This window comes from Pseudomonas sp. SBT1-2, assembly GCF_028640875.1.
GTDB classification, from domain to species: Bacteria; Pseudomonadota; Gammaproteobacteria; order Pseudomonadales; family Pseudomonadaceae; genus Aquipseudomonas; species Aquipseudomonas chlororaphis_I.
In genome coordinates this window covers 168,460-216,091 of sequence record NZ_JAQZAA010000066.1, presented here as the reverse complement: position 1 = coordinate 216,091, position 47,632 = coordinate 168,460, and the positions used below count along the sequence as shown (strand labels likewise).

The 47,632-nt window shown below is 63.1% G+C and carries 46 protein-coding genes and 1 tRNA gene (1 of these 47 cut by a window edge); 20 read left to right on the top strand and 27 right to left on the bottom strand.

What is annotated here, in order from left to right; all coding sequences use genetic code 11:
- Positions 1 to 297: 297 nt before the first annotated feature.
- From PVZ78_RS11145 to PVZ78_RS11135, 3 genes are all read right to left on the bottom strand, one after another.
- Entirely contained in the window at positions 298 to 1,266 is a 969-nt protein-coding gene (locus tag PVZ78_RS11145) for a Gfo/Idh/MocA family protein (protein WP_273828678.1), read from the bottom strand.
- Between the two features lie 28 nt (positions 1,267 to 1,294).
- On the bottom strand, positions 1,295 to 2,179 hold the full coding sequence (locus PVZ78_RS11140; RefSeq protein ID WP_273828677.1) for a Dyp-type peroxidase: 885 nt from the start codon (positions 2,177 to 2,179) through the stop codon (positions 1,295 to 1,297).
- A gap of 109 nt (positions 2,180 to 2,288) precedes the next feature.
- On the bottom strand, positions 2,289 to 3,326 hold the full coding sequence (locus PVZ78_RS11135; RefSeq protein WP_009049713.1) for an AraC family transcriptional regulator: 1,038 nt from the start codon (positions 3,324 to 3,326) through the stop codon (positions 2,289 to 2,291).
- Between the two features lie 271 nt (positions 3,327 to 3,597).
- Here PVZ78_RS11135 and PVZ78_RS11130 point away from each other — a divergent pair, with 271 nt between their 5' ends.
- A complete protein-coding gene (locus PVZ78_RS11130; protein ID WP_009049714.1) occupies positions 3,598 to 4,548 on the top strand; it encodes a SphA family protein in 951 nt (316 codons plus the stop codon).
- A 171-nt stretch (positions 4,549 to 4,719) separates the two neighbouring features.
- Here PVZ78_RS11130 and PVZ78_RS11125 read toward each other — a convergent pair whose 3' ends face one another.
- The 3 genes from PVZ78_RS11125 to PVZ78_RS11115 all read right to left on the bottom strand — a co-directional run bounded on the left by PVZ78_RS11125 (position 4,720) and on the right by PVZ78_RS11115 (position 7,828).
- The gene (locus PVZ78_RS11125) at positions 4,720 to 5,928 is read right to left on the bottom strand and encodes a DSD1 family PLP-dependent enzyme (protein ID WP_273828681.1); all 1,209 of its coding nucleotides are present in this window, start codon (positions 5,926 to 5,928) and stop codon (positions 4,720 to 4,722) included.
- Between the two features lie 83 nt (positions 5,929 to 6,011).
- Complete coding sequence (locus PVZ78_RS11120; RefSeq protein ID WP_273828680.1) at positions 6,012 to 7,340, bottom strand: D-arabinono-1,4-lactone oxidase; 1,329 nt, start codon at positions 7,338 to 7,340, stop codon at positions 6,012 to 6,014.
- Positions 7,341 to 7,426: 86 nt separating this feature from the next.
- On the bottom strand, positions 7,427 to 7,828 hold the full coding sequence (locus PVZ78_RS11115) for a c-type cytochrome (protein WP_124355207.1): 402 nt from the start codon (positions 7,826 to 7,828) through the stop codon (positions 7,427 to 7,429).
- 483 nt (positions 7,829 to 8,311) lie between these two features.
- Between PVZ78_RS11115 and PVZ78_RS11110 the strand changes: the two genes are divergently transcribed.
- Both PVZ78_RS11110 and PVZ78_RS11105 read left to right on the top strand, forming a co-directional pair.
- Positions 8,312 to 9,937: an NADP-dependent glyceraldehyde-3-phosphate dehydrogenase gene (locus PVZ78_RS11110; protein ID WP_009049718.1), complete on the top strand. Its 1,626-nt coding sequence runs from the start codon at positions 8,312 to 8,314 to the stop codon at positions 9,935 to 9,937.
- Between the two features lie 61 nt (positions 9,938 to 9,998).
- Positions 9,999 to 11,039, top strand: a complete 1,041-nt coding sequence (locus PVZ78_RS11105; protein ID WP_028682839.1) for an FUSC family protein — start codon at positions 9,999 to 10,001, stop codon at positions 11,037 to 11,039.
- Between the two features lie 31 nt (positions 11,040 to 11,070).
- Here PVZ78_RS11105 and PVZ78_RS11100 read toward each other — a convergent pair whose 3' ends face one another.
- The gene (locus PVZ78_RS11100; protein WP_053269425.1) at positions 11,071 to 12,276 is read right to left on the bottom strand and encodes a molybdopterin molybdotransferase MoeA; all 1,206 of its coding nucleotides are present in this window, start codon (positions 12,274 to 12,276) and stop codon (positions 11,071 to 11,073) included.
- Positions 12,273 to 12,812 carry a molybdenum cofactor biosynthesis protein B gene (gene moaB / locus PVZ78_RS11095; protein ID WP_053269426.1) on the bottom strand — a complete coding sequence of 180 codons (540 nt, stop codon included), beginning with the start codon at positions 12,810 to 12,812 and terminating at the stop codon, positions 12,273 to 12,275. Before moaB ends, PVZ78_RS11100 begins: the two co-directional genes overlap by 4 nt.
- A 251-nt stretch (positions 12,813 to 13,063) precedes the next feature.
- Here moaB and mobA point away from each other — a divergent pair, with 251 nt between their 5' ends.
- Positions 13,064 to 13,654 carry a molybdenum cofactor guanylyltransferase MobA gene (gene mobA / locus PVZ78_RS11090; protein WP_041986181.1) on the top strand — a complete coding sequence of 197 codons (591 nt, stop codon included), beginning with the start codon at positions 13,064 to 13,066 and terminating at the stop codon, positions 13,652 to 13,654.
- A 159-nt stretch (positions 13,655 to 13,813) separates the two neighbouring features.
- Complete coding sequence (locus PVZ78_RS11085; RefSeq protein ID WP_038633576.1) at positions 13,814 to 14,716, top strand: LysR family transcriptional regulator; 903 nt, start codon at positions 13,814 to 13,816, stop codon at positions 14,714 to 14,716.
- Between the two features lie 30 nt (positions 14,717 to 14,746).
- Here PVZ78_RS11085 and moaE read toward each other — a convergent pair whose 3' ends face one another.
- The 5 genes from moaE to moaA all read right to left on the bottom strand — a co-directional run bounded on the left by moaE (position 14,747) and on the right by moaA (position 17,953).
- Positions 14,747 to 15,193, bottom strand: coding sequence for a molybdopterin synthase catalytic subunit MoaE (gene moaE / locus PVZ78_RS11080; protein ID WP_028682837.1), 447 nt, complete (start codon positions 15,191 to 15,193; stop codon positions 14,747 to 14,749).
- A 3-nt stretch (positions 15,194 to 15,196) separates the two neighbouring features.
- Positions 15,197 to 15,448 (bottom strand): molybdopterin converting factor subunit 1, encoded by a 252-nt coding sequence (gene moaD / locus PVZ78_RS11075; protein ID WP_102678081.1) that lies wholly within the window; start codon positions 15,446 to 15,448, stop codon positions 15,197 to 15,199.
- On the bottom strand, positions 15,445 to 15,939 hold the full coding sequence (gene moaC / locus PVZ78_RS11070) for a cyclic pyranopterin monophosphate synthase MoaC (protein WP_273828676.1): 495 nt from the start codon (positions 15,937 to 15,939) through the stop codon (positions 15,445 to 15,447). The genes moaD and moaC overlap by 4 nt, the downstream gene beginning before the upstream one ends.
- Before the next feature lie 77 nt (positions 15,940 to 16,016).
- Positions 16,017 to 16,916 (bottom strand): bestrophin family protein, encoded by a 900-nt coding sequence (locus PVZ78_RS11065; RefSeq protein ID WP_009049727.1) that lies wholly within the window; start codon positions 16,914 to 16,916, stop codon positions 16,017 to 16,019.
- Between the two features lie 38 nt (positions 16,917 to 16,954).
- Entirely contained in the window at positions 16,955 to 17,953 is a 999-nt protein-coding gene (gene moaA, locus PVZ78_RS11060) for a GTP 3',8-cyclase MoaA (RefSeq protein ID WP_016701854.1), read from the bottom strand.
- 444 nt (positions 17,954 to 18,397) lie between these two features.
- Between moaA and PVZ78_RS11055 the strand changes: the two genes are divergently transcribed.
- The 5 genes from PVZ78_RS11055 to PVZ78_RS11035 all read left to right on the top strand — a co-directional run bounded on the left by PVZ78_RS11055 (position 18,398) and on the right by PVZ78_RS11035 (position 23,594).
- Positions 18,398 to 20,722, top strand: coding sequence for an FdhF/YdeP family oxidoreductase (locus PVZ78_RS11055; protein ID WP_273828675.1), 2,325 nt, complete (start codon positions 18,398 to 18,400; stop codon positions 20,720 to 20,722).
- A 128-nt stretch (positions 20,723 to 20,850) separates the two neighbouring features.
- Positions 20,851 to 22,272, top strand: a complete 1,422-nt coding sequence (locus PVZ78_RS11050; RefSeq protein WP_009049730.1) for a cytochrome ubiquinol oxidase subunit I — start codon at positions 20,851 to 20,853, stop codon at positions 22,270 to 22,272.
- A gap of 15 nt (positions 22,273 to 22,287) precedes the next feature.
- A complete protein-coding gene (gene cydB, locus PVZ78_RS11045) occupies positions 22,288 to 23,304 on the top strand; it encodes a cytochrome d ubiquinol oxidase subunit II (protein ID WP_028682832.1) in 1,017 nt (338 codons plus the stop codon).
- Positions 23,291 to 23,446, top strand: a complete 156-nt coding sequence (locus PVZ78_RS11040; RefSeq protein ID WP_273828674.1) for a hypothetical protein — start codon at positions 23,291 to 23,293, stop codon at positions 23,444 to 23,446. The genes cydB and PVZ78_RS11040 overlap by 14 nt, the downstream gene beginning before the upstream one ends.
- On the top strand, positions 23,433 to 23,594 hold the full coding sequence (locus PVZ78_RS11035) for a DUF2474 domain-containing protein (protein ID WP_135006771.1): 162 nt from the start codon (positions 23,433 to 23,435) through the stop codon (positions 23,592 to 23,594). Before PVZ78_RS11040 ends, PVZ78_RS11035 begins: the two co-directional genes overlap by 14 nt.
- 128 nt (positions 23,595 to 23,722) lie before the next feature.
- Here the strand turns inward: PVZ78_RS11035 and PVZ78_RS11030 are convergent, their stop codons facing one another.
- Both PVZ78_RS11030 and PVZ78_RS11025 read right to left on the bottom strand, forming a co-directional pair.
- On the bottom strand, positions 23,723 to 24,676 hold the full coding sequence (locus PVZ78_RS11030; RefSeq protein WP_009049734.1) for a Dyp-type peroxidase: 954 nt from the start codon (positions 24,674 to 24,676) through the stop codon (positions 23,723 to 23,725).
- A gap of 84 nt (positions 24,677 to 24,760) precedes the next feature.
- Complete coding sequence (locus PVZ78_RS11025) at positions 24,761 to 25,657, bottom strand: DMT family transporter (RefSeq protein ID WP_009049735.1); 897 nt, start codon at positions 25,655 to 25,657, stop codon at positions 24,761 to 24,763.
- A 132-nt stretch (positions 25,658 to 25,789) separates the two neighbouring features.
- Here PVZ78_RS11025 and PVZ78_RS11020 point away from each other — a divergent pair, with 132 nt between their 5' ends.
- Positions 25,790 to 26,227: an Lrp/AsnC family transcriptional regulator gene (locus PVZ78_RS11020; RefSeq protein WP_009049736.1), complete on the top strand. Its 438-nt coding sequence runs from the start codon at positions 25,790 to 25,792 to the stop codon at positions 26,225 to 26,227.
- A gap of 83 nt (positions 26,228 to 26,310) precedes the next feature.
- Positions 26,311 to 26,640 (top strand): YceK/YidQ family lipoprotein, encoded by a 330-nt coding sequence (locus PVZ78_RS11015; protein WP_036985051.1) that lies wholly within the window; start codon positions 26,311 to 26,313, stop codon positions 26,638 to 26,640.
- Between the two features lie 121 nt (positions 26,641 to 26,761).
- Here PVZ78_RS11015 and PVZ78_RS11010 read toward each other — a convergent pair whose 3' ends face one another.
- Positions 26,762 to 27,433 (bottom strand): Bax inhibitor-1/YccA family protein, encoded by a 672-nt coding sequence (locus PVZ78_RS11010; protein WP_007929309.1) that lies wholly within the window; start codon positions 27,431 to 27,433, stop codon positions 26,762 to 26,764.
- A 123-nt stretch (positions 27,434 to 27,556) separates the two neighbouring features.
- Here PVZ78_RS11010 and PVZ78_RS11005 point away from each other — a divergent pair.
- A tRNA-Ser gene (locus PVZ78_RS11005) sits at positions 27,557 to 27,644 on the top strand.
- A 62-nt stretch (positions 27,645 to 27,706) separates the two neighbouring features.
- Here PVZ78_RS11005 and PVZ78_RS11000 read toward each other — a convergent pair.
- The 8 genes from PVZ78_RS11000 to PVZ78_RS10965 all read right to left on the bottom strand — a co-directional run bounded on the left by PVZ78_RS11000 (position 27,707) and on the right by PVZ78_RS10965 (position 32,897).
- Positions 27,707 to 28,141 (bottom strand): GNAT family N-acetyltransferase, encoded by a 435-nt coding sequence (locus PVZ78_RS11000; protein WP_101284185.1) that lies wholly within the window; start codon positions 28,139 to 28,141, stop codon positions 27,707 to 27,709.
- Between the two features lie 209 nt (positions 28,142 to 28,350).
- Positions 28,351 to 28,926 carry a hypothetical protein gene (locus PVZ78_RS10995; protein ID WP_101282813.1) on the bottom strand — a complete coding sequence of 192 codons (576 nt, stop codon included), beginning with the start codon at positions 28,924 to 28,926 and terminating at the stop codon, positions 28,351 to 28,353.
- A 311-nt stretch (positions 28,927 to 29,237) separates the two neighbouring features.
- Positions 29,238 to 29,429, bottom strand: coding sequence for a hypothetical protein (locus PVZ78_RS10990; RefSeq protein WP_028682829.1), 192 nt, complete (start codon positions 29,427 to 29,429; stop codon positions 29,238 to 29,240).
- Positions 29,430 to 29,559: 130 nt separating this feature from the next.
- Positions 29,560 to 29,976, bottom strand: coding sequence for a bleomycin resistance protein (locus PVZ78_RS10985; protein WP_009049741.1), 417 nt, complete (start codon positions 29,974 to 29,976; stop codon positions 29,560 to 29,562).
- Positions 29,977 to 30,059: 83 nt separating this feature from the next.
- Positions 30,060 to 30,296, bottom strand: a complete 237-nt coding sequence (locus tag PVZ78_RS10980) for a hypothetical protein (RefSeq protein WP_028682827.1) — start codon at positions 30,294 to 30,296, stop codon at positions 30,060 to 30,062.
- Positions 30,297 to 30,449: 153 nt separating this feature from the next.
- Positions 30,450 to 30,773, bottom strand: a complete 324-nt coding sequence (locus tag PVZ78_RS10975) for a hypothetical protein (RefSeq protein ID WP_169751699.1) — start codon at positions 30,771 to 30,773, stop codon at positions 30,450 to 30,452.
- Positions 30,774 to 30,944: 171 nt separating this feature from the next.
- A complete protein-coding gene (locus tag PVZ78_RS10970; protein ID WP_009049744.1) occupies positions 30,945 to 31,217 on the bottom strand; it encodes a hypothetical protein in 273 nt (90 codons plus the stop codon).
- Between the two features lie 108 nt (positions 31,218 to 31,325).
- On the bottom strand, positions 31,326 to 32,897 hold the full coding sequence (locus PVZ78_RS10965) for a L,D-transpeptidase family protein (RefSeq protein WP_273828673.1): 1,572 nt from the start codon (positions 32,895 to 32,897) through the stop codon (positions 31,326 to 31,328).
- A gap of 141 nt (positions 32,898 to 33,038) precedes the next feature.
- Here PVZ78_RS10965 and PVZ78_RS10960 point away from each other — a divergent pair, with 141 nt between their 5' ends.
- Positions 33,039 to 33,752, top strand: a complete 714-nt coding sequence (locus tag PVZ78_RS10960; protein WP_009049746.1) for a murein L,D-transpeptidase catalytic domain family protein — start codon at positions 33,039 to 33,041, stop codon at positions 33,750 to 33,752.
- Positions 33,753 to 33,764: 12 nt separating this feature from the next.
- Here PVZ78_RS10960 and PVZ78_RS10955 read toward each other — a convergent pair whose 3' ends face one another.
- Positions 33,765 to 35,123 (bottom strand): HD domain-containing phosphohydrolase, encoded by a 1,359-nt coding sequence (locus tag PVZ78_RS10955; RefSeq protein ID WP_124314088.1) that lies wholly within the window; start codon positions 35,121 to 35,123, stop codon positions 33,765 to 33,767.
- 213 nt (positions 35,124 to 35,336) lie between these two features.
- On the opposite strand from PVZ78_RS10955, the gene PVZ78_RS10950 reads away from it, so the two are divergent.
- From PVZ78_RS10950 to PVZ78_RS10925, 6 genes are all read left to right on the top strand, one after another.
- Positions 35,337 to 37,613, top strand: coding sequence for a GGDEF/EAL domain-containing response regulator (locus tag PVZ78_RS10950; protein WP_009049748.1), 2,277 nt, complete (start codon positions 35,337 to 35,339; stop codon positions 37,611 to 37,613).
- Positions 37,610 to 39,478 carry a GGDEF and EAL domain-containing protein gene (locus PVZ78_RS10945; protein ID WP_009049749.1) on the top strand — a complete coding sequence of 623 codons (1,869 nt, stop codon included), beginning with the start codon at positions 37,610 to 37,612 and terminating at the stop codon, positions 39,476 to 39,478. The genes PVZ78_RS10950 and PVZ78_RS10945 overlap by 4 nt, the downstream gene beginning before the upstream one ends.
- 25 nt (positions 39,479 to 39,503) lie before the next feature.
- Entirely contained in the window at positions 39,504 to 40,457 is a 954-nt protein-coding gene (locus PVZ78_RS10940; protein ID WP_016701870.1) for a cytochrome-c peroxidase, read from the top strand.
- Positions 40,454 to 42,265 (top strand): DAHL domain-containing protein, encoded by a 1,812-nt coding sequence (locus PVZ78_RS10935; RefSeq protein ID WP_273828672.1) that lies wholly within the window; start codon positions 40,454 to 40,456, stop codon positions 42,263 to 42,265. The genes PVZ78_RS10940 and PVZ78_RS10935 overlap by 4 nt, the downstream gene beginning before the upstream one ends.
- Positions 42,262 to 43,668: an ATP-binding protein gene (locus tag PVZ78_RS10930; protein ID WP_273828671.1), complete on the top strand. Its 1,407-nt coding sequence runs from the start codon at positions 42,262 to 42,264 to the stop codon at positions 43,666 to 43,668. Before PVZ78_RS10935 ends, PVZ78_RS10930 begins: the two co-directional genes overlap by 4 nt.
- Positions 43,669 to 44,001: 333 nt before the next feature.
- Positions 44,002 to 46,185: a TonB-dependent siderophore receptor gene (locus tag PVZ78_RS10925; RefSeq protein ID WP_273828670.1), complete on the top strand. Its 2,184-nt coding sequence runs from the start codon at positions 44,002 to 44,004 to the stop codon at positions 46,183 to 46,185.
- Between the two features lie 12 nt (positions 46,186 to 46,197).
- Here the strand turns inward: PVZ78_RS10925 and PVZ78_RS10920 are convergent, their stop codons facing one another.
- Together PVZ78_RS10920 and mqo are read right to left on the bottom strand one after the other, a co-directional pair.
- A complete protein-coding gene (locus PVZ78_RS10920) occupies positions 46,198 to 46,596 on the bottom strand; it encodes a hypothetical protein (RefSeq protein WP_016701874.1) in 399 nt (132 codons plus the stop codon).
- Between the two features lie 259 nt (positions 46,597 to 46,855).
- Positions 46,856 to 47,632, bottom strand: the 3' end of a protein-coding gene (gene mqo, locus PVZ78_RS10915) for a malate dehydrogenase (quinone) (protein WP_038633613.1). It continues 870 nt past the right edge of the window; only the last 777 of its 1,647 coding nucleotides appear in the window; its start codon lies beyond the right edge, outside the window; it ends in the stop codon at positions 46,856 to 46,858.

Below are 47,632 nucleotides of genomic sequence, written 5' to 3'. Positions count from 1 at the left end.
ACGCGGAATTTCTGATCCACCGCGTCATCGTTCATCGCACGCAAGCTGTGCTCCTACAGAAGAAGGTCGCGCACGATCCGTAGGAGTGAGGCTTGCCCGCGAAGGCCGCGACGCGGAATTTCTGATCCACCGCGTCATCGTTCATCGCACGCAAGCTGTGCTCCTACAGAAGAAGGTCGCGCACGATCCGTAGGAGTGAGCGGGCGCGATCCGGCTTGCTCGCGAAGGCCGCGACGCGGTTGGCCTGGCGCACCGCGTTATCGTTTACAGAAGAAGATCGTGCACGTTCCGTAAGGCCTAACCGCGCTTGAGGATCAGGTCCATGATCCGGTCGGTCTTCAGCGCCTCGGCGGCCAGGGCCGGGTACTGTGCTTGGCCACGGATATGGGCGTTCATGCCCAGCACGTGGTGCCACTGGATATGTTCGGGGTTGTCGATGAAGAGGCTCAGCTGTTCATCGGCGTCCAACTGCAGCGGATGCTCGTCGAACACCGAGAAGCCGATACGCCCCTGGCTGCCGATGATCTCCACCCGGTCCACCCGACGGTCCGCGACGAAGTTCCAGGCCCCCGTGCCCAGGACGCCGCTCGCGAAACGCCAGCTGGCGCTCACCGCGTCCTCGGCGCTGTACAGCCCGGCCTGCCGCGCGGTGAAACCGGCGACCTCGGTGATGTCCCCCAGCAGGTACTGGAACAGGTCCAGGCCGTGGCTCGCCAGGTCGGCGAAGTAACCGCCGCCAGCGATCTGGGGGTCGGTGCGCCAGTTGCTGCCGCCATTGCGATCGGCCTCGGACGGCGCCTTGGTCAGGGTCCAGCTCAGGTGACGGACCTCACCGATGCGCCCGTCCCGCAGCCATTGCCGCACCTGCTGGAAGCGCGGCAGGGACCGGCGGTAATAGGACACGAACAGGTGCAATCCGGCCTGCTGGAAAACCTGCTGCATCTCCAGGCTTTGCCCGGCGTTCAACGCCATCGGCTTTTCCACGCAGCAGTGCTTGCCGGCGGCGGCCACCCGCAAGCTGTAGGCGTGGTGACTGTCGGGGGGCGTGGCGATGTACACCGCGTCCACTTCGGGGTCGTCGATCAGCGCCTGGGCATCGGTGTAGAAACGCGCGATGCCGTGGCGTGTCGCATAGTCCCGCACCGCTTCCAGGCGCCGGCCCATCACCGCCACCAGGGCCGAGCCCGGCGCCTTGTAGAAGGCCGGGCCACTCTTGCGTTCGGTGACGCTGCCGCAACCGATCATGCCCCAGCGTACGGGCCGCATGCCCTCTCCTGCTGTGTCCATTGGCCGGTCAGACCGCTTGCAGGGCGCGCAGGTCGAGGCGGCCGTCCTGCAGCGGCGGGCACCAGTAGTAGCCGCCGGTGATCGGCCGGCTCATGCGGTACAGGCCGTCGACTATGCCGTCTTCCAGGCCGCTCATGCGCCGCAGCTGGACTTCGAAGGCGTGGAGGCTGTGGCCGAAGGCGAGGAACATCAGGCCGCCCTTGTCGCCTTCGATCCATGGCATCGAACGGCGCACCATAAAGGCCTCGGGGGTGAAGCTCTCCTGGGCGGTGCGCTTGACGTGGGCCGATTCCGGCGCGTCGTCCAGTTCTTCGTTGTCGCTCAGGCGGCGGCCGATGATATTGTCGCGCTCCTCCTGATGCATCGCGGCAAAGCCCTTGAAGTCGTGCTGCCACTGCTGGATCGCGGCGAAGCTGCCACCGCGCAGGCCATCGGCGCCTTCGGACAGGGCCGCGGAAACCGCTTCTTCATCATGAGGGTTTTCGGTGCCATCTTCGTAACCGGTCAGGTCGTGGCCGGTCTTGTGGCGGAAGGCTTCGTTCATCTGCACCAGGCGCAGCGCCGGGGCCAGGGCGGCCTCCAGGGCATTGCTGCGGTGCAGCAGCTCGCCGCGGTCTTCGCCATGCAGCCAGACCCACAGCGCGTGCTGGGTCGAAGGGTTGTCGACGCCGACCCCGGTCAGCGCCGGGAAGGCCTTGAGCCCCTGCACGCGGGCGCCCAGCGCCTTGACCAGCGACGCGCCGAAACCTGCTACCGCCGTTTTCCCGTCCACCAGCGCCAGCAAGCGATCGATCGCCGCCGGCAGCGCCTCGATGGATTCGAGGGCGAAAAACAGGTGACGAGCCTGGGTCGGAACGGGGGTGGCAAGAATGCCCGGCTGGTAGTAACTCATAGCGACTCCTTGAAGAAAGCCCGAAGTTTACCCGGCGCACCACAATTTGTGGGGGTTTAGGCACGCATGGACCTGCGCGGTGAATCGTCACGCCGCCGCAAGCCATGCCCTACAACTGGCCGCCCTCTTCCCGGTAGGCGCTGGGGCTCAGGCCGGTCCAGCGCTTGAATGCCCGGCGAAAACTGCGCACGTCGCTGTAGCCCACCGCCTCGGTGATGCGCTCGATGGACAGCTGCGGGTTGGCCAGCAGGCTCAGGGTGCGCGCCCGGCGCACCTGCTCGAGCAGCGCTTCGAAGGTCAGGTCGTGCTCGCTCAGGCGTCGGCGCAGGGTGCGCCCGCTCATGTTCAGGTCGCTGGCGACCTGCTCGATATGGCTGCCCTGGGTCAGGTCGCGGGAGATGGCCCGCTCCACCGCCTGGATCAGGTCCAGCTTGCGGTGCACCTGGGCGCTTTCCAGTTCCAGCAGCTTGAGCGCCTGGCGCAGGGCGACGGCGTGGTGGTTGGGCAGGCGCGTGTCCAGCCAGTGGCTGGCGATGACCAGGCGGTTGTGCAGGCAGCCGAAGTGCACATCCGGCCCCAGCAGCCGCAGGTACTCGTCCCGATAAGCCGGGGCGGCGTGGGTGAACTCGATCCGCAGCGGCTTGAAGTCGGCGCCGACCAGGGCCCGGCCATAGACCGGCAGGCTGGCGAAGAACTCTTCGACGGCAAATATCTGCACGTCGCTGTAAGGCAGCCGGCATTCGGCCTCGACAAAAAACTCGTCACCCTGTTGCTGGATGGTGCAGCTGGCGAGGCCGCCGGTGGTGTGCTGATGGCGCAGGCCGATGTCGAAGGCATCGCGCAGGGTCTTGCACAGCGACAGCACATGCCCCAGCAGGCCCAGGGTGCCGAGCACGTTCTGGTGCCCGACCCACAGGCCCAGGCCCTGCTGCGGCAAGGCCTTGAGCGCGCGCTGGATCATTGCCACGGCCTGGCGGTAGGAGATGCGTTGCGCGGGGTCCTGCAGGTCGTCGAGGGTAAAGCCCAGGCCGCGGCACAGGGCGTGCGGGTCGACGCCGTGGCTGCCGGCGACTTCGGCCAGGGTCTGCAACAGGAAGGGTGAAACCAGGGCCAGTTGGTACTGTGGATCGACGGCGTTGGTCTGCATGGGCATCGGGTCCCGAGCCGGTTCGGCTGCAATTCTTATTCTGGTTATGCGCCCCGCTCCCATCACCGCCAGGGCGAGGCGAGCGCTCGCTCAGCATAGCGTTTTCCGCTCGCGCTCATGGAAGGATGTAACAAGTCATTGCAGGCTGGCCGCGAAAGTCCCCCTCAGTGGCCGCCAATACCCTGCCTGGCCAGGCGCCGAAGGCTTATTCCTATGGGGCGGCCGGAAACCGGCCGACTGCGCGCCCACTGACAATAATAAGAGCCCGAACATGAATTCGACCCGCACGCATCGCTCCCGGCGCCTCGCCGCCAGCCTGGCCTGTATCGCCGCCCTGCCCGCCCTGGCACCGGCCACCGAGTCCGGGGTCGACAACATCGGCACCGGCACCGACGGCTTTTTCATCCTGCCGCTGGACGTCAACGGCCTGCCGGACCACATGTTCGCCTTCAACCTCTATTACAACCACTACGAGGCACGGAAGCTGAATATCAGCTCCCTGGGCGGCAAGGTGCCGGACGTGCGGATCGTCTCGGACGCGATCATTCCCCGCCTCGATTACCTGAGCCCGCTGCGGCTGTTCGGCGGGCGCCTCGGCGGCTACATGGCGCAACCTTATCTGCGCCAGCAGGTGGGAGTCTTCGGCCTCAAGGACCAGCGCGAAAGCATGGGCGACACCACCATCGCGCCGATCATCCTGTGGGACATGGGCAAGAACCTGACCCTGGGCGCCGCCGTGGAAATCACCGTTCCCACCGGCAAGTACGACGCGACGCGCCTGGCCAATACCAGCAACAACTTCTACACCTACAAGCCGCTGGTTTCGGTGACCTGGCTGCCCACCCCGCGCACCGAGCTGTCGCTGAAGACCACCTACAGCTTCAACGAGGAAAACCACGCCACCGACTACAAGTCCGGGCAGATCTTCCACTTCGACTATTCCGCCAGCTACAAGGTGACCGACAACCTGAGCCTGGGGCTCAACGGCTACTACCTGAAGCAGACCACCGACGACAAACAGTACGGCCGCACCGTGCAGTTTCTCGGCGAGGACGTGGACGACGGCGTGCGCGGCCAGGTGTTCGCCATCGGCCCGGCGCTGTACCTGACCTTCCTCAAGTACGCCAGCGCGGAGATCCGCTGGGCCAAGGAGTTCGACGTGGAGAACCGGCCCGAGGGCGAGATGCTGTGGGCCAAGCTGACGATTCCGTTCAGCTTGTGATGTAGGAGCGAGCGGGCGGCGATCCGACTTGCCCGCGACGGCTGCACCGCGGAATGCCAGGCGGACCGCGTTATCGTTCATCGCGCGCAAGCTGCGCTCCTACAGAAGCAGAACGCGCACGCCGTAGGAGCGAGGCTTGCCCGCGAAAGACCTCGAGGACAGCGCAAAAACCTAGCTATAGACCGGCCAGCTCTCGACGATCCGCCCGCCGCGCACCGCCAGCAGGTCGCCGAACTGCAGCAGCACCGCTTCGCTCTGCATCGGCCGCAGGAACACCTGGTCGTCCGGCCCCAGGCCCACGGCGGGCGAGCCGTTGACCATCTCCTGGTTGGAACTGCGGCCGAACAAGCCGTTGCTTTGCAGCCCCGAGGGCGACTCGAACTCGGCCAGCCAGTTGCCGCCGTAGATGAAGAACGTCTCGCGCTGGTTCGGGTCCCACCAGGCGAACAGCTTCGACTTGTCGTCCAGCGCCGGGATGCGCACCGGGCCGGTGCTTTTCAGCACCGGCGTGGCGATGTAGGCCGCGGGCAGATGTTCGCTGAGGGACGGCAGGTCGTAGTGGGTCGGCTTGAGCATCGCCGTGCCCACCGACACTTCGCTGCTCAACTGTTCCTGCTCATGCATGCGGTAGCTGGGGCTGCCGGCGGTGTTCAGGGTCAGCCCCGGCTGCCAGAGCGCCGGATGGCGTTGCCGGGTGAAGTCCACGGCGCTCTGGTAGCGCTGCATGACCTTGGCGAACAGCGCTTCGGGCGAGCCGAGAATGCCCGGCACGCCCATGCCGACAAAGGGGTCGTAGCCCATGAAGCCGGCGAACTCCAGGTGCTGGGGGTTGGCGGCGATCAGGGTCAGCAGCGGCCCCAGTTCGAGGCTGTCCTTCACCCCGCCGCGGTGCAGGCCGACGTCCAGTTCGATATTGATCCGCAACCGGGTGCCCAAACCTCGGGCCAGGGCCAGGTATTGCTGCAGGTGTTCCGGGGTGTCGATCAGCCACTGCAACTGCCGGGCCGGGTCGAACGGGCCTTTGTGGCCCTGGTAGAACAGCTCCGCCGAACGCACCGGCAGCGGCTTGCCCAGCAGGATATCGGCCTCGGGAAAACGCTGGGCGTCGTGGTTGAGGAACGGCTGGTGGAACGACATCAGACGCTGGGTGCCGGCGCGCTGGCCGATGTAGGCCAGTAGCTCCGGCGATGGCAGGGACTTCTCCACCAGCCGCAGCTGCTTGCCGCCGCGCTTGACCGACTGCAGCACCATATCGATGTTGTGGTCCAGGCGGTCGAGGTCGATCAGCATCACCGGGCGCATCGGGCCGTGGGCCTTGAGTTCCTGGTTCAGCACGCGGAAATAGTCGTTGTAGGGCCCGCCCCGGTCGGCGGGCCGCAGCCAGGCCCCCACCCCCGCCAACAACGCGCCGACACCTGCGGTACCGAGCAGGAAGTTGCGTCGATTCATGCTTTTTTCTCCCTTCAGACCACGCCCAGGATGGACGACAGGTGTGCATTGAGGAACTTGCCGCCGGGGTCCAGCGCCTCGCGCACCCGGGTGAATTCCCGCCAGCGCGGGTACAGCGCCTGCAACTGCCGGGCGTTGAGGCTGTGCAACTTGCCCCAGTGCGGGCGGCCGGCGTATTTCCAGAAGATCGGTTCGACGGCGGCGAAGAAGTTGTGGTGGTCCATGCCGTAGTGCTGGTGCACCGAGATCGAACAGCTGTCGCGGCCCTCGAACATGCTCAGGGGAATATCGTCGGCCTGGACGTAGCGGTACTCGATGGGAAACCAGGTGCGCAGGTCCTTGTCGCGGATCAGCTTGAGGATTTCCCGCAGGCACGCCGGGCCATGCTCGGCCGGCACCGAGTACTCCATTTCGTTGAAGCGCACGTTGCGCACGTTGGCGTAGACCTCGTAGGAGTCGCCGACCCGATCGTCGAAACTGGCGAAATGCCGCAGGCTGTTGAGCAGGGTGCGGCGGGTCTCAGGAAAGTCGCTGAGGTACTTGTCGAGGTTCTCGATCAGGCTGACGAACTCGTTGCCGCCCTCTTGTGCCGGGTCCACCGGTGGGGTCGCCGGGTCCTCGGTTTCATTCAGGGCGATCGACAGCGCGTAGTCGGAATGGGTGACCACCAGCATTTCCCAGTGCTGGTTGTCGCGGGTGTTTTTCGCCAGGTCTTCGAGCAGTTCCTCGGTCTTGGCGATCCACTGTTTTTCCCGCAGGCGATAGGCCGGGCGATTCTGCAGACGCACCCGGGTGGCCACGCCCAACGCACCGAGGGACACCCGTGCGGCGCTGAAGACTTCGGCGTTGCGGCTGCTGTCGCAGTCCAGCACCTCGCCGCTGGCGGTCACCAGTTGCAGGCCGCAGACCTGGGCCGAATAGGACTTGAAGCCGACACCGGTGCCATGGGTCGAGGTGGCGATGGCCCCGGCCAGGGTCTGGTAGTCGATGTCGGCCATGTTCGGCAGGGCCTGGCCGATCGCCTTGAGCGGCGCGCCCATGCGCGACATCGGCGTGCCGGCGGCGAACTCGGCCTGCAAGGTGGCGGCATCGTGGCTGAGCAGGCCGCTGAAAAAGCTCAGCGATAGCAGCGTGCCGTCGGTGGGCACCAGGGCGCTGAAGGAGTGCCCCGAGCCCACCGGGCGGATCTTGCCCGGGGTCTGGCGAATCACCTGCACCAGCTCATCCAGGTCCTTGGGCGCCAGCCGCGCCAGGGGCAGGCAGCTTTGCGCGCCGGACCAGTTGCGCCAGGGAATCAGCCGTGGCGCCCGCGCCAGCTCGGCCAGCATCGGGTTGCTGGTCAGCGCGCCGAACGTCCCGACTACTGCGCTGCGTTGCAGCAACTGACGTCGTGTGAGGTGCATGGTCATGCCTGTGTCCCTGTGCCGGGTTATTGGAGGTCTTGTGCGGACATGAAGCGGATCAGGGCGAGGAACTGCGCCTCGGAACACTGCATGCACAGGCCCATCGGCGGCATGCCGTTGTAACCGTTGATGCTGTGGTCCAGCAGGGTGTCGGCGCCCTGGACGATGCGCGGGCGCCAGGCCTGGACATCGCCGGTCAGCGGCGCGCCGGACGCCGGGTTGGTGTGGCAGAGCTTGCAGCTGCTGTCGTAGATCCGCGCCAGCGCCGAATCGTCGGGCAGTTGTTGCACGGCCGCCGCCGATGGCGGCGCGCTCTGGTCGCCACAGGCAACCAGCAGCCCGCCCAGCGCCAACCACAGCGCGAGGCGCGCCAGGCGATACAGCCTGGTGACGGATGAAAACCACAGCGAGGCAGTCGGTGCCGGCATGGTGTTCCTCTCGGGTGACGGTCGGGGATCGACCCAGAGCCAACACTAAGGCAGGCGCCGCCACGGCCTGAGGGCATTGCGGGCCAGCGAGGGGGGCATCTGCGGCCAGGCCGGTGGGAGCGATGGGTTGGCGCAACCGCCGCTATGCGGCTATCGCGAGCAAGCTCGCTCCTACAGGATTACGCGGCCCCTTGTAGGAGCGAGCTTGCTCGCGATGGCGACGACGCAGCCAGCGCTTCAGCGCCGGTTGAAACAAAGGCTGTTTTTCCATGGGAAAAAGCGGCTACTCTTGGCCCAAAGAACCACACCATCACACCTCTGCTGCACGACTTTCCGCCATTTTGGCCCAGCTTTTTGCTAAAGACCCGAGACATCAAGGCGTATACCCGTAGAAACAAACCTTGAAGACCCGTCTCGCCCGTCAGCGCCGGCGCGCTATCCAGCCCGCCGGTGCATTGCCCATTGCCATTACGGAATAGAGTCATGACCACAGCCCATCTGTTGAACACGCTGTTTCCCGTCGCCGCCGACATCCCCGAGCAGTACCGCCTGGACGGCCAGGTCGAGCAACGCGAGTACCTGGTCGACGGTCAGTTGCAGACCTGGAACGGCCCCCTGGCCCTGGTGCGCAGCCCGGTGTACCTGGACACCGCCAATGGCGACGAGCAAGTGATTCTCGGCAGCACCCCGCTGCTCGACGCCGACACCGCGCTGACCGCCCTCGACGCCGCCGTGCGCGCCTACGACCGTGGCCAGGGCGCCTGGCCGACCATGCGCGTGGCCGAACGCATCCAGCACGTCGAAGCCTTCCTCGGGCGCATGCGCGAACAGCGCTCGGCGGTGGTCAAGCTGCTGATGTGGGAAATCGGCAAGAACCTCAAGGACTCGGAAAAAGAGTTCGACCGCACCTGCGACTACATCGTCGACACCATCAACGCCCTCAAGGAACTCGACCGCCGCTCCAGCCGCTTCGAGCTGGAGCAGGACACCCTCGGCCAGATCCGCCGCGTGCCGCTGGGCGTGGCCCTGTGCATGGGCCCGTACAACTACCCGCTGAACGAGACCTTCACCACCCTGATCCCGGCGCTGATCATGGGCAACACCGTGGTGTTCAAGCCGGCCAAGTTCGGCGTGCTGCTGATCCGCCCGCTGCTGGAAGCCTTCCGCGACAGCTTCCCGGCCGGGGTGATCAACGTGATCTACGGCAGCGGCCGGGAAACCGTCAGCGCGCTGATGGCCAGCGGCAAGATCGATATCTTCGCCTTTATCGGCACCAACAAGGCCGCCAGCGACCTGAAGAAACTGCACCCCAAGCCGCACCGCCTGCGCGCCGCCCTGGGCCTGGACGCGAAAAACCCTGGCATCGTGCTGCCGGAGGTGGACCTGGATAACGCGGTCAACGAGGCGATCACCGGCTCTCTGTCGTTCAACGGCCAGCGCTGCACCGCGCTGAAGATCCTCTTTGTCCATGAAACCGTGGTCGATGCCTTCATCGAGAAATTCAACGCCAAGCTGCTCAGCCTCAAGCCCGGCATGCCGTGGGAACCGGGGGTGGCGCTGACGCCGCTGCCGGAGTCGGGCAAGGTCGATTACCTGCACGCCCTGGTGGCCGACGCCATCGACAAGGGCGCCAAGGTGGTCAACCCCGGCGGTGGCGAAGCGCGGGCCTCGTTCTTCTACCCGGCGGTGCTGTACCCGGTGAACAGCCAGATGCGCGTGTACCAGGAAGAGCAGTTCGGCCCGGTGGTGCCGATCGTGCCGTATCGCGACCTGGAAACGGTGATCGACTACGTCCTGGAATCGGACTTCGGCCAGCAGCTGAGTATCTTCGGCACCCAACCGGCACAAGTCGGGCGGCTGGTGGACGCCTTCGCCAACCAGGTCGGGCGGATCAACCTCAACGCCCAGTGCCAGCGCGGCCCGGACACCTACCCGTTCAACGGGCGCAAGAACTCCGCCGAAGGCACGCTGTCTGTGCATGACGCGTTGCGCACCTTCTCGATCCGCACCCTGGTGGCCACCAAGTTCCAGGAGAGCAACAAGGAGCTGATCAGCGACATCATCCGTAACCGCGAGTCGGGCTTCCTGACCACCGATTACATTTTCTAGAAACGGAGAATTTCCCCTGGGCCTGCCAACCCCTTGGCGATCCTTTCGCCTGCCACCGCTGTTGCGTCGATTCCTGCTCCCGGTACTGGACCCGTATCGGCGCTACCGCTACGCCAAGCTGATCCATGCGGTGCGCGTGGCCCTGGGGTTGCTGGCCACCATCGCGCTGACCACCGGCCTCAACCTGCCCCACGGCGAATGGGCGTCGGTGACCATGCTGGTGGTGATCGGCGGCTTGCAGCACCACGGCAATATCGGCAAGAAAGCCGCGGAACGGGCCATCGGTACCCTGATCGGCGCGGGCGTCGGCCTGGTGCTGGTGGTGCAGCAGGCTTACCTGGGCATGTCCTGGCTGACCTACCTGGGGATGTCGGTGGTGTGCGGGTATTTCTCCTATCACGCCATCGGCAAGGGCGGTTACACCGCGCTGCTGGCGGCGATCACCGTGTTCATCGTCGCCGGCCATGGCGACAACCACGTCAGCGATGGCCTGTGGCGCACGGTGGACATCCTGATCGGCATCGCCCTGGCCCTGGCCTTCTCCTTCGCCATTCCGCTGTATGCGGTGTATTCCTGGCGCTACAACCTGGCCAGCGCCTTGCGCGACTGCGCCACCCTTTACGGACGCATCATCGGCGGCCAGTCGGTGACCGACGATGAACACCTGAAGTTGCTCGGGCGCCTCAACAGCACCTTGCTGCAACTGCGCTCGCTGATGCCCTCGGTGTCCAAGGAAGTGCGGATCTCCATGACCGAACTGGACGCCATCCAGCGCAACCTGCGCATGTGCTTCAGCACCCTGGAAATCCTTGGCAATACCCGGCCGAACCTCAGCGACCCACAGGCTCGCGAGCAGCTGCAACAGGTGTTGAAACACGAGCACCGGCAGGTGCGCATACAGCTGGTGGGCATGGCCCGCGCCCTGCAATCCGGCGCCACCAGACGCCTGGGGCGCCCCCTGGATGGCCCGCCCTCCTCGACCCTCGACACCTCGGTCTACAGCGCGCTGGACGGCTATCGCCTGCTGACCCGGCAACTGGTGGCCAACCTCAACGAGATGCGCCAGCGCCTGGCGAAAAGCGCGGAGCACTGGAAGATCTGAGGGCCCTGCGCCTGCCGCCCAAGTAGCGCCGCTAGAACAATTCGCTGAACGGAATGAACCGCGCCGGCTCACCGACCCGCAAGGTGCTGCCCTCGAGAATCTCCACCAGCCCATCGGCCCAGGAAGCACCCAGCAACACGCCGGAACTCTGGTTTGGATAAAGCACGGCGCGCCCCTCCTCCAGCCTGGCCCGCAGGTACTCGCGGCGGCTGCCCGCTTTCGGCCAGTCGAAACCGACGCTGACCGGGAAGCTCAATGGCATCACCTCCTCGACACCCTGGATGCGCAACAGGTAAGGCCGGGCCAGCAGGCCAAAGGTCACCAGGGCCGAGGTCGGGTTGCCGGGCAGGCCGATCACCGGCACCCTGCCGAAGCGTCCGACGGTCAGCGGCTTGCCGGGTTTTATCGCGAGTTTCCAGAACACCGGGGTGGCGCACTCGCGCAGCACCTGGCCGAGGCAATCGGCGTCGCCGGCGGACACGCCGCCGGTGGTCAGGATCAGGTCCGCCGCGCACTGCAGCTGCTCCAGGCGCAGCCGGGTCTGCTGTGGCTGGTCGGGGAGAATCCCGGCATCGATCACCTCGCAGCCCAGGGCACTCAACCAGTGGCTGAGCAGGGTGCGATTGCTGTTGTAGATGCAGCCGGGGCGCAAGGGCGTACCCGGCTCGGCCAGCTCGTCGCCGGTGGACAGCAATGCCACCCGTGGTCGCCGCACCAGCGGCAAATGGGTACAACCCTGGGCCGCGGCGATGGCCAGTTCGAAAGGCCCCAGGCGTTTGCCGGCACGCAGCAGCACTTGCCCGGCGCGATTCTCCTGGCCTTGGGCGCGGATATTCTGGCCGGCCTTCAGCGGCTGCTTGAAGCGGATGCGACCGTCGTCGAGCTGCTCGACGTTCTCCTGCATCTCGATGCTGTTGGCGCCCTCGGGCAGCGGCGCGCCGGTGAAGATTCGCGCGCAGGTGCCCGGCAGCAACGGCTCGGGGGGCTGGCCGGCAAAGATGCGTTGCGACACCGCCAGCGGCTGCCCGTCCCAGCCCTCGAGGTTCAAGGCATAACCGTCCATGGCGCTGTTCGGCCAGGGCGGCAGGTCCAGGGTCGCCACCAGGTCGCTGGCCAGCACCCGTTGCCGCGCATCGCCCAGCGCCACCGGCTCGCTGTCCTGCAAGCGTTGCGCCTCGGCCATGGCCAGCAAGCGGGCGATGGCCTCCTCCACTGGCATCAGCGGTGACGGGCTCATCCGCGGGTCCCGCAGGCTTGCACCTGCTTGAGGTGCGGCACGAAATTGCACGGCCGGTGGCGGGCGTCCAACTGCTCGGCGAGGATGCCTTCCCAGGCGGTCCGGCAGGCGCCCGTGGAGCCCGGCAGGCAGCACACCAGGGTGCCGTTGGACAGCCCGGCCATGGCCCGGCTCTGCACGGTGGAGGTGCCGATATCGAGGATGGAGATCGCCCGGAACAGTTCACCGAAACCGTCGATCCGCTTGTCCAGCAGGCAGCCCACCGCCTCGGGCGTGCTGTCGCGTCCGGTGAAGCCGGTGCCGCCGGTAATCAGCACCACCTGGATATTCTCATCGGCGATCCACAGCGCGACCTGGGCGCGGATCTTGTACAGGTCGTCCTTGAGCAGGTTGCGCTCGCTCAGGGTGTGGCCAGCTTCCAGCAAGCGGCTGACGAGCAGTTGCCCGGAGGTGTCGGTGGCGTATTCGCGGGTGTCGCTGACGGTCAGCACGGCAATATTCAGGGGGACAAACAATGCATCCGATTTCACGCTCATGTCTTTCTCCGGCAGGCAGTCATAAAAACCATTGCCAGAGGCTAAAGCGCTGAAACCGTCAGTGTCTAATCACTCTGGCCGACCACGTTATCGAGCCCATCTATCAAGGCTTTTTTCCCTGGAAAACGCGGGTCGGCGCGGGTGAAATCCGCGGTCGATAGAGCCTTTTGATCGGACATTCGATACTTCCGATTGGACTCGCGGCGGCGACAATGAGATCGTCCCGATACCCAACCAGCGTGCCTTGAACCATGACCCCGACCTGCCCCGCTTCCACTTTGTCCATCCCCTGCTCGGTACTGCTGCTGGCCGGCGGCCGTGGCGCGCGCATGGGCGGACGGGACAAGGGTTTGCTGCCCTGGCAGGGCAAGCCGCTGATCGCCCATGTGCAGGCGGCGGTCCGGCCCTTCAGCGACGACCTGATCATCTCCTGCAACCGCAACGCCGAGCAGTACCGGGCCTATGCCGACCAACTGGTGGAGGATTCGCAGAAGGATTTCCCGGGCCCACTGGCGGGTGTGCTCGCCGGCCTGGCGGTGGCGCGTCATCCGTGGCTGCTGGTGTTCGCCTGCGACGCGCCGAAAATCGACGCCGCGCTGATCAGCGCCATGCTGGCGGCGCGCCCCGCCGCGGACTCGGTGCTGATGGTGCAGCAGGCCGGCCACTGGCAACCCATGTTCAGCCTGATCCCCAAGACCTTGCTGGCGAGCCTGCAACAAGACTGGGACGCCGGCGAACGCAGCCTGCAACGCGCCTTGTCGAAGCACCGGCCGCAGGCCCTGGTCTGCGCCGAGGACGACCCGCGCCTGAGCAACTTCAATACCCCTGAGCTACTTTTTTAACGGCGGTTTTTAACAGCGCTTTTTTAACAGCTCCGCGTGCCACCGAACGGGCGCACAGTCTTTTCCTCCAAAGGTCGGATCGGGATGTCCGGACACTTCGTGCATCCTGGACAGCAACCTTACCCCTGACATCAAATCCCTTTCTCAGCAGGTGCCACCGTGGACATCAAACAACTCAAGTTCCTTATCGCCCTGGACCAGACCCGACACTTCGGCCAGGCCGCCGCGCGCTGCCACATTACCCAGCCGACCCTGTCCATGCGCTTGCGCAATCTGGAGGACGAGCTGGACCTGGTGCTGGTCAAGCGCGGCCAGCGTTTCGAAGGTTTCACCGAGGCCGGCGAACGGGTGCTGGCCTGGGCGCGGACCCTGCTCGCCGCCCATGACGGGCTGTTCGCCGAGGCCGCCGCGTGCCGTGGCCAACTGGTCGGCAGCCTGCGCCTGGGCCTGGTGCCGTTGAGCAGCTTCAACCCGATCGGCTACGTCCAGGGGCTTTCCAAGAGTTTCCCGGAACTCAAGTTCGCCCTGTCGTCCATGAGTTCGGACCAGATCATCGAGGGTCTGGGCAACAACCAGCTGGACCTGGGGGTGTGTTATCTGGACCACGTGAACCCGAACTATTTCGAGTTTTTCGAGATCGGTGAAACCCGCGTCGGCCTGCTGTACGACACCCGCCACTTCCATTTCGAAGGCAGCGAAATGAGCTGGGAAGAAGCCGCCGAGCTGCCCCTGGGGATGATCAGCAATGGCATGCACTACCGCAAATCCATCGACCTGAGTTTCCGCAGCCGTGGCCTCGACCCGCAGCCGATCCTCGAAAGCGACTCCACCTATCAGCTGTTCCAGGCGATTCACGAAGGCTTCTGTTGCTCGATCATGCCGCTGTCCAGCGGCCTGGAAAATCCGATCGAGAACCTGGCGTTCATCAACCTGCCGGATGCCAGCGTGCTGGCGCCCCTGGGCCTGGTGATGCGCAAGACCGAACCGCGCTCGGCCATCGCCGAAAAGTGCTTTGCCGAAGCCAGGAAACTGTTTGCCGCAGCAGAGCCAACGGCCGACTAAAGCTGCTGCGCCGCAGGGCGTATCCCTGCCCTACCAGCGACTGGCGGCCAGTTGGTCGCTCTCCCTGCCCTCCACCCAACGCTCGCCGGACAAAGTCTGTTCGCGCTTCCAGAACGGCGCGCGGGTTTTCAGATAGTCCATCAGGAAGGCGCAGGCCGCGAAGGCCGCCTGCCGATGGGCGCTGGCGACGCCGACAAACACGATCGGCTCAGCCACCTGCAACAGTCCCACCCGATGCACGACCCTGACCCGTTGCAGCGGCCAGCGCTGATTGGCCTCATCGACGATGCGCTGCAACGCGCGCTCGGTCATGCCCGGGTAATATTCGAGGAACAGGCTGCCGACCTGTTCTCCCAGGTTCAGGTCGCGCACATAACCGACGAAGGTCACCACCGCGCCAATGCTCGGGTCGCCGCCATGCACCTCGCGGTGCAGTCGATCGAGGTCGAGGGCCTCGGCCTGGACGTGCACGGTCATGGTTCAGCCCCCGGTGACTTGTGGGAAAAACGCGATCTCGTCGAAGTCCTCGATGGGCGCGTCGAGGTTGCACAGGTCCTGGTTCAGCGCGCACATCAGGCTGTTTTCGCCGAGCACCGCCTGCCAGGTCTCGCCCCTGGCCATCAGCAATGTCCTCAGGTCGCCGACGCTGCGCAACGAATCGTCCAGCGCGATCTTCTCGCCGCCGATACCGAGCTGCTCGCGATAGCGGGCAAAGTAGTTGATCAGAATCATGCGGTGACTCCCGCGTCAAAGGTGCCGGATCGTCCGCCCTGTTTCTTCAGCAGCTGGATGCTGTCGATGACCATGCCGCGGTCGACCGCCTTGCACATGTCGTAGATAGTCAGCGCGGCCACGCTGGCTGCGGTAAGGGCTTCCAGCTCGACCCCGGTGCGGCCGTTCAGCCGGCAGCTGGCGACGATCCTGACGCTGTCGGGCTCGACGGCCTTCAGTTCGAGGTGAATCGAGCTGAGCATCAGCGGGTGGCAGAGCGGGATGAGTTCATGGGTTTTCTTCGCCGCCATGATGCCCGCGATGCGCGCCACCGCGAACACGTCGCCCTTGGGGTGGCCGTTCTGCTGGATCATCTGCAAGGTGGCGGGCCGCATGCGCACCCAGGCCTGGGCCTGGGCTTCGCGGTCGGTGGGCTGCTTGTCGCTGACATCGACCATGTTGGCGCGGCCTTCGGCGTCCAGGTGAGTCAGGGTCGTGGAATCGTGATTCATGGTTATCCTCGCAGCCGGCTGGCTGGGTTGAGTACTTGATGTCGCCCGGGGAAGCCAGGCGAACACATGGGCGCCGATCAGCTCAGCACGAAGTCCACCGGCTGCAGCACCGGCGGCAACTGGGTCGCCCCCAGGGCATCCAGCACCTCGCGCTCGATGGTGCGCACCAGGGCGTTGGTCGGCAGGTCGTTCTCGTCCCGGCCGAAGGGGTCTTCCAGCTCGTCGCCAATGGCATCCAGGCCGAAGAACGTATAACTGACGATGGCCGTGAAGATCGGCGTCAGCCAGCCCAGGGGCTCGGCCATGGCAAAGGGCAGCAGGATGCAGAAGATGTAGCTGGTGCGGTGCAGCAACAGCGTGTAGGGAAAGGGCAATGGCGTGCCCTTGATCCGCTCGCAGATGGTCTGGGCGTTGGTCAGGCTGCTCAGGTGATTGGCCAGCAGCGTGTAGCGCCATTCGCTGATCGCCCCGGATTCGGCCAGGGTCGAACACTGTTGGCCGACGTGGCGCAGGATGCTGTCCGGCACGTTGGGCGCCTGGGCCGGCGGCAACCGGCTCAGCCAGGTGCCCGCCGCGCTCGACTCGTCTTCCTGGCGCAGCCTGGCGTTGAGGGCATGGGCGAAGCCGCAGAGGTCGCGCAGGATCTTGCCGCGTTGTCGCGAATCCTTGATCGCCTGGGTTTCGCGGATCATCGAACGCACCTCCGTCACCAGCGTGCCCAGGGCCTTGCGCGCTTCATACCAACGGTCGTAGCAGGCGTTGTTGCGAAAGCTCATGAAGATCGACAGCGACAGGCCCAACAGGGTGAAGGGCGTGGCGTTGACCCTGGAGAAATAGGCCGGGTACAGGGTCTCGATAAACACGATCGCCGAGGCCAGCAGGGTCACCAGCAGGCTGCGCAGGGCGATGCGCTTGGCGATCGAGCCCTTGAGGGAGATCAGCACATTGATCAGGTTGGGTTTGGATCTGACGATCATCGCAAGACAGCCTTTTTGCAGAGGGAAAACCGCGCGGGCTAGCCGCCGGTCATGTTCATGAACCGCACCACTTGCACCTCGTCATTGAGTTCGAAGTTGTGGCGGTACGGCTTGATTTTCATCGCCTCGACGATCGCCCGCTCCAGGCGCTCCGGCTCGCCCGGATGGCTGCGCAGCACCTGTTTCAGGTCGACCGAATGCTCGTTGCCCAGGCACAGCAGGAGCCGGCCCTCGACGGTCAGCCGCACCCGGTTGCAGGTGGCGCAGAAGTTGTGGCTGTGGGGCGAGATGAACCCCAGGCGAATCTCCGGCGCCTCGGCCAGGCGCCAGTAACGCGACGGCCCCTGGGTCGATTCGGTGGAGTCGATCAGGGTGTAGCGCTCGGCGATGCGCTCGCGCACCTGGGCGCTGGAAAAGAACGCATCGGCGCGGCTGTGTTCGCTGATCACCCCCAGGGGCATCTCTTCGATAAAGGAGATGTCCAGCCCACGGTCGATGGCGAACCCCACCAGGTCGTTGATCTCGTGATCGTTGCGCCCTTTCATCACCACGCAGTTGAGCTTGGTGTGCTGGAAACCGGCGGCGTTCGCCGCATCGATGCCGGCGATGACCTGGGCCAGGTCGCCGGTGCGGGTCAGCTCGCGAAAGCGCCTGGCATCGAGGCTGTCGATGCTGATGTTCAGACGCTTGAGCCCGGCATCGAACAGGGGGGCCGCCAGTTTGCCCAGCTGCGAGCCATTGGTGGTCATGCACAGCTCGCGCAGCCCCGGCAGCGCGGCGATGCGCCGGCACAGCTCGACGACGCCCTGGCGGATCAGGGGTTCGCCCCCGGTCAGGCGGATTTTCCGGGTGCCCAGGGCGACGAAGCTGTGCGCCAGCTGATAGAGCTCCTCCAGGGTCAGGATGCGTTGCCGTGGCAGGAACTGCATGTCTTCGGCCATGCAATACACACAGCGAAAGTCGCAGCGATCGGTCACCGACATCCGCAGATAGTCGACTCGCCGGGAAAAACCATCCTGCAGGATTCGATCTGACATTACCGCCTCCATCAACACTTCAGGCGCATTGACCAGAAGGCTGTTATTGGAAGGCCGCCGTTATAGAGGGGCCTTGTTGCGGCAAGACTAAGTTCAATTAAAAGCGCCGTCTAATCGCTATTAACAACCGGTTGATCAATAGGATCTATCAAGCAGAAAAGCATCCAGAAGCACGCCACCTTAAACAAATAATCCATTGATTTATTTCTATTTTTTATCTGATAGAGGATCTCGATCACCTGGTCATTAATAGCGATTAGACAGGCACTTCACGACCAACATAGGCTTGTTCCCGTAGTACTTGAGCGGCACCCGTGAAGTGAATAAGTGTGCATGCCTTGTAACTGGCTGCAAATAAAAGCGTATTTAACCGCACAACAAAACAGTCATAAACAATGACTTGGCATTAGGCACAGCCTACGTGCGATGTCCTGGAGAAGAACCATGAGCGAAGTTGAACGCTACAAACCCTACAAGGGAGCAGCCGCCGGTTGGGGCGCGCTGATTGCCGTGACCAAAAACTGGTTGGGCAGCGAAAACGCTTTCAAGAATATTCGCACCATGCTCAAGACCAACCAGAACGGCGGTTTCGACTGCCCGGGTTGCGCCTGGGGCGAATCGCCGGAAAACGGCATGGTCAAGTTCTGCGAGAACGGCGCCAAGGCGGTCAACTGGGAAGCCACCGGGCGCCTGGTCAACCCGGCTTTCTTCAATAAATACACGGTGTCGGCGCTGGCGGCGCAAAGCGACTACTGGCTCGAATACCAGGGCCGCCTGACCCACCCCATGCGTTACGACGCCAGCACTGACCGCTACGTCGAAACCAGCTGGGACGATGCCTTCGCCCTGATCGCCAAGCACCTGAACGCTCTGGAGTCGCCCGACCAGGCCGAGTTCTACACCTCGGGCCGGGCCAGCAATGAGGCCGCCTACCTCTACCAGCTGTTCGTGCGTGCCTACGGCACCAACAACTTCCCCGACTGCTCGAACATGTGCCACGAGGCCAGTGGCCTGGGCATGGACGACAGCGTCGGCGTGGGCAAAGGCACGGTGACCTTCGATGACCTGGAGGAAGCCGACGCCATTTTTGTCATCGGCCAGAACCCTGGCACCAACCACCCGCGGATGCTCGAACCGCTGCGCGAGGCAGTGAAGCGTGGCGCCCAGGTGATCTGTTTCAACCCGCTGAAAGAGCGTGGCCTGGAACGCTTCCAGCACCCGCAGCATCCGCTGGAAATGCTCACCAACGGCTCGGAGCCCACCTCCTCCGCTTACTTCCGCCCGGCCCTGGGCGGCGACATGGCGGCCATGCGCGGCATCGCCAAGTTCCTCTGGCAATGGGAACGCGAAGCGCTGGCGAACAATGGCGAAGCGGTGTTCGACCGCGCCTTCATCGCCGAGCACACCTCGGGCCTGGACGCCTACCTGGCCGAGGTCGACGCCACCAGCTGGGAGCACATCCTCGAACAGTCCGGGCTGTCCCTGGAAGACATCGAGCTGGCCGCGCGCATGTACCGCAAGGCCAAGCGGGTGATCATGTGCTGGGCCATGGGCGTGACCCAGCACACCCACTCGGTGCTGACCGTGCAGGAAGTGGTCAACGTGCAGTTGCTGCGCGGCAATATCGGCCGGCCGGGCGCCGGGCTGTCGCCGGTGCGCGGCCACAGTAACGTGCAGGGCGACCGCACCATGGGCATCAACGAACTGGCCCCCGCCGAGTTGCTCGATGCCCTGGAAGCGCGTTTTGCCTTCAAGGCGCCGCGCAAGCACGGGCACAACACGGTGATGGCGATCGCCGCCATGGAAGAAGGTCGCGCCAAGGTGTTCATCGGCCTGGGCGGCAACTTCGCCCAGGCCACCCCCGACAGCCCGCGCACCCACGCGGCCCTGCGCAACTGCGAGCTGACCGTGCACATCGCCACCAAGCTCAACCGCAGCCACCTGGTCACCGGTCGCGAGGCGCTGATCCTGCCGTGCCTGGGGCGCACCGATATCGACCTGCAAGCCCAGGGCCCGCAAGGCGTCACCGTGGAAGACACCTTCAGCATGGTGCACATTTCCCACGGCCAGCTGAAACCCAAGTCACCGCTGATGCGTTCGGAACCGGCGATCATCGCCGGGATCGCCAACGCCACCCTCGGCAGCCACCCGATCGACTGGCTGTGGGTGATCGAGGATTACAGCCGGATCCGCAACCTGATCGCCGACACCATTCCCGGTTTCAAGGACTTCAACCAGAAGCTGCTGCACCCCGGTGGTTTCCACCTGGGTAACGACGCCGCCCAGCGCATCTGGAAAACCGCCACCGGCAAGGCCCAGTTCACCCCCGGCGTGTTACCGGAACACCTGGTGAGCAAGGGCGTGCGCGACCTGGGAGTGAAGCCGGAGCTGATCCTGCAGACCATGCGTTCCCACGATCAGTACAACACCACCCTGTATGGCCTGGACGATCGTTATCGCGGGGTCTACGGCATGCGCGACGTGGTGTTCGTCAACGAGCAGGACATTCGCCAGCTGGGCTACGAGCCTGGGCAGAAGGTCGACATGATCTCGCTGTGGGGCGACGGTCGCGAGCGCCGGGTGAGCGGCTTCACCCTGATCGCCTATGACATTCCACCCGGCCAGGCCGCGGCCTACTACCCGGAAACCAACCCTCTGGTGCCACTGGAAAGCTACGGCGACCGCACCTTCACCCCGACCTCGAAGTTCATTGCGATCCGCCTTGAACCGGCGCCGGCCAGCAACCTGATCCAGTCCTCCGTCGATTGAACCTGCCCGGGGCGGCGCGCGTCGCCCCGGCCCTTTCGAAACCTGCATTGCCGTTGACCGCGAGCCGCAAGGCTCACCGCGGTCGGCCGTGCCGTGCACAGGTCTCGAGCCACTCTGAGGGTATCGTCATGCCAAACCTGGAAGCGCTCGACCTGGCGCGAATTCAATTCGCGTTCACGGTCTCGTTCCACATCATCTTTCCCGCCATCACCATCGGGCTGGCCAGCTTCCTGGCCGTGCTCGAAGGCCTGTGGCTGAAAAGCAATAATCCGGTCTACAAGGACCTGTATCACTTCTGGTCGAAAATCTTTGCCGTCAACTTCGGCATGGGGGTGGTCTCCGGGCTGGTCATGGCCTACGAGTTCGGCACCAACTGGAGCCGTTTCTCGGACTTCGCCGGGAGCATTACCGGGCCCCTGCTGACCTATGAAGTGCTGACCGCGTTTTTCCTCGAGGCCGGTTTCCTCGGGGTGATGCTGTTCGGCTGGAACCGGGTCGGCCGTGGGCTGCACTTCTTCTCCACGGTCATGGTGGCGATCGGCACGCTGATCTCGACCTTCTGGATCCTCGCCTCCAACAGCTGGATGCAGACGCCACAGGGCTTCTCCATCGTCGATGGGCGGATCGTACCGATGGACTGGCTGGCCATCGTGTTCAACCCGTCGTTCCCGTTCCGCCTGGCGCACATGGCGATCGCCGCGTTCGTCGCCACGGCGTTTTTTGTCGGCTCGTCCGCGGCCTGGCACCTGCTGCGCAAGAACGACACGCCGCAGGTGCGCAAGATGCTGTCGATGGCGATGTGGATGGCCTTGATCGTCGCGCCGATCCAGGCGGTGGTCGGGGATGCCCATGGCCTGAACACCCTGGAACATCAGCCGGCGAAAATCGCCGCCATCGAAGGCCACTGGGAAAACATCGGCAACCAACCGACGCCGCTGGTGCTGTTCGGCATCCCCGACATGGACGCCGAAAAGACCGGTTATGCGATCGAAGTGCCTTACCTGGGCAGCCTGATCCTGACCCACAGCCTGGACAAGCAGATCCCGGCGCTCAAGAGCTTTCCGAAAGAGGACCGGCCGAACGCGACCATCATCTTCTTCAGCTTCCGGATCATGGCCGGGCTGGGCATGTTGATGATCCTCACCGGCCTGCTCGGCCTGGCCCTGCGCCGCAACGGTGCGCTGTACCGCAACCGGCTGTTCCTGCGCCTGGTGCTGTTCATGGGCCCGACCGGGCTGATCGCCATGCTCGCCGGCTGGATCACCACCGAGGTCGGCCGCCAGCCGTGGGTGGTGTACGGCTTGCAGCGCACCGCCGACGCGGCGTCGAACCACTCGGTCAGCCAACTGAGCATCTCGCTGGCGCTGTTCGTGTTGATCTACTTCTCGGTGTTCACCGTGGGCATCGCCTACATGATGAAGCTGGTCCGCAAGGGCCCGCAGCCCCATCACGATCATCCGCCACAAGGCGGCCCCGGCCAGGACCGCACGCCACGCCGGCCGCTGTCCGCAGTCCCCGAGACCTTCGCGTCCGGCAACCCTGCCAACTGAACAAGGAGCTTGCCCATGGGCATTCAAGGTATAGATCTGTCGTTGATCTGGGGCGTGATCATCGCCTTCGGGGTGATGATGTACGTCATCATGGATGGCTTCGACCTGGGACTGGGGATCCTCTTCCCGCTGATCCCGGACGCGCAGGAGCGCGACGTGATGATGAACACCGTGGCGCCGGTCTGGGACGGTAACGAGACCTGGCTGATCCTCGGTGGCGCGGCGCTGTACGGGGCCTTCCCGCTGGCCTATTCGGTGATTCTGGAGGCCTTGTACCTGCCGCTGATTTTCATGCTGGCCGGCTTGATCTTCCGCGGCGTAGCCTTTGAGTTCCGCTTCAAGGCCAGCCCGGAAAAACGCCATATCTGGGACATGGCGTTCATTGGCGGCTCGCTGCTGGCGACCTTCTGCCAGGGCATCGTGATTGGCAGTTACATCGCCGGGATCCCGGTGGTCAATCGCCAGTTCGCCGGTGGCAACCTCGACTGGCTGGCGCCGTTCCCGCTGTTCTGCGGCCTGGGCCTGATCGTCGCCTACGCGCTGCTGGGCAGCACCTGGCTGCTGGTCAAGACCGAAGGCATGCTGGAATCGCGGATGCGCCATTACAGCCGGCCGCTGGCATTCGTGCTGATGGCGGTGGTCGCGGTGCTCTGCGTGTGGACGCCCTTGCTGCATCCGGAAATCGCCAGCCGCTGGTTCACCCACGCGCATATCGTGGTCTTCGGCGCCCTGGTGGTCCTCGGGTTGCTGGCGCTGTTCGGGCTGCTGCGCACCTTGCGCCAGCATCACTCGCACTGGCCGTTCGTGTTCACCCTGGCGCTGGTGTTCCTCGGCTACATCGGCCTGGCCTTCAGCATCTGGCCGAATATCGTGCCGCCTTCCATCAGCCTGTGGCAGGCGGCATCGCCCCCGTCCAGCCAGCTGTTCATCCTGATCGGCACCCTGTTCATCCTGCCGATCATCCTGATGTACACCTGCTGGAGCTACTACGTGTTCCGCGGCAAAGTGAGGATCGGCGATGGTTACCATTGACAGCAAAACCCTTCGCCCCCCTGCCAGGCTGCGGCCTTTCTACCAGCAGGTGGCGCAGCTGAGCCTGCTGTTCCTCGGTGGGCTGCTGATGCTGGCCGCTGCCACCGCACTGATGATGGAGTTGGCTTATGGAACGCTCTGAGGTATCGAGCACTGAAGGTCAGGCTGCCCCCTGGTATCGGCGGCTGGCGTGGCTGGTGGGCATCTGGTTTGGCAGTGTGCTGGCCCTGGGTGCGGTGGCCGGGCTGCTGCGGCTGATGATGCAGCTGGCCGGGATGAGCAGTCACTGATTGCTGGCTGCACCGGTAAGGCCCGGCGCTTTTTTGGGGGCGCCGGCGCCTTTGCCGGTTTGTGGTTCCAATCAGCCAGATGCAACGAGCCCGCGAGGCCCTCACCTCGCGGGCTCGTTGTATCCGGATCAGGGCTGGCGTTCGGCCAACGCTTCCAGCAGATCGGCCGAAGGCACGAAGAACAGGCCGCCGGTCACCGCCGTGCTGAAATCCAGCAGACGGTCATAGTTGCCCGCCGGCCGTCCGACAAACATGTTTTCCAGCATTTGCTCGATGGGCTCCGGCGAACGCGCGTAGCCAATGAAATAGGTGCCGAACTCCCCCGCCCCGGGCCGGCCGAACGGCATGTTGTCGCGCAGGATCTTCACCTCTTCGCCGTCCTTGGTGATGGTGGTCAAGGCACTGTGGGAAGAGCTCGGCTTGACGGCATCGTCGAGTTCGATGTCGGACAGCTTCTTGCGCCCGATCACCCGTTCCTGTTCCTCGACCGACAGCTCGTTCCAGGCGTTCATGTTATGCAGGTACTTCTGCACCAGCACATAACTGCCGCCGCTGAACGCCGGATCTTCATCGCCGACCAGGGTGAACTCGATGGCCTTGCGCCCGACCGGGTTTTCCGTGCCATCGACAAAGCCGATGATGCTGCGCATGTCGAAATAGCGGAAACCCTGCACCTCGTCGACCACCGTGATCGCATCGCCCAGCGCCGCGATCAGTTGCGTCGCCAGCTCGAAACACAGGTCCATCTGGTCCGCGCGAATGTGCAGCAGGATGTCGCCCGGGGTCGCCACGGCCCGGCGCTCTTGCGGGCCGAACTCGCGAAAGGCGTGCAGGGACGCCGGGCGCGGGCCGCCAAACAGCCGGTCCCAAGCCGCCGAAGCAAAACCGCAGACACACGACAGGTTACCCGCGGGCACCCGCTTGCCAACCGAACGGGTGAGGCCCGCCACATCCTCGCACCAGCCCCGTACCTTGGCGGCGGCGTCACTGCCAGGGGCCAGGGTGGCGACGATAAAGATCGCGCTGCTGGTAATCGGGTTGCAGACAGATTGCGGTTCAGGACTGGCGTCGGATATAGGCATGTTCTGTACTCGGCGGAACGGGATAGAAGGACCGCAGAGTAGCAAACAATCGCCCAGTCACAGTGCCTGAGTGGACCGCGGCGCTTACTGCGCCGCCACCCGACGACGCAAGCCCAGGCTCCAGCCCTGCTGCATGCCGGCCGCCGCCAGCAGGATGGCGATCACGCCGATCCATTGCAGCAGCTCCAGGCGATGGCCGAAGGCAAACCAGTCGACGAAGATCGCCGCAATCGGGTAGATGAACGACAGCGCGCCGGTCAGTGCGGTCGGCAGTTTCTGGATCGCGCCGTACAACAGCACGTACATCACCCCGGTGTGCACGATGCCCAGGGTCAGCAGGCTGGCCCAGGCACCCGGCGCCGTGGGCAGCGCGGAAAGATTGGCCCAGGGCGCCAGCAGCAACACCCCGGTGCAGACCTGGATCAGCGCGATCAGGTGCGGCGGCGTGCCGGTCAGGCGCTTGATCAGCAACGCGGCGAAGGCGTACAGAAGGGCCGCCCCCAGCGCCAGGGCGATCCCCAGCAGATAATCATTGCCCCCCGCGCCCTGCTCGCCATGGGCACTGACGATCGCCAGCATCCCGGCAAAGGAAATGCTCAGCCAGAACAGTTTCTGCGCGGTGATTTTCTCGCCGAGAAACAATGCCGCCAGCCCCACCAGCATGAACGGCTGGACGTTGTAGACCGCGGTGCCGATGGCGATCGAGGCCCGGGAATAGGAGGCGAACAGCAGCACCCAGTTGCCGACGATGGCGACACCACTGAGCACGGCGAGGAGAAAGGTGGTGCGCGTCAGGATGCCGGGGCGCAGAAAACCGAAGCCGGCGCAGATCAGCAGCAGGGTCGCGGCGCCGAACACGCAGCGCCAGAACACCACGTCCAGCACCGGCTGCCCGGACACCAGCACGAACCAGCCGATGGTCCCGGAAATCAACATGGCAGCGGTCATTTCCAGTGAGCCGCGGCGTAACAATTTGTCCATGATCACTCTCCTCAACAAGAGCCAAAAGTATGACAATCGGCTCCTGCCCCGCTCAAGACTCAACGGCAGGCTAAACTCGGCTTACACCTTTTTTATCAAGGTATTTCTTAGGTTTTACCTAATGAGGCTGACATGATCGACGAGATTGACCAGGCGCTGATCAGCGCCCTGATGGAAGACTCACGCCGTTCGCTCAAGGCGCTGGCACAGATCAGCGGGCTGTCCTCGCCCAGCGTCGCCGAACGCCTGCGACGCCTGGAAGAGCGCGGCGTGCTCAAGGCCTATACCGTCGAAGTCGACCCCAGGTTCTTCGGCTATCAGTTGCAGGCCATCGTGCGCATCCGGCCGCTGCCGGGGAAACTCCAGGAAGTCGAACGGCAGATCCTGGCCATCCCCGAGTTCACCGAATGCGACAAGGTCACGGGCGAGGACTGCTTTATCGCCCGCCTGCATGTGCGCGACATGGAGCAACTGGACAACCTGCTCGACCACCTCAACAGCTGCGCGGAAACCAACACCGCGATCGTCAAGAAAAGCCCGGTGAAACGGCGATTGCCGCCGATGGCGTAATGCATGAGCTCACGCACGGCGCTTGTCCCCTGGCGCCTAAAAACTGACTAGACTCAGGGCCTCATCGACGAAGGACTCGCACCGTGAAAACCTGTTTTCTGTTGCTGGCGGCATTGATGCTCTCGGGCTGTGGAACCATCGATACCGTCTTCAGGGAGGATGCGGTGGCCAGCCAGAAACTCAAGGAGCGAAAATCGTACTGCGGTGGAGTCCCGCGCATCTACAGTGGCGTGACTTATGACTTCTGCAGCATGCACGCCCCTGTGCCAGAAAACGGAAGAACTCCCACCGGCCCTGCCTCGACCCAAGGCATGCTGCTCGACATGGCCGTTTCAGGCGTGCTCGACACCTTGCTGCTGCCCTACACCATCTATCAACAACAAACCGACGGCAGCCTGATCATTGCCGAGTAGCGCTCCTGGACGGCAACAAACTCTGCGTGTGCTGCCACGACCCGGCTTGACCCTGGCCGGGCGACCAGATCGCAGACAACAAAAAGCCCGCCGAAGCGGGCTGTTTTTTCAAGGCTGGCGATCAGTCGTCGCGGCCCATGATGCCGAACAGCTGCAACAGGCTGACGAACAGGTTGTAGATCGATACATACAGGCTGATGGTCGCCATGATGTAGTTCCGCTCGCCGCCATGGATGATGGCGCTGGTCTGGTACAGGATGCACACCGAGGAGAACAGCACGAAGCCCGCGCTGATCGCCAGTTGCAGGCCGCTGATCTGGAAGAACAGGCTGGCCAGCGTCGCGCCCAGCAGGACGAAGAAACCGGCGGTGATGAAACCACCGAGGAAGCTCATGTCCTTGCGGGAGATCAGCACGTAGGCCGACAGGCCACCGAACACCAGCGCGGTCATCGCAAAGGCCGAGCTGACCACTTCCGCGCCGCCCTGCATGCCCAGGTAACGGTTGAGGATCGGGCCGAGCAGGAAGCCCATGAAACCGGTCAGGGCAAACGCCGACACCAGGCCCCAGGCCGAATCACGGAGTTTGTTGGTGAGGAAGAACAGACCGTAGAAACCGATCAGCACCACGAAGATGTTCGGATAACCGACCCGCATCTGCTGGGCCACGTAAGCCATCACGCCACTGAAGGCGAGAGTGAGAGCGAGTAGGCCGTAGGTGTTGCGCAGGACGCGGCTAACTTCTAGCTGCTCGGCCTGCACGCTGTTATTAACTGCGTAATCCTGTTCGCGCATGGCGACACTCCTGTTGGTTTGAAACGTTCAGTGGCAAAGATCATAACAGACGCTCTGCAACAAGCCATGCACAGAGTTTGACAGTGTGTTTCATTCAGGTATTATGGCGCCCGCAACAAAAACGGAGGTGTGGCCGAGTGGTTTAAGGCAACGGTCTTGAAAACCGTCGACTGTAACAGGTCCATGAGTTCGAATCCCATCGCCTCCGCCATATTCGTCACGCTAAAGCCCCGATTATTCGGGGCTTTTTCGTTTCTGGGGTTTGGTGCGGAGTTAATTCAAAAACTTCACAAAAATCAGCTCTGGATCACCAGGGTCAAGATTCTCCACAGTCCCGCTGTATTGATATCCACTCTGTACCAACAATTGCCGCATGGGTGTATTGGACGTGTTGGTCGAAGTGAAGATCTTTCTGGCAGAGGAGCAATGCTCCAAGTGAGCAATGATTTGCCTACCTGCACCAGAACGTCTATGAGCGTTTGAAACGACTACAAGCGGGATGAACCACTCCCCGAAAAAGCTTTTGTCCAAGCAGCCGTAACCGATCGGGACACTGGGATCGTTTGTCTCACAAGCAACCCAGCATTCGCCCGAGCCTACTACCCTTTCTATTTGTGCTCGACGGCCGTGGTCTTTTGCCGCTATAGGATCCACACGCACCAACCATTCGATATCGCTCAAGACGGCCTGTCTGATTTGCCAATTCATGATCGCGTCCCTTCGGTCAAATTCGCCGGAGTTTACTTCAGCTCCGATGCCCCAGATGCTATTACGCTCAGCGATAGTTCTGATGCAAAGCGCAAACTCGACCATGAACGGGCTAATTGACGCTGGTTACATTTTGGTACGCCGAAGGTCCAGTGCCTCTACAGCACGCTATACGGCACTCGCAACACAATGCATGACAGATCCAAACCTCATTTGCTGCCAGTGCGCGACCATTGATCATCCATAGCGCCCGCGGTATTGGCGACTATCAGCGCCACGACACAGGCAAACAACGCGAACACGGCAAAGACCCCCATCACATGCAAGTAAGGCAGTGCGTTATTCCACGCTCGAGCCACCCCCAGGAAAGCGGCAAATAACCAGCCACTCATGGAGAGCGCGCCCAAGAGAGCAAGGCGAGTACGGGCGGAGTTGGGTAACGAGGTAAAAGGAGCCTTCTGCAGCAGCGGGAAACCGATCCGATGCAACAAAGCGCCGTTGAGGCTAAGCAGCGCGACGACACTGGCCTTGGCCCAGAGTTTTTGATTGAGCAGATACGCACTGCCCTCATAGAGGTAGCCTTGGAGCACCAGCAACAAGCCACTTCCCCAAAGAGCCAATAGCGCGAGCATGACGATCTTTTGAGTCTCGTCGAGGTACTCACGCTGCACCTGGCCCAGCACATCCTTGCGCCAGCTCCAGAGCTTTTGATCAGCCTGTAACACCCTCCCCAGAGCAATACAGGTGGCAATCAGATGACCATACACGAGTAGCATTTTGAGCATTACCTTGACCTTATTCTTATGTGGGCAATGCACTCCCTCGCACCCTTGATTTGAAACTAAATGATACGTACTCATATTTGTATCAACAAGTTACCTGCCCAGCCGTCCATCTGGATCTGGAATCGCCTGGCCGGCGCCTACGGCATACATTTGCCCTTGAAAACCGGCTTGTACCTGCATCGAGAAAGTCTGAGGGTCGAGTGCTCAATCGATACCACAGAGCACCGTCATCATGGGTATAACGGTCGGCAGACCTTGGTCATGTGCAAGGAGAAGGATGCAAAAAGCCCGGCACTATGGCCGGGCTCTGGTTATTTTCTGGATTCCATCATCTTGTCGGCGAGCGTCTTGGCTCTTTCGATCAACAGGTTCTGCCTGTCTTCGTGAGTGGCCTCTCCTACGACCGGTGCCGTCAGGTTGCTTTCCGCAATCAACGCAGCGCAGAAGTATTGATCCCAGACTCTTTGCTCCGACGCCTGCTTGCTTACTTGGTCGGCGATCATATGGGACTCCTTTTGACGAGGTAGCACCGCCATTTTACGCCTGAATCGCGGGCAACCCCTGTCGTAACGGATAGCCGGCAAATGGCGTGATACCTGTCGAACCGTTCGAGCTTCCGGTGCTGTTTGGCAGTTATTTCACGCCAATATCTTCTGCAAAACGAAGCAGATAACCATCAGGGTCCAGGACCAGGAAATTCCTCTGCCCGAATTGCCGGTCATTGCTGCGGTACCAATGCTCTTCGACGGATCTCCTGATCGCGCAACCAGCCTTCTCCAGTGCACAAACCAGGGCAAAGGCATCCGGACACTCGATGGAGAGGTTCATGCCACGTCCGTAGGGAGGCTCCAGGGGGCCCACACGCCAGGGTGAATCGTCATGCCAGTCCTGCTCCAGCATGATCTGGCTGTTGCCAAAGGAGAGAAAGGCAAACTTGTCTTCGGGTCGGTCGTACTCGACCCTGAAACCCAACACGTCACAGTAGAAATACAGACTCTGCTGCAGGTCCGAAACGATCAGTTCCGGCACCAGGGCGTTCAACTTGAACATGCTCTAGCATCCATTCAGTTCCTTGGCCGGCCAATTTACCTGGTTCTCTGCATGCCGGCTTATTTAGCGCGCGGCATGACCTGTCATTGCACCTTCTGCTCGCTGCCAATCTTCTTGGCCCTGTCGATCCCCCACTCAAACGCATCCTCCATATCCAGGCCATCCGGGGCCAGGTCATTATCCTCGACAATAACGCTGCCATCCGGCTTGTAGATGCCAATGAACATCTTGAGCGAGCCATCTCTGAGGATCTCTGATCGCACCTTGATCTTGCACCCATTGGAAAGGGTTTCACTGTGGTTCAAATGGCGCTCAGTCATGGCCGCATCCCTCAGTAAATGAAGTTCGAGTAAGGCACAGCCCATTGATTCATGCCAGTCGATAGGCCCCCATCAAGAGTTAGAGACAGATTTTCCGAAGGCCATAAAAAGCCCCGCACAAGTGGCGAGGCTGTTTTTGTATCTGTCAGCGCTTCAGCCGGCAGGTTTCAGTGGCGCCGGGGCGGCCATGACATAACGGGACATCAGGTAGGCGACCAGGCCGCCCAATGCCGCGCCCGCCGCATCGGCCAGAAACAGCGCCAGTTGAGAGGCCGAATGCTGGTAGACCCTGCACATCGCCACCCAGGCGTTTTCCATGAAACCGGAAGCCCAGTCCCACCCACAGGGGTACACCATCAAGAAGGCCAGCCCGGCGAGGGTGATCCATCCGGACAACCTGGACGGGGCTTGCGAGAAGACGAACCGGGCCAGCTGGCAGATACCGACAAAGAGCCAGGCCGCCAGCATGCTTCTCATGAATTGATCGAATAACTCGAAAAAGGCCATGGCAACCTACGCTGAAAAATCACCGAACGATGATAGCCATTCGCGTCGCCATAAAAAACCCGGCGCAATGGCCGGGTTTTCATCAATCGCGTAGCGGTGCCTGCGGCTGGAGCCGCGAATCCGGCCCTGTGCCGGGCCCCTTTATCGGCCTGCGGCCTGGCAGGCTCCTGCGCCCTCTTCCCCCACGCCTCCCGCGACCTGGACCAGGGCTTCCAGCAAGGCCTCGGTATGGTTGATCGATTCCCGGATCTCATCGAAGGCATCCTCCAGATCGCGCACCCTCGCTGTCGCCGAAGCGCCGCACAGGGCTTGCTGGATCTGGAACTCATCCTGCTTGAATTGCAGGACATTGGCTCGCAGCCCTTCGATACGAAGGGACAGCTGCGAGATGTGGTGGCGGCGACGCTGAACCATTTCGGTTCTCCTTTATGGCCCTCTTATTTATTCAGATCGTCGCGCGCCGGCGGATGTTCAGCCGTTCCTGACCAAAGGCACAGCGCTCCCATGCCCATGGCCAGGCGCTCAAAGCTTGCTGTTCAGCGCCACCAGCAAGGCCGCGTCCCGTCCGTAGATGTCCGGGGCATAGGACAGCTGGCCATGGCTGTCGGCTTGCGCCGTCCAGTACGTGAGCAGGATCGGTACCGGCGTCGACAGCCTGAACTCATGCGTGAGCCCGGTGCTCAGCAACTCGTCGGTACGCACCCGCTCCGCCGGACTCACCAGCAGATCGCGCAGCTGCAACGCATGCTCGACCCGTACGCAGCCCGAACTGAAGGCCCTCGGCCCCTTGTTGAACAACGCCTGGCTGGGCGTGTCGTGCAGGTACACCGAGAATGGGTTGGGGAACCGGATCGCCATCTGCCCCAGCGGGTTTCTCGGCCCGGCCTCCTGGCGTAGGAGGATATTGCCGGGGTTGTCCCAGTCGATATCTTCCACCGCCAGGGGATGCCCCTCGCTATCGAGCACCTGCAGGTTCTGCCGATTGAGGAAGGACTGGTCACGGCGAATTTCCGGCAGTTTGTCTTCGCGGAAAATGGTCGGCGGTACCGTCCAGGTCGGGTTCAGGGTCAGGCGTGTGACCTGGGATTTCAGCAAGGGCGTCTGGCGCTCGGCACGCCCCACCTGGGTCCGGGTCTGCCACACCGGTACGCCGTCCTGATAGACGATCAACTGCGCCGCGGCCAGGTTGACCAGCAGGCTGTCGGGTTCCATGTCCTGCGCCAGCCAGCGAAAGCGTTCGAGGTTGATGCGCAGCTGTTCGCGGCGCATCTGCGGGCTGATATTCAGTTCACTCAAGGTCCCCGCGCCGATCACCCCGTCGGCTTGCAGCGAATGGCTGAGCTGGAAGCTTTTCACCGCGCTCACCAGATCGCCGCTGTAAAGGGTATCGCCCCCGTTGCCAAGGGTGCTCAGGTATCCCTCCTTGAACAGCCGTTGCGCCAACTCCGGCACCCGCGCGTCCTGCATCTGCGGACGCAGCAGCGGCCCGCTGGGCAGCGGTTGCCAATGGGGCAACTCCAGTTGGCGCTGCTGGGCATACAGCTGGCGCAGGTTCTGATATTGCTCGAGGCTCGGCCGCGCCAGCGCGAAGGCCGCCGGGATGTCTTGCAGGCCGGGCCCGGCAATGGCGAGCACCTGCGCCTGGCGATCCAGTTGCAAGGGGTGGGCGTGCCACATCGGCTCGAAACGGGCTTGCGACAGACGGCCGTAATGCAGGTCATGCAGGGCTTGCAGGTAATGCTGGCTGAAGCTCAGGTCGGCGCACAGCACGTCGCCCGCGAGCGCGCTGGCCGGTGACCGGTAGTCGGCCGGGTCCAGGCCATCGTCGGCCAGTTGCTGCAACTGTGCCTGCAACGCCTCCAAACGTGCGCTGGACGACCAGATCGGCTGGTCACCCTGCTGTTGGTAAAAGGCCTGTAGCAGGCTCTGGGCGGGAATGTCCAGGTACGCCGCCAACCCCGGACAGGCAGCGGACAATCGAGTGAATACCAGTTGCACAGGGTTCTCATGATCGACCGGTACATCCTGAGCAGTCGCGACCAACGGCGCAGCGAGCAGGAAAAGGCTCAAGTAACATGCGTGTTTTTTGAACAACTGCTTTACTCCAATCATGGCCATCATGGTGATGGTCAACCTCGGCAGTGGCTGCGAAAAATCGTCCAACCACCTGTAACCAGAACTGCCAGAAGAGCGATAGGACGTCGGGAGCCAAAGTGACTGTGGGGACACTCTAGAATGCTGACCTTTCTGCGCCGGCTCTGCCTGGCAATGACCACCCTAGGCGCGATCTGCAGCCCCGCGCTCGCCGCCAACAACACGACTCCGCTGCTTTACAACAGCCTCGCCCACGCCGCTCCAGAACTCAATCCCCAAGTGCTGAAAAGTGCCTTGAGCGCCATGCAATGCGCCGTCAACAGCGGCGCCAGGCAGGCCCGGCACCTGGCGGTCATCGACTATTCGCAACCTTCCACCGCCCGCCGCCTGTGGATCTTCGATTTGAATAAAAGAACCCTGGTGCTGCGCGACCTGGTCGCCCACGGGCAGAAATCCGGGGAAAACTTCGCCACCCAGTTTTCCAATCGCATGGGCAGCTTCCAGTCCAGCCTCGGCCTGTTTCGCACCCAGGAAAGTTATGAAGGCAGCCACGGTTATTCGCTGCGCATGGACGGCCTGGAACCAGGCTTCAACGACCTCGCCCGCGATCGGGACATTGTGATTCACGCGGCCGACTACGTGAGCCCCCTGTGGAGCCGACGCCAAGGGCGCATCGGCCGCAGCCTGGGTTGCCCGGCCGTGCGGCCACAGGTGGCACGCCAGGTGATCGACCGCCTCAAGGACGGTCAGTTCATGTTTTCCTGGTACCCCGACCAGCAATGGCTGAAATCCTCGCCCTATCTCAACTGCCAGCCACGCCAGGTGGCCAGCATTGTCGCCGCCAGCGGCGGTTAATCCGTTCGTCCCTCAACCGGCGGCTAAGGCCGCCGTTTCCGGCTCTTCGGGTATTTTGACGAAGATGCTGTATTTGGCCCCTTCCATCGCTTCGAAAGCGATGAGTTTGTCCACCAGCGGGCCGCTCAGCACCTTGCCGGCATTGAGCAGCAGCATGCCGTTGTCGGCATTCAGGTTGCGCGCCAGGGTCATGCCGGCAGCCAGGTCCCGGGTGGTCAGGACCCTGACCGTCGGATCGGCCAGGGTGACATCGTTCTGATAGGCCGCGCAGACGCCGACGAAGTCCTCCACCAGGTCCGGATCGTAGAGTTTGCCGGCGTATTTGCGAATGAACAGCAGCGCCTCATCGCTGTTCATCTGCCGTTCGAGGATCAGCCCACGCTGCAACTCGATGAAGTCCACGGCCAGCTTGAGCCAGCGCGAGCCCAGCGGAATCGCCTCGCCCTTGAGATGATCGGGAAAACCACTGCCATCCCAGCGCTCCTGGTGATGCAGGATGATGCGCGCCGCGTCCTTCATCGGCTCCAGGGTCATCAGCAGCGATTCGCTCTGTTTCGGGTAGGCGCGGTACAGGTCGCGCTCGGTGTGGTGCAGCAGATCCGCTGGCGCGGTCATCATGCTGTCGGTCCAGCTCAGCTTGCCGATGTTGTACAACGCGGCGGCCATGGTCATGTCGCGGCTTTCGCTTTCGTCCAGGCCATGGGTGATGCAGTAGACGCGAATCAGTTCGATGATCTGCCGGTTGGTCTGCTTGGCCTTGGGCAAGCGCAGGTTCGCCAGCAGCGAAAACACCTCGGTGCCGGTCACGTAGCTGCGCTTGAGCTCTTCATAGGCCAGGTCGAGCATGTCGGCGGTCTGTTGCAGCTCGGCGGTGCGCGCCGCAACGCGCTTTTCCAGGGTCGAGTTGAGGCTCCTCAGTTGCTCGTTCTGCTGCCGGGTCAGCGCTTCCAGACGCAGGCGCTCGCTTTCGGAATGGTGATGGGCCAGGGCCTGGCGCAGCGTCACCAGCATGTCCTCGTCGTTCCAGGGCTTGCTGATATAGCGATGGATCTGTCCTTCGTTGATGGCCTTGGCGATCAACGTCATGTCGGCATAACCGGTGAGCAGGATGCGCAGCGTCGATGGATAACGCTGATGGATATGGGCCAGCAAGGTCGCGCCGTCCATGCCCGGCATTCGGGCGTCGCTCATGACCACGTCGACCGGCCGCTGTTCGAGGATTTCCAGGGCCTTGGTACCGCTGTCGGCCAGCAGGATGTCGTAAGGCTGGCTGCGTAACAGCCGGCGAAGGCTATTGAGAATCGATTCCTCATCGTCGACCAGCAGTACCGTCGATCTGTCCTGGGCTGCGCCCGCTGTATGTTCTTCCATGTCTCCCCCTCCCCTTTGACTTCGATCAGACCTGCCTTCTGGGACAGGCTAGATGACTTGTAGCGTTTCGGCATGGATTTGACGCCGGCCGATTAGCGCATACAGGGGAGCCTGACTATGCTCAAGGCGAAAATGGATTGCATGTCCAGGAAGCAGGAAGGGAAGCCCGATGAGCCTATCTATAAGGTCCCCGCGCTGGGTTGGAGCACGACGATGATGGCGTCGGCAGACCGGACCAACCGGCGAATTCTGATCGTCGACGACACGGCGTCGATCCACGAGGATTTTCGCAAGATCCTCGCCGCCACGGATGCCCCCGAAGACGGCCTCAGCGACGCCGAGGCCGCCCTGTTCGGTACGCCCGTGAGTGCCGCGCTGGAGCACTTTTTCCTCGACTCGGCATTCCAGGGCCGGGAGGCGCTGAACATGGTGCAAGCGGCGCTGGAACGCAATGCGCCCTATGCCATGGCCTTCATCGACATGCGCATGCCGCCTGGATGGGACGGCCTGGAAACCATCGAGCGGCTGTGGCAGGTCGACCCCAAGCTGCAAATCGCCCTGTGCACCGCCTACTCCGACTACTCGTGGGAAGACATCGCCGAGCGCCTGCAACTGGGCGACCGCCTGCTGATCCTGAAAAAGCCCTTCGATGCCATCGAGATCCGCCAGATGGCCAGCGCCCTGACCGTCAAATGGCAGATGACCGAAGACGCCGCGCTGAAAATGGACCAGTTGGAACAGGCGGTCGAGGAACGCACCCGCGAGCTGGCCGATGCCAACATCATCGTGCAGAACAGCCCCACCATCCTCTATCGCCTGCGCGGCGAGCCGTCGTTCAAGTTGATGTACATCTCCCACAACATCACCAAGTTCGGCCATGTGGCGGCGCAACTGGTGGCCTCGGCCGACTGGGCCCAGACGCTGATCCACCCCGATGACCAGGCCAAGGTCGAGAGCGCCATGCTCCGGGTCCTCGACCGGGATGTGGCGGGAGCGTCCATCGAGTTCCGCATGCGCACCGGCGACGGTGCCTTCCGCTGGGTGGAAAACCGCTACATCCCGGTGCGCAACGACCAGGGCCAACTGGTCGAAGTGGAAGGGATCATCCTCGACATCACCGAACGCAAGCTAGCCGAAGAAAAGATGGCCCTGATGGCCCGCACCGACAGCCTGACCGGGCTGGCCAACCGCGCCACCCTGATCGAGCGCCTGCACCAGGCATTCGCCGCGGCCCGGCGGGGATCCTCGCCCTTCGCGATGTTTTACCTGGACCTGGACCACTTCAAGCGCATCAACGACACCCTCGGCCACCCCATCGGCGACCTGTTGTTGCAGGAAGTGTCCCGACGTATCAGGGCCTGTACCCGGGAAAACGATGTGGTGGCGCGCCTGGGTGGCGACGAGTTCGCGATCCTGCAACTGGACGTCGACGAGGCCACGCACTGCGCCGCGCTGGCGACGAAAATCCGCGACACCCTGGTGCTGCCCTACTCGCTGGAAGGTAACGAGGTGCGTATCTCGGTGAGCATCGGCATCAGCCTCTACAGCCCGCAGACCCTGAGCGCCGACAGCCTGATGGCGCAGTCGGACATGGCGCTGTACCGATCCAAGGACCAGGGCCGCAACCAGTTCCATTTCCACAGCGAGGAAATCAACCGGGAAGTCACGGAGCGGGTGACCCTGGCCAACGAGTTGAAGCTGGCCCTGGAACGCGACGAACTGCACCTGCATTACCTGCCGGAAGTCGATCTCGGCACCGGCAGGATCCTCGGCATGGCGGCCCAGGTCCGTTGGCTCCACCCCCGGCGCGGCTGGCTCGAGGCCGAGGATTTCATGCCCGCGGCCGAGAAGACCGGCATCGTCATCGCTCTCGGCCATTGGCTGCTGGACCAGGCTTGCCGGCAGATGAGCGCCTGGCGCGACCAGAACGTGGCGCCGCCGTTGATTGCGATCCATTTGTCCCTGGTCCAGCTCAAGACCGGATCGGAACTGATCTACGACGTGCTGCGCACCACCACGCGCTGGGGCCTGTGCCCGTGGGACCTGAGATTCGACGTCACCGAGGGTACCCTGGCCCAGACCAAGTGGACCCACAACGATATCCTGCCGAGGTTGTGCGAGCTGGGCGTGAAGATCGCCATCGACGATTTCGGCACCGAGTATTCCTCGTTCGACTACCTCAAGACCTACAGGGTCAACCACCTCAAGCTTGCCCAGCGTTTTCTCGACAGCGCCAGCAGCGACCCGGACAACGCCATGACGCTGCGGGCCATCCTCAACTTCGCCCGCGAGGTGGGGATCGGGGTCACCGCTGAAGGGGTGGAAACCCAGGAGCAGCGCACCACCCTGATATCCAGCGGCACGCCACTGGGGCACTCACTTGGTACGGCAGTCGACAGCGACCAGGCTGGCGAACTGCTCAAGGCCAGGTCTGTCGCTATGGATGGCAGTGCCTGGCCGGCGGATCCCACGTCGGAGCATTTCAGGTGAGCCCTTTATCCGTGGCGCCCAATCGGCGGATTCTGATCATCGACGACACACCGGCGATCCATCAGGATTTTCGCAAGATTCTCAGCCCCGAAGACGAAGGGCTGTTGGGCAGCACCGAAGCCTTGCTGTTCGGCGTCAACAGCAGGCCTCACCAGCACTTCCAGATCGACTCCGCCTACCAGGGCGAAGAGGCCGTGGAACTGGTCAAGCGCGCCCAGGCCGAAGGCCGGCCGTATGCCCTGGCTTTCATTGACATGCGCATGCCACCCGGCTGGGATGGCCTGCAGACCGTCGAACGCCTCTGGAAAACCGACCCGCAGCTGCAGATCGCTTTATGCACGGCGTTCTCCGATTACTCCTGGGAAGCCATGGCCGAACGCATCGAGTTCGGCGACCAGCTGTTGATCCTGAAAAAGCCATTCGACAGCCTGGAGATCCGCCAGATGGCCAGTGCCCTGACCTGGAAGTGGCAACTGGCGCAGGACGTGGCGAGCAAGATGCGCAACCTGGAACAGACCATCGAGGAACGGGTCCAGGAACTGCTGAGCGTGTCGCACCTGCTGCATTACGATGTGCTCACCGGGCTGCCCAACAGCACCTTGCTGGGCGACCGCCTGACCCAGCACCTGTCACAGTCACGCCGTCATGACCGCAAGCTGGCGGTGATGTTCATCGGCCTGGACCGTTTCAAACGCATCAACAATGCCCTCGGGCACCCGGCGGGAGACGAAATGCTCAAGCTCGTCGCCCAGAGCCTGGCGGCGGCGGTGCGCGAGTCCGACTCGGTGTTTCGCTACGGTTCGGACGAGTTCGTGGTGATTCTCGGCGACATCCTGCATCCGCAGCAGACCCGAGGGGTGGCCGAAAAACTCCTGGCCGCCGTCAATACCCCTCACTCCGTGGCAGGCCACGACCTGACGGTCACCGCCAGCCTGGGCATCAGCATCTACCCCGACGACGGTTCCGATGCCGTAACGCTGATCAAGAAGGCCGAGACCGCCATGCGCAACGTCAAGGATTGCGGCCCCAACGACTTCAGTTTTTTCATCGACGACATGAACCTGCGCGCGCGCCAGCAGCAGACCCTGGAAACCGGCCTGCGCCTGGCGTTGCAGCGCGAAGAGTTCGTCCTGCACTACCAGCCCAAGCTGGACCTGGCCCGGGGCACGGTGGTCGGCGCCGAAGCGCTGGTGCGCTGGAACCGGCCCGGCCATGGCTGGGTGTTCCCCTCGGCCTTCATCCCGGTGGCCGAAGACAGCGGACTGATCGTCGCCCTCAGCCAATGGGTATTGCGCCAAGCCTGCCTGCAATCCCAGGCCTGGCAAAAGCAGGGCCTGCCCCCCATCTGCATGTCGGTGAACGTGTCGGCCATCGATTTTCGCCAGCGCGACTACGTCGAGCGTCTCACCCGCACGCTGACCGAGACCGGGCTCGCCCCGAAGCTGCTGGAGCTGGAAATCACCGAAAGCGTGCTGATGCAGAACGTCGACGCCACCATCGCCACGCTCCGCGCCATCAAGCAACTGGGCGTGCGCCTGGCCATCGACGACTTTGGCACCGGCTACTCGAGCTTGAGTTACCTGCAGAAGTTCCCGGTCGACGTGCTGAAGATCGACCAGTCGTTCGTGCGTGACCTGGGTACCGACAGCAACGACGCGAAACTGGTCAGCAGCATCATCGACCTGGGCAAGAGCCTCAATCTGAGCATCATCGCCGAAGGGATCGAGACCCTCGAGCAACTGGACTTCCTCAAGCGCCACCATTGCGAGGAAGGCCAGGGCTTCTACTTCAGCAAGGCCGTGGAGCCCGACGCCTTCGCCCGCTTCCTGGTCGACTCCCTGCAACCTCACCTGCCCCATCCATGAAGTTGTGCCTGGTAAGGAAACCTCCATGTTGTCACTCGTCTTACTCCTTTCGACTGGCTTGCTGTTCGCTCCAGGCGCCGCGGCTGCGCCACTGGAAGGACCGCTCAAACCCCTCCCCGCAGTTCCGGTGCTGGACAGCAAACGGGTCGAACTGGGACGACGACTGTTCAACGACCCACGCCTGTCGGTGAACAACAGCCTGTCATGCGCCAGTTGCCATCGCCTCGACCAAGGTGGTGCCGACACCGTCCCGCACTCCCTGGGTTTCGATGGCAAGCCGGTGGTGGTCAATACCCCGAGCGTGTTCAACGCCAGCCTGAACTTCCATCAGTTCTGGGACGGTCGGGTCGAGACCCTGGAAGACCAGGTGCATATCGTGGTGCAGAGCCCCAGTGAAATGGGCAGCGACTGGAAAGTCGTGGTGCAACGCATTGCCGACGACCCGGCCTATCGCACCGCCTTCGCCGACGCCTACCCCGACGCCGTGACCCAGAGCAATATCCAGGGCGCCCTGGCCGACTACGAGCGCACCCTGCTCAGTGTCAACTCGCGCTTCGACCAGTACCTGGCGGGCAACACCGAGATCCTCGACATCGAGGAAAAGTACGGCTACCAGCGCTTCCAGGAATACGGCTGCATCGCCTGTCACCAGGGGGTGAATATCGGCGGCAACATGTTCCAGAAATTCGGCGTGCTCGGCGACTACTTCGCGGCCCGGGGCAATCCGACCGAGGCCGACCTGGGACGGTTCAACGTCACGGGCGAAGAAGAAGACCGCAATGTGTTCAAGGTGCCGAGCCTGCGTAACGTCGCGGTCACCGCGCCGTACTTCCACGACGGCTCGCAAGCCACCCTCGAAGGCGCCGTGGCGGTGATGTTCAAGTACCAGTTGGGGCGTACACCGTCCGAGGAAGACAAACGTCTGATCGTCAAGTTTCTCAAGACCCTGACCGGCGAGTGGGAAGGCAAACCCTTATGAAAGTATCCCGTCGCGTGAGCATCCTGCTGCTGTCCGCCCTGGCGGCCCTGCTGGCTTCGATCCTGTTGTTTCTCTACCTCAAGTCCAGGTCCGACCAGACCGTGACCTACACCGAATCCCGCGACCTGATCCGCCAGATCAAGCAGCAGGATTCGCTGTGGGAGAACGAAATACTCAAGGCCAGGGTGGCCATCACCCACAACTACGACCCACTGGTTTCACCCCTGGGCGAAATGACGCGCCTGTGGCAGAAATTCGACTCGATAGAGGCTCAGAACCAGCGCAACAATTCGCCGCTGTGGCGCAACGCCCATGACGGCTACCTGAGCGCGATAAAGGAAAAGACCCGGCTGGTGGAACAGTTCAAGTCGCACAACTCCGTGCTGCGCAACTCCCTGGCCTTCCTGCCGACCGCCGAGGACGACATCCAGCAGGAGCTGGCGCAACTGCAGGACGTGGACAAATTGCAGTTGCAAAACATCGCCACCGATACCTACGACCTGTTGCTCAGCAGCCTGGAGTTCGCCCAGGTCACCTCCGCCGACCGGGCCGCGGACATCCTGGTGGGCCTGAACAAGCTGGCGGTCAACAAGGAGCGCTTGCCCACAGACTTCCATGAGCTGATCGATACCCTCAGCAACCATGTCGGGCTGATCCTGCGCGAGCAACCCAAGGTCAACCGCCTGCTCGAGGAAATAGAAGTGGTGCCGGTCGACGAACGCCTGGACGACATCACCGTCCTGCTCAACCGCGACCAGCAGCAGGCCGAGACCGTCGACCAGCAGTACCATTTCTACCTGCTGCTGTTTTCCGCGCTGCTGGTGCTGCTGCTGATCTGGCTGGGCATCCGCCTGATCCGCAGCTTTGCCGAGATCAACCAGATGAACCGGGCCCTGGTGACCGCCAACGACGAACTCGAGCAAAGGGTCGAAGAGCGCACGCGCCAGCTCAAGGACACCCAGAGCGAGCTGCTCGACACCGCCCGCCAGGCCGGCATGGCGGAAATCGCTACCAACGTCCTGCACAACGTCGGCAACGTGCTCAACAGCGTGAACATCTCCGCCGACCTGGTCAGCCGCAAGCTGCGCAACAGCAAGGCCCAGGGGCTGGGCAAGGCGATGCAACTGATCAACGAGCACAAAGAGGACCTGGGCAGCTTTCTCACCGAGGATGCAAAAGGCAAGTTGCTGCCCGGCTACCTGAACCAGCTGGTCGAGGCCATCGACCTGGAACAGCAAGGCATGACCGAGGAGCTGACGCAACTGAGCAAAAGCGTCGATCACATCAAGGACATCGTCGCCACCCAGCAATCCTATGCGGGTGCCAGCAGCCTGCTGGAACCCCTGTCGATCAGCGAACTGCTCGAAGACGCGCTGCGCATGAACTCCGGCGCCCTCACCCGCCATCATGTGACCGTGCTCAAGGATTACGCCGATGTGCCGCGGATCATGGGCGACAAACACCGCCTGCTGCTGATCCTGATCAACCTGATCAGCAACGCCAAGTACGCCATGTCCGACCTGGCCAACCAGACGCGCAACATGACCCTGGCGGCAGCGGTGGTCGACGGCGAAACCTTGCAGATCAGCGTGCGCGACGAAGGCGAAGGCATCGCCCCGGAAAACATGACCCGCATCTTCGCCCACGGCTTCACCACCCGTAAGGAAGGCCATGGGTTCGGCCTGCACAGTTGCGCACTGGCGGCCATCGAGATGAATGGCCACCTGACCGCCCACAGCGACGGTCCGGGCAAAGGCGCGCTGTTCGTCCTGCAGATCCCACTGATCCCCGCCGAAGGTGAGTCATGAACAACCCGATAAACCGGCGCGTCCTGCTGATCGACGACACCCCTGCGATCCACGACGACTTCCGCAAGATCCTCACCCCCAAGACCGGCGACAGCGCCGACCTCGATGCAATGGAAAGCACGCTGTTCGGCAGTGCGCCGAAAACCGCCGCCACGGTGTTCGAACTGGACTCGGCCTACGGTGGCCAGGAAGGCCTGGGCAAACTGCTGGAGGCGGCGAGCAAGGGCCAGCCCTATGCCCTGGCCTTTGTCGACATGCGCATGCCCGATGGCTGGGATGGCGCGCAAACCATCGAAGAGTTGTGGAAACACGACCCACTGCTGCAGGTGGTGGTGTGCACCGCCTATTCCGATTACTCCTGGGACGAGTTGCTCGATCGCCTGAACGGTCATGACCGCCTGCTGATCCTGAAAAAGCCCTTCGACAATATCGAAGTCCAGCAGATGGCCAACACCCTCACCACCAAGTGGGAAATGACCTTGCGCGCGCAGCTGCAGATGAGCGAGCTGGAAGAACGGGTGGAGCAACGCACCCTGGCGTTCAAGCAGGCTAGCGCCGCGCTGCAACGGGAAATCGACGAGCGCAAGCTGCTGGAAAGCCAGCTGGTGCAATCGGAAAAGCTCGCCTCCCTGGGCCAGTTGGCCGCCGGGGTCGCCCACGAAATCAACAACCCGATCGGCTTCATTTCCTCCAACCTCGGCGCCCTGGACAATTACTTCAAGCGCTTGCAGGAGATGCTCGAGGCTTACGCCAACGCCGAAACCGGGATCGGCGCCAGCGAGCTGCGCGATCGGCTGAAACAACTGCGCACGGACATCGAGCTGGATTTCCTCCTCGAGGACATTCCGTTGCTGATCAAGGAGTCCAAGGACGGCATCGGCCGGGTCAGCCAGATCGTCAAGGACCTCAAGGACTTTTCCCGGGTCGATTCGACCCAGGAATGGCAATGGGCGAACCTGCAACAGGGCATCGACTCGACCCTGAACATCGTCGCCGCCGAGATCAAGTACAAGGCCGACGTGATCAAGGAATACGCCGAGCTGCCGGAGGTCGAGTGCCTGCCTTCGCAGATCAACCAGGTGGTGATGAACCTGATCGTCAACGCCGCCCAGGCCATGGGCAACGAACGGGGCACCATTACCCTGCGCAATGGCGTCGAGGGCGAGAACGTGTGGATCGAAGTGGCCGACAACGGCTCGGGCATTCCGCCGGACAGCCTGCAGAAGATCTTCGACCCGTTTTTCACCACCAAGCCCGTGGGCCAGGGCACGGGGCTGGGGCTGTCGCTGTCCTACGGCATCGTCAAGAAGCACCGCGGCGACATCTCGGTGCGCAGCGAGGTCGGTGTCGGCACCACCTTCCGCGTCGAGCTTCCCGTGCACCAGAGCAAAAAGGCCGGCTGAACGGCGTTCTCGATGACGCCACCGCTTCTGTAGGAGCCAAGCTTGCTGGCGATCCAGGCAGCGCGATGGGTCAGGTAAACCCCCATCGCGGGCAAGCCTCGCTCCTACAGGGACCGTGCATGCCACGAGCCCGATCTCTTGTATGATGGCGCGCTTCAAGAATGGGTCGCGGATTTCGTCTTGCCAATGACCACCGGAGCAAATCCGGCCTGACGCCTTCAGGGCACACAGCGCTTCCCCCGTCTTAAACAGCACGATGCTTTCCCGAGCGCGCCTGGACCTCCGTGCCTGGTATTCGCCGGGGCCGGGATCGCCATCGTCGAGGAGCTTTTCATGGATATGCTTTACCGGGCCTCCCGCCAGGGGCTGCCCGCCCCGCGGTTCGCGCGCAATCTGCTGAGCCTGCTGCTGGCCGGTGCCGCACCCGTGACCCAGGCCGCCGAAACCGAATTGCCGGCGCTGACCGTGACCGGCGAAGACCGCTCCGGTTATCAGGCCAGCAGCGCCGTGGTCGGTGGTTTCGAGGCGGCTCCCCTGCTCGACACGCCGGCCTCGATTGCGGTGATCAACGAAGACTTGATCAAGGACCAGCAGGCCCGCCTGCTCAGCGAGGTGCTGAAGAACGACGCCTCGGTCGGTGAAAGCTACGCGCCGGTCGGTTACTACGAGAACTTCACGGTGCGCGGTTTCTCCCTGAACGCCGCCAGCAGCTACCGGATCAATGGTCGCAGCATCACCGGCGAGCAGAACGTCGGCCTGGAAAACAAGCAGCAGGTGGAATTGCTCAAGGGGCTGAACGGCCTGCAGAGCGGCGTCAGCGAACCCGGCGGGCTGATCAACTACGTGACCAAGCGCCCCACCGACGTACGCTCGGTCACCGTCTCCACCGACGATCGCGGCAGCGGTTATGTGGCCACCGATGTCGGCGGCTGGTTCGGCAGCGAGCAGCAGTTCGGGCTGCGCGCCAACCTGGCCCACGAGGACATCCACTCTTACGTCGAACACACCAATGGCCAGCGCGACTTCGCGTCCCTGGCCTTCGACTGGAACATCAGCCCCGACGCCCTGTTGCAACTGGATGTCGAGTACCAGACCAAGGAACAGCGTTCGGCCCCGGGCTATCAGTTGCTCGGCGGCTCCAGCCTGCCGCACCACGCCTCGCCGAAAAAGCTCCTGGCGCACCAGAGCGGCTCGAAGCCGGTCAGCACCGACGCGCTGAACCTCAACGGCAATTTCGAATACCGCTTCAACGATCAATGGAAAGGCAACCTCAGCGCCTCGCGCAGCCGGGTGGTGATCGACGACTACAGCTCGTTCGCCTGGGGTTGCTATGGCGCCGCCAGTTGCGCCGGCACAACGGTGCCCAATCACTTCAGCCCCGAGGGCGACTACGACATCTACGACTTCCGCAGCCCCGACGATACCCGGCGCAACGATGAGGTGCAGGCCGTCCTCAGCGGCAGCTTCGACACCGCCGGCCTGGGCCACGAACTCAGCGTCGGGACCAGCGCGTTCCGCCGCGTGGTAGACAAGCGCGACCCGATCAACCAGATGATCGGCAGCGCCAATATCAACGGCGAACCAGCGGATTTCGCCCGCTACGACGGACCGCTCAACGACGCCTATCGCCGCCTGGACAGCCGCCAGTACGGGCTGTTCTTCAACGACCGCATCAGCTTCAACGAACACTGGCAGACCGTGCTCGGCGGGCGCGAAGTACGCCTGGACGAGGAAACCTTCGACAGCCAGGGCGACACCACCCGCCACACCCAGCGTTATGTGTTCCTGCCCCAGGCCGCGCTGATCTATAAGCCGGTGCAGAACCTGGCGCTGTACACCCGTTACAGCAAGGGCCTGTCCCTGGGCGGCGAAGCGCCGTGGTTCGCCAGCAATGCCTTCGAGATCCTCGCGCCCACCGTGTCGCGGCAGATCGAGGCCGGCATCAAATACGACTGGCAGCGCATCAGCCTGGCCGCGGCGCTGTTCCAGATCCGCCAGGCCTACCAGTATTCCCGGCCGAATGGCGACGGCACCTTCACTTTCACCCAGCAGGGCGAACAGAAGAACACCGGGCTGGAACTCTCGGCCAATGGCTGGGCCACCCAACGCCTGCAAGTCTCGGCCAGTGTCGCGGCGATCCGCGCGCGGGTCACCGGCAGCGACACCCCGGAGTACGAAGGTCACCAGGCGCTCAACGTGCCGACCCTGCGCGCCAGCCTCTATGGCGACTACGCCCTGCCCTGGTTCGACGGTTTGGCGCTGCTTGGCGGGGTGCAGTACAGCGGTCGCAAATACGCCAACCGCGAGGGCGAAGTGCAGACCGGCAGCTACGCCGTGTTCAACATCGGCAGCCGCTACAGCACCCGGATCGACGGTTACGACACCGTGTTCCGGCTGACCGTGGACAACCTGTTCGACAAGCGCTACTGGCGCGATGCTGGTGAATACATGGGCGATGGCTACCTGTTCCAGGGCGCGCCCCTGACCGCGCGCTTGAGTGCCTCGATCAACTTCTGATCGGGGCCAGGCCTACTGGAAGGCGTCGACCAGGACGTCGAAAATCATCCGATTCGAGGTCCTGACCAGCAGCAGATCGGAACCCGCGCGCCACCACTGGTAACCGTCGTAACGCGGCAACTGCCGGACCAGCCTGGGGTTCAAGCGTCGCGATTGCTGCGCGGGCAACGTCCTGCCCCGGCGAAGGTTCTGCCTGATGTCCGCCGGCAGGGCCGCGGTCGGGCTCCAGTCCCGCTTCGAAGCCTGCAACAGCGTTTTCACCTGGTAGTAGTTGACCACGGGAAGACGCTCCCAATTCGCATGATCGTTGGAGTACCGCGCGTTCGCCTGCGCGCCAGGCGCAGCGTCGGCATCCAGCGGGATCGATAGCAGAATCGAGACGATCGAGATTAAAGAGCCAGCTCTGAACATCGCCTTCTCCAGGCATCATTGCGTCGAGCTTATGGAAAGGGATTCCCCGGCAATAGTTCCCGGGCAGGCGTGACCTGGATGTTTCGGTCAGCAAGGCGCCATGGGCGCAAGGCAGGGTCGCAGGACGCGAGGGCAAAGGCGCTTGAGCGCGCCGCACAAACAAAAACGCCGCTCCTGGGAGCGGCGTTTTTTTTAACCTGGAACGAACAGCGGGTTCCGGGTATTGGCGGCATCCAACAGTGTTGGGCGCAGCCGGGTATTACAGAGCCATGTCAGCCGACGGGTTGCTCTCTTGCGCTTTCGGCTTGTCGCCAGCCGGCTGCTGAGGAGCAGCGGTCTGACCGATGGCCGGTGGCGGAGTCAATTGCAGCACTTCGCTGGTGTAGGCCCACTCTTGAGCGACACGCTCAGGACTGCCGTTGAGCTGGGTACCGTAGCTCGGCACGATCTGGTGCAGCTTCGCCTGCCAGGCAGGCGTCGCGACCTTGTCCTTGAAAACCTTCTCCAGCACGCTGAGCATGATCGGCGCGGCGGTCGAAGCACCTGGCGAGGCACCCAGCAGGCCGGCAATGCTGCCGTCCTTGGCGCTGACAATCTCGGTGCCCAGTTTCAGCACGCCACCCAGCTGCTCGTCACGCTTGATGATCTGCACGCGCTGGCCGGCCTGCCACAGACGCCAGTCTTCAGCCTTGGCGTTAGGGAAGTACTCTTTCAGGGCATTCAGGCGGTCTTCATCCGACAGCATCAGCTGGCCGGCGAGGTACTCGACCAGCGGGTACTCCTTGATGCCGACCTTGGTCATAGGCCAGATGTTGTGAGTGGTGGTAGTGGTCAGCAGGTCGAGGTACGAACCTTCCTTGAGGAACTTGGTGGAGAAGGTCGCGAACGGGCCAAACAGGATCACGCGCTTGCCGTCCAGCACGCGGGTGTCCAGGTGCGGCACCGACATCGGTGGAGCGCCGACCGACGCCTTGCCGTAGGCCTTCGCCAGGTGCTGCTCGGCGATCGCCGGGTTCTCGGTCACCAGGAACGAGCC

Bases quoted from the DNA above. Each gene is read 5' to 3' on its own strand.
- PVZ78_RS11145 (WP_273828678.1), bottom strand. From the start codon at position 1,266: ATGCGGCCCGTACGCTGGGGCATGATCGGTTGCGGCAGCGTCACCGAA.
- PVZ78_RS11140 (WP_273828677.1), bottom strand. From the start codon at position 2,179: ATGAGTTACTACCAGCCGGGCATTCTTGCCACCCCCGTTCCGACCCAG.
- PVZ78_RS11135 (WP_009049713.1), bottom strand. From the start codon at position 3,326: ATGCAGACCAACGCCGTCGATCCACAGTACCAACTGGCCCTGGTTTCA.
- PVZ78_RS11130 (WP_009049714.1), top strand. From the start codon at position 3,598: ATGAATTCGACCCGCACGCATCGCTCCCGGCGCCTCGCCGCCAGCCTG.
- PVZ78_RS11115 (WP_124355207.1), bottom strand. From the start codon at position 7,828: ATGCCGGCACCGACTGCCTCGCTGTGGTTTTCATCCGTCACCAGGCTG.
- PVZ78_RS11110 (WP_009049718.1), top strand. From the start codon at position 8,312: ATGACCACAGCCCATCTGTTGAACACGCTGTTTCCCGTCGCCGCCGAC.
- PVZ78_RS11100 (WP_053269425.1), bottom strand. From the start codon at position 12,276: ATGAGCCCGTCACCGCTGATGCCAGTGGAGGAGGCCATCGCCCGCTTG.
- moaB (WP_053269426.1), bottom strand. From the start codon at position 12,812: ATGAGCGTGAAATCGGATGCATTGTTTGTCCCCCTGAATATTGCCGTG.
- mobA (WP_041986181.1), top strand. From the start codon at position 13,064: ATGACCCCGACCTGCCCCGCTTCCACTTTGTCCATCCCCTGCTCGGTA.
- moaE (WP_028682837.1), bottom strand. From the start codon at position 15,193: ATGACCGTGCACGTCCAGGCCGAGGCCCTCGACCTCGATCGACTGCAC.
- moaD (WP_102678081.1), bottom strand. From the start codon at position 15,448: ATGATTCTGATCAACTACTTTGCCCGCTATCGCGAGCAGCTCGGTATC.
- moaC (WP_273828676.1), bottom strand. From the start codon at position 15,939: ATGAATCACGATTCCACGACCCTGACTCACCTGGACGCCGAAGGCCGC.
- PVZ78_RS11065 (WP_009049727.1), bottom strand. From the start codon at position 16,916: ATGATCGTCAGATCCAAACCCAACCTGATCAATGTGCTGATCTCCCTC.
- moaA (WP_016701854.1), bottom strand. From the start codon at position 17,953: ATGTCAGATCGAATCCTGCAGGATGGTTTTTCCCGGCGAGTCGACTAT.
- PVZ78_RS11055 (WP_273828675.1), top strand. From the start codon at position 18,398: ATGAGCGAAGTTGAACGCTACAAACCCTACAAGGGAGCAGCCGCCGGT.
- PVZ78_RS11050 (WP_009049730.1), top strand. From the start codon at position 20,851: ATGCCAAACCTGGAAGCGCTCGACCTGGCGCGAATTCAATTCGCGTTC.
- cydB (WP_028682832.1), top strand. From the start codon at position 22,288: ATGGGCATTCAAGGTATAGATCTGTCGTTGATCTGGGGCGTGATCATC.
- PVZ78_RS11040 (WP_273828674.1), top strand. From the start codon at position 23,291: ATGGTTACCATTGACAGCAAAACCCTTCGCCCCCCTGCCAGGCTGCGG.
- PVZ78_RS11035 (WP_135006771.1), top strand. From the start codon at position 23,433: ATGGAACGCTCTGAGGTATCGAGCACTGAAGGTCAGGCTGCCCCCTGG.
- PVZ78_RS11030 (WP_009049734.1), bottom strand. From the start codon at position 24,676: ATGCCTATATCCGACGCCAGTCCTGAACCGCAATCTGTCTGCAACCCG.
- PVZ78_RS11025 (WP_009049735.1), bottom strand. From the start codon at position 25,657: ATGGACAAATTGTTACGCCGCGGCTCACTGGAAATGACCGCTGCCATG.
- PVZ78_RS11020 (WP_009049736.1), top strand. From the start codon at position 25,790: ATGATCGACGAGATTGACCAGGCGCTGATCAGCGCCCTGATGGAAGAC.
- PVZ78_RS11010 (WP_007929309.1), bottom strand. From the start codon at position 27,433: ATGCGCGAACAGGATTACGCAGTTAATAACAGCGTGCAGGCCGAGCAG.
- PVZ78_RS11000 (WP_101284185.1), bottom strand. From the start codon at position 28,141: ATGAATTGGCAAATCAGACAGGCCGTCTTGAGCGATATCGAATGGTTG.
- PVZ78_RS10995 (WP_101282813.1), bottom strand. From the start codon at position 28,926: ATGCTCAAAATGCTACTCGTGTATGGTCATCTGATTGCCACCTGTATT.
- PVZ78_RS10990 (WP_028682829.1), bottom strand. From the start codon at position 29,429: ATGATCGCCGACCAAGTAAGCAAGCAGGCGTCGGAGCAAAGAGTCTGG.
- PVZ78_RS10985 (WP_009049741.1), bottom strand. From the start codon at position 29,976: ATGTTCAAGTTGAACGCCCTGGTGCCGGAACTGATCGTTTCGGACCTG.
- PVZ78_RS10980 (WP_028682827.1), bottom strand. From the start codon at position 30,296: ATGACTGAGCGCCATTTGAACCACAGTGAAACCCTTTCCAATGGGTGC.
- PVZ78_RS10975 (WP_169751699.1), bottom strand. From the start codon at position 30,773: ATGAGAAGCATGCTGGCGGCCTGGCTCTTTGTCGGTATCTGCCAGCTG.
- PVZ78_RS10970 (WP_009049744.1), bottom strand. From the start codon at position 31,217: ATGGTTCAGCGTCGCCGCCACCACATCTCGCAGCTGTCCCTTCGTATC.
- PVZ78_RS10960 (WP_009049746.1), top strand. From the start codon at position 33,039: ATGCTGACCTTTCTGCGCCGGCTCTGCCTGGCAATGACCACCCTAGGC.
- PVZ78_RS10955 (WP_124314088.1), bottom strand. From the start codon at position 35,123: ATGGAAGAACATACAGCGGGCGCAGCCCAGGACAGATCGACGGTACTG.
- PVZ78_RS10950 (WP_009049748.1), top strand. From the start codon at position 35,337: ATGATGGCGTCGGCAGACCGGACCAACCGGCGAATTCTGATCGTCGAC.
- PVZ78_RS10940 (WP_016701870.1), top strand. From the start codon at position 39,504: ATGTTGTCACTCGTCTTACTCCTTTCGACTGGCTTGCTGTTCGCTCCA.
- PVZ78_RS10935 (WP_273828672.1), top strand. From the start codon at position 40,454: ATGAAAGTATCCCGTCGCGTGAGCATCCTGCTGCTGTCCGCCCTGGCG.
- PVZ78_RS10930 (WP_273828671.1), top strand. From the start codon at position 42,262: ATGAACAACCCGATAAACCGGCGCGTCCTGCTGATCGACGACACCCCT.
- PVZ78_RS10925 (WP_273828670.1), top strand. From the start codon at position 44,002: ATGGATATGCTTTACCGGGCCTCCCGCCAGGGGCTGCCCGCCCCGCGG.
- PVZ78_RS10920 (WP_016701874.1), bottom strand. From the start codon at position 46,596: ATGTTCAGAGCTGGCTCTTTAATCTCGATCGTCTCGATTCTGCTATCG.